The organism is Natronogracilivirga saccharolytica (genome assembly GCF_017921895.1).
GTDB lineage: Bacteria > Bacteroidota > Rhodothermia > Balneolales > Natronogracilivirgulaceae > Natronogracilivirga > Natronogracilivirga saccharolytica.
Genome location: NZ_JAFIDN010000007.1, coordinates 57,672 through 115,342, shown reverse-complemented (window position 1 = coordinate 115,342; position 57,671 = coordinate 57,672). Strand labels below are relative to the sequence as shown.

The 57,671-nt window shown below is 47.5% G+C and carries 47 protein-coding genes and 1 tRNA gene (2 of these 48 cut by a window edge); 23 read left to right on the top strand and 25 right to left on the bottom strand.

The genetic code is table 11. The features are described 5' to 3' along the window. Window positions 1–685, top strand: the 3' portion of a protein-coding gene (locus NATSA_RS09980; RefSeq protein ID WP_272491772.1) for a VapE domain-containing protein. The gene continues 86 nt to the left of window position 1, outside the view; only the last 685 of its 771 coding nucleotides appear in the window; the start codon falls outside the window, past its left edge; it ends in the stop codon at window positions 683–685. Window positions 686–1,344: 659 nt separating this feature from the next. Further along, window positions 1,345–2,061, top strand: a complete 717-nt coding sequence (locus NATSA_RS09975) for a hypothetical protein (RefSeq protein ID WP_210512195.1) — start codon at window positions 1,345–1,347, stop codon at window positions 2,059–2,061. A 428-nt stretch (window positions 2,062–2,489) separates the two neighbouring features. On the opposite strand, the gene NATSA_RS09970 is transcribed toward NATSA_RS09975, so the two are convergent. From NATSA_RS09970 to NATSA_RS09950, 5 genes are all read right to left on the bottom strand, one after another. Beyond that, window positions 2,490–3,881: a TlpA family protein disulfide reductase gene (locus NATSA_RS09970; RefSeq protein ID WP_210512193.1), complete on the bottom strand. Its 1,392-nt coding sequence runs from the start codon at window positions 3,879–3,881 to the stop codon at window positions 2,490–2,492. Between the two features lie 428 nt (window positions 3,882–4,309). Next, window positions 4,310–4,675, bottom strand: coding sequence for a four helix bundle protein (locus NATSA_RS09965; RefSeq protein ID WP_210512191.1), 366 nt, complete (start codon window positions 4,673–4,675; stop codon window positions 4,310–4,312). A 91-nt stretch (window positions 4,676–4,766) separates the two neighbouring features. Further along, window positions 4,767–5,855, bottom strand: coding sequence for an RNA-directed DNA polymerase (locus NATSA_RS09960; protein WP_210512190.1), 1,089 nt, complete (start codon window positions 5,853–5,855; stop codon window positions 4,767–4,769). A gap of 5 nt (window positions 5,856–5,860) precedes the next feature. Beyond that, window positions 5,861–6,361 (bottom strand): MutS N-terminal domain-containing protein, encoded by a 501-nt coding sequence (locus NATSA_RS15480; protein ID WP_272491771.1) that lies wholly within the window; start codon window positions 6,359–6,361, stop codon window positions 5,861–5,863. 85 nt (window positions 6,362–6,446) lie between these two features. After that, complete coding sequence (locus NATSA_RS09950) at window positions 6,447–9,686, bottom strand: InlB B-repeat-containing protein (protein WP_210512186.1); 3,240 nt, start codon at window positions 9,684–9,686, stop codon at window positions 6,447–6,449. Window positions 9,687–10,249: 563 nt separating this feature from the next. On the opposite strand from NATSA_RS09950, the gene NATSA_RS09945 reads away from it, so the two are divergent. The 5 genes from NATSA_RS09945 to NATSA_RS09925 all read left to right on the top strand — a co-directional run bounded on the left by NATSA_RS09945 (window position 10,250) and on the right by NATSA_RS09925 (window position 14,309). Further along, window positions 10,250–11,017, top strand: coding sequence for a DUF932 domain-containing protein (locus NATSA_RS09945; protein ID WP_210512184.1), 768 nt, complete (start codon window positions 10,250–10,252; stop codon window positions 11,015–11,017). 216 nt (window positions 11,018–11,233) lie between these two features. Beyond that, the gene (locus tag NATSA_RS09940; RefSeq protein WP_210512182.1) at window positions 11,234–11,701 is read left to right on the top strand and encodes a JAB domain-containing protein; all 468 of its coding nucleotides are present in this window, start codon (window positions 11,234–11,236) and stop codon (window positions 11,699–11,701) included. 70 nt (window positions 11,702–11,771) lie between these two features. Continuing rightward, a complete protein-coding gene (locus NATSA_RS09935) occupies window positions 11,772–12,797 on the top strand; it encodes a DNA polymerase III subunit beta (RefSeq protein ID WP_210512180.1) in 1,026 nt (341 codons plus the stop codon). Window positions 12,798–12,812: 15 nt separating this feature from the next. Then, window positions 12,813–13,784 carry a YqaJ viral recombinase family nuclease gene (locus NATSA_RS09930; RefSeq protein WP_210512178.1) on the top strand — a complete coding sequence of 324 codons (972 nt, stop codon included), beginning with the start codon at window positions 12,813–12,815 and terminating at the stop codon, window positions 13,782–13,784. A gap of 12 nt (window positions 13,785–13,796) precedes the next feature. Continuing rightward, window positions 13,797–14,309 (top strand): phage replication initiation protein, NGO0469 family, encoded by a 513-nt coding sequence (locus tag NATSA_RS09925; RefSeq protein ID WP_210512176.1) that lies wholly within the window; start codon window positions 13,797–13,799, stop codon window positions 14,307–14,309. A 182-nt stretch (window positions 14,310–14,491) separates the two neighbouring features. Here NATSA_RS09925 and NATSA_RS09920 read toward each other — a convergent pair whose 3' ends face one another. From NATSA_RS09920 to NATSA_RS09900, 5 genes are all read right to left on the bottom strand, one after another. Beyond that, window positions 14,492–14,674 (bottom strand): hypothetical protein, encoded by a 183-nt coding sequence (locus tag NATSA_RS09920; RefSeq protein ID WP_210512175.1) that lies wholly within the window; start codon window positions 14,672–14,674, stop codon window positions 14,492–14,494. Between the two features lie 10 nt (window positions 14,675–14,684). Then, window positions 14,685–16,733 carry a protease Lon-related BREX system protein BrxL gene (gene brxL, locus NATSA_RS09915; protein WP_210512173.1) on the bottom strand — a complete coding sequence of 683 codons (2,049 nt, stop codon included), beginning with the start codon at window positions 16,731–16,733 and terminating at the stop codon, window positions 14,685–14,687. 43 nt (window positions 16,734–16,776) lie between these two features. Further along, window positions 16,777–19,086 carry a BREX-1 system phosphatase PglZ type B gene (gene pglZ, locus NATSA_RS09910; protein ID WP_210512171.1) on the bottom strand — a complete coding sequence of 770 codons (2,310 nt, stop codon included), beginning with the start codon at window positions 19,084–19,086 and terminating at the stop codon, window positions 16,777–16,779. A 152-nt stretch (window positions 19,087–19,238) separates the two neighbouring features. Beyond that, on the bottom strand, window positions 19,239–19,790 hold the full coding sequence (locus NATSA_RS09905) for a hypothetical protein (RefSeq protein ID WP_210512169.1): 552 nt from the start codon (window positions 19,788–19,790) through the stop codon (window positions 19,239–19,241). After that, a complete protein-coding gene (locus NATSA_RS09900; protein ID WP_210512167.1) occupies window positions 19,787–20,227 on the bottom strand; it encodes an excisionase family DNA-binding protein in 441 nt (146 codons plus the stop codon). Before NATSA_RS09900 ends, NATSA_RS09905 begins: the two co-directional genes overlap by 4 nt. A gap of 446 nt (window positions 20,228–20,673) precedes the next feature. Here NATSA_RS09900 and NATSA_RS09895 point away from each other — a divergent pair, with 446 nt between their 5' ends. Together NATSA_RS09895 and NATSA_RS09890 are read left to right on the top strand one after the other, a co-directional pair. Then, window positions 20,674–21,264, top strand: a complete 591-nt coding sequence (locus NATSA_RS09895) for a DUF6088 family protein (RefSeq protein ID WP_210512165.1) — start codon at window positions 20,674–20,676, stop codon at window positions 21,262–21,264. 9 nt (window positions 21,265–21,273) lie between these two features. Further along, window positions 21,274–22,296 (top strand): nucleotidyl transferase AbiEii/AbiGii toxin family protein, encoded by a 1,023-nt coding sequence (locus NATSA_RS09890; protein WP_210512164.1) that lies wholly within the window; start codon window positions 21,274–21,276, stop codon window positions 22,294–22,296. A 150-nt stretch (window positions 22,297–22,446) separates the two neighbouring features. Here NATSA_RS09890 and NATSA_RS09885 read toward each other — a convergent pair whose 3' ends face one another. The 11 genes from NATSA_RS09885 to NATSA_RS09840 form a co-directional block, all read right to left on the bottom strand. After that, window positions 22,447–25,740: an Eco57I restriction-modification methylase domain-containing protein gene (locus tag NATSA_RS09885; protein WP_210512162.1), complete on the bottom strand. Its 3,294-nt coding sequence runs from the start codon at window positions 25,738–25,740 to the stop codon at window positions 22,447–22,449. Window positions 25,741–25,742: 2 nt separating this feature from the next. Next, entirely contained in the window at window positions 25,743–29,168 is a 3,426-nt protein-coding gene (gene brxC, locus NATSA_RS09880; RefSeq protein WP_210512160.1) for a BREX system P-loop protein BrxC, read from the bottom strand. An 11-nt stretch (window positions 29,169–29,179) separates the two neighbouring features. Further along, window positions 29,180–29,725 (bottom strand): BREX protein BrxB domain-containing protein, encoded by a 546-nt coding sequence (locus tag NATSA_RS09875; protein ID WP_210512158.1) that lies wholly within the window; start codon window positions 29,723–29,725, stop codon window positions 29,180–29,182. Continuing rightward, entirely contained in the window at window positions 29,722–30,450 is a 729-nt protein-coding gene (locus tag NATSA_RS09870; protein WP_210512156.1) for a hypothetical protein, read from the bottom strand. The genes NATSA_RS09875 and NATSA_RS09870 overlap by 4 nt, the downstream gene beginning before the upstream one ends. A gap of 24 nt (window positions 30,451–30,474) precedes the next feature. Continuing rightward, window positions 30,475–31,413 carry a DUF4268 domain-containing protein gene (locus NATSA_RS09865; RefSeq protein WP_210512154.1) on the bottom strand — a complete coding sequence of 313 codons (939 nt, stop codon included), beginning with the start codon at window positions 31,411–31,413 and terminating at the stop codon, window positions 30,475–30,477. Between the two features lie 74 nt (window positions 31,414–31,487). Continuing rightward, entirely contained in the window at window positions 31,488–31,613 is a 126-nt protein-coding gene (locus NATSA_RS15595; RefSeq protein WP_272491769.1) for a hypothetical protein, read from the bottom strand. Window positions 31,614–31,910: 297 nt separating this feature from the next. After that, window positions 31,911–32,975: a PD-(D/E)XK nuclease family protein gene (locus tag NATSA_RS09860; RefSeq protein WP_210512152.1), complete on the bottom strand. Its 1,065-nt coding sequence runs from the start codon at window positions 32,973–32,975 to the stop codon at window positions 31,911–31,913. Window positions 32,976–33,061: 86 nt separating this feature from the next. After that, a complete protein-coding gene (locus NATSA_RS09855; protein ID WP_210512150.1) occupies window positions 33,062–33,889 on the bottom strand; it encodes a hypothetical protein in 828 nt (275 codons plus the stop codon). Between the two features lie 80 nt (window positions 33,890–33,969). Continuing rightward, window positions 33,970–34,959, bottom strand: coding sequence for a hypothetical protein (locus NATSA_RS09850; RefSeq protein WP_210512148.1), 990 nt, complete (start codon window positions 34,957–34,959; stop codon window positions 33,970–33,972). Window positions 34,960–35,348: 389 nt separating this feature from the next. Continuing rightward, window positions 35,349–36,479: a tyrosine-type recombinase/integrase gene (locus NATSA_RS09845; protein WP_210512146.1), complete on the bottom strand. Its 1,131-nt coding sequence runs from the start codon at window positions 36,477–36,479 to the stop codon at window positions 35,349–35,351. 203 nt (window positions 36,480–36,682) lie between these two features. Then, window positions 36,683–36,756, bottom strand: a tRNA-Ile gene (locus tag NATSA_RS09840). A 248-nt stretch (window positions 36,757–37,004) separates the two neighbouring features. Here NATSA_RS09840 and NATSA_RS09835 point away from each other — a divergent pair. After that, window positions 37,005–37,799, top strand: a complete 795-nt coding sequence (locus tag NATSA_RS09835) for an outer membrane lipoprotein-sorting protein (RefSeq protein ID WP_210512144.1) — start codon at window positions 37,005–37,007, stop codon at window positions 37,797–37,799. 108 nt (window positions 37,800–37,907) lie between these two features. On the opposite strand, the gene NATSA_RS09830 is transcribed toward NATSA_RS09835, so the two are convergent. Together NATSA_RS09830 and NATSA_RS09825 are read right to left on the bottom strand one after the other, a co-directional pair. Then, window positions 37,908–38,891, bottom strand: coding sequence for a universal stress protein (locus NATSA_RS09830; RefSeq protein ID WP_210512142.1), 984 nt, complete (start codon window positions 38,889–38,891; stop codon window positions 37,908–37,910). Between the two features lie 96 nt (window positions 38,892–38,987). Then, window positions 38,988–40,253: a DUF368 domain-containing protein gene (locus NATSA_RS09825; protein ID WP_246481781.1), complete on the bottom strand. Its 1,266-nt coding sequence runs from the start codon at window positions 40,251–40,253 to the stop codon at window positions 38,988–38,990. 205 nt (window positions 40,254–40,458) lie between these two features. Between NATSA_RS09825 and galE the strand changes: the two genes are divergently transcribed. From galE to NATSA_RS09810, 3 genes are all read left to right on the top strand, one after another. Then, window positions 40,459–41,442 (top strand): UDP-glucose 4-epimerase GalE, encoded by a 984-nt coding sequence (galE, locus tag NATSA_RS09820; RefSeq protein WP_210512140.1) that lies wholly within the window; start codon window positions 40,459–40,461, stop codon window positions 41,440–41,442. A gap of 261 nt (window positions 41,443–41,703) precedes the next feature. Further along, complete coding sequence (locus NATSA_RS09815; protein ID WP_419539875.1) at window positions 41,704–42,369, top strand: protein-L-isoaspartate(D-aspartate) O-methyltransferase; 666 nt, start codon at window positions 41,704–41,706, stop codon at window positions 42,367–42,369. An 18-nt stretch (window positions 42,370–42,387) separates the two neighbouring features. Next, a complete protein-coding gene (locus tag NATSA_RS09810; protein WP_210512136.1) occupies window positions 42,388–43,374 on the top strand; it encodes a lysylphosphatidylglycerol synthase domain-containing protein in 987 nt (328 codons plus the stop codon). Here NATSA_RS09810 and porD read toward each other — a convergent pair. Further along, complete coding sequence (gene porD / locus NATSA_RS09805) at window positions 43,365–44,219, bottom strand: type IX secretion system protein PorD (RefSeq protein ID WP_473763342.1); 855 nt, start codon at window positions 44,217–44,219, stop codon at window positions 43,365–43,367. The genes NATSA_RS09810 and porD overlap by 10 nt on opposite strands. Window positions 44,220–44,472: 253 nt before the next feature. On the opposite strand from porD, the gene NATSA_RS09800 reads away from it, so the two are divergent. Both NATSA_RS09800 and NATSA_RS09795 read left to right on the top strand, forming a co-directional pair. After that, complete coding sequence (locus NATSA_RS09800; protein ID WP_210512132.1) at window positions 44,473–45,399, top strand: PorV/PorQ family protein; 927 nt, start codon at window positions 44,473–44,475, stop codon at window positions 45,397–45,399. Window positions 45,400–45,558: 159 nt separating this feature from the next. Then, complete coding sequence (locus NATSA_RS09795; protein ID WP_210512130.1) at window positions 45,559–47,658, top strand: ComEA family DNA-binding protein; 2,100 nt, start codon at window positions 45,559–45,561, stop codon at window positions 47,656–47,658. Window positions 47,659–47,710: 52 nt separating this feature from the next. Here NATSA_RS09795 and NATSA_RS09790 read toward each other — a convergent pair whose 3' ends face one another. Further along, window positions 47,711–48,220, bottom strand: a complete 510-nt coding sequence (locus tag NATSA_RS09790; RefSeq protein WP_210512128.1) for a UpxY family transcription antiterminator — start codon at window positions 48,218–48,220, stop codon at window positions 47,711–47,713. Window positions 48,221–48,736: 516 nt separating this feature from the next. Between NATSA_RS09790 and metG the strand changes: the two genes are divergently transcribed. From metG to guaA, 8 genes are all read left to right on the top strand, one after another. Further along, window positions 48,737–50,764, top strand: a complete 2,028-nt coding sequence (gene metG / locus NATSA_RS09785) for a methionine--tRNA ligase (protein WP_210512126.1) — start codon at window positions 48,737–48,739, stop codon at window positions 50,762–50,764. Between the two features lie 64 nt (window positions 50,765–50,828). Continuing rightward, window positions 50,829–52,850 (top strand): alpha-amylase family glycosyl hydrolase, encoded by a 2,022-nt coding sequence (locus NATSA_RS09780; RefSeq protein WP_210512120.1) that lies wholly within the window; start codon window positions 50,829–50,831, stop codon window positions 52,848–52,850. Between the two features lie 110 nt (window positions 52,851–52,960). Beyond that, the gene (locus NATSA_RS09775) at window positions 52,961–54,316 is read left to right on the top strand and encodes a sodium-dependent transporter (protein WP_246481780.1); all 1,356 of its coding nucleotides are present in this window, start codon (window positions 52,961–52,963) and stop codon (window positions 54,314–54,316) included. A 157-nt stretch (window positions 54,317–54,473) separates the two neighbouring features. Beyond that, entirely contained in the window at window positions 54,474–55,046 is a 573-nt protein-coding gene (gene efp / locus NATSA_RS09770) for an elongation factor P (protein WP_210512118.1), read from the top strand. Between the two features lie 29 nt (window positions 55,047–55,075). Beyond that, window positions 55,076–55,594, top strand: a complete 519-nt coding sequence (accB, locus tag NATSA_RS09765; protein WP_210512117.1) for an acetyl-CoA carboxylase biotin carboxyl carrier protein — start codon at window positions 55,076–55,078, stop codon at window positions 55,592–55,594. A gap of 18 nt (window positions 55,595–55,612) precedes the next feature. Then, window positions 55,613–56,965 carry an acetyl-CoA carboxylase biotin carboxylase subunit gene (gene accC, locus NATSA_RS09760; protein WP_210512115.1) on the top strand — a complete coding sequence of 451 codons (1,353 nt, stop codon included), beginning with the start codon at window positions 55,613–55,615 and terminating at the stop codon, window positions 56,963–56,965. Window positions 56,966–56,975: 10 nt separating this feature from the next. Continuing rightward, window positions 56,976–57,356: a glycine cleavage system protein GcvH gene (gene gcvH / locus NATSA_RS09755; protein ID WP_246481779.1), complete on the top strand. Its 381-nt coding sequence runs from the start codon at window positions 56,976–56,978 to the stop codon at window positions 57,354–57,356. A gap of 3 nt (window positions 57,357–57,359) precedes the next feature. Continuing rightward, window positions 57,360–57,671 carry the 5' portion of a glutamine-hydrolyzing GMP synthase gene (guaA, locus tag NATSA_RS09750; protein WP_210512113.1) on the top strand. Its footprint extends 1,248 nt past the window's final position, so only the first 312 of its 1,560 coding nucleotides appear in the window; the start codon lies at window positions 57,360–57,362; its stop codon lies off the right edge, out of view.

The following is a 57,671-nucleotide window of genomic DNA, read 5'->3' as shown; positions in this document are numbered from 1 at the left end:
AGGAGAAGGGAAAAGCACCTTTTTTCAAAATTTCATGCCAAAACAACTGGAGAATTACATGTACAGTGGAACACTTGATCCGACAAACAAGGATACCATGATTCATTTATCAGAGTGCTTGATTATCAACCTTGATGAACTGGAAACGCTGACCAAGCACAAAGAAGGAGCGCTGAAGGAAATCATCACAAAATCCGAAATCCGCATCCGTAAAGCCTATGGCCGGTTTTCATCAAAACTGATCAGGCGTGCCAGCATGTGTGGATCGGTCAACCATACCAATATTCTGCATGATAAGACCGGTAGCAGACGGTTTTTAATCCATGATGTCGAATCAATCGATTACCAAAATATGAGTGATATGGACCCGGTCTATGCCCAAGCCTACGCTCTGTATCGAGAGGGATTCCGTTTCTGGTTCGATACCGAGGATAATAAGAAGGTGCAAGAGCACAATAGCAGGTTTGAGGTTCAGACGGTGGAAGAGGAACTGTTGCTTGAACATTTTGAACGCGCTAAGCCCGACCAACCAAGGGCTGAGAGGCTAAGGGCGACACAAATACTTGAGTGTATGCACGGAGGGGATCTACCCACTGGTGCCAACTCTGCCTCTATTCGCCTCGGGCAAGCACTGAATAAACACGGGTATCATTCAACCAGGAAAAATGGAAGCACCTACTGGTGAGTAATTGACAACACCCCTGAGTATGGAAATAAGAGCAGGCTATTCAAATAAGACAAAGGAACGGTAGTGGGCGGTAGCTAAGTGGTAGGGGACAAATTGTAAGAGACCCCTACTATTAAACTACTGAATAGCAATACATTAAATAGCCTGGTAGGGGGCGGTAGGGGTTATTTTGCCAAAAAAGATAAACGAAAAGAATAAATACAAATTTAAAAGTTTGAGTAAAGTACCCTCTACCCCCTCTACCTATTACATGTGTCCAGCAATCAGGGTCACCCCCAACTTACCAAGTTCTTAAAAAGGAAAACGACAAATAATTTATTATAGAGGATTAAAAATGAGAAATACCAAAAAGCGCAACTATCCCAAAACACGTAAAAAGCGTGACACGTCCTACTCTGAGACATATCGATTAGTTCAAGAGCATGGACTGAAAACAATTCATCAAATCTGAATCAAGAAAGGAATGTATGGTACCGGCTGTGAGCTTGCTACCAGTCCCTACATTATCCGTTACATGGCACAAAAACACGGGTGAAAGCGACCCGCAGAACTGGTGCCGGTTCTTTTAAAAGGGGTGCAGTCGGGCAAAATGCCCGCTCATCATTACAAAACACTTGATTTCAGTAACATTAAATAACAATACGGAGAAATAGAAAATGAATATAAATCAATCAAAAAAAATGAGCTTTAGTGGCTTTTTTAAATTTCTGGGCTTTAAAAGGTCGAAAGATTTTCGAATAAAGGACTACAATGAGGAACCTGTTTTTTACCGACAATTGCCCGATGAACGATATTTGGTTTTTTCCCGCACTAAAACAGAAAAGCCGATAAAGGAACCAATATTTGATGCTTTTGTTGTCGAGCTCTCAAGTAAAGCAGAGCCTGTATTTGGTCGTTCTGAAGTTAAAGCTATGGAACCTTTTATTGAGAATGTGAAGCTGCCCAAACATATCACTCCCATTCGAAGTCTTTTTGATGGAACCGCAGTTGATATCGTTAAAAAAGAAATCCAGGAAGAGGAAAACAAACCAAAACCCTTGGACCGCAAAACGTGGGTAGCCATAACGCTTGAGTACCTTGAGGCATGTGGTTTCAAGCAGACAAAAGACCGGAACTTAAATTATCGAAAAGGTGCGCGATGTTATTATAAAAAGCTTCCAGATGGGAGGTATTTGGTATTTTATCATTTTTGCCACAATAAGCCATTCCATTTACAGTGTTTTGATCCTATCATCGTGAATATAAAAGGTCAACCAAAACAGGAGTTTGGTGATTCCACAGTTAAAAGCAAAGAATGGCTGGTCATAGATTATCATCCTGAACGGGACCGACCTTATATTGATGATCTGTTAGCGGGCAAAAAAGTGTCTTGAATAAATGGTAAATGGGTCTACAAATAATTTCCATCATTCTTATCAACTTAGCACCCCTTTGTAGATATCGGATTTTGGGGTTTATCAAAAAAAAGTTAAATCTGATCTTTAGAAATCAAATAGGGTCCACTATCCCCCTATCTGGAACAGGATACGATCCCTCAAAGAGTTAAACCCAGCAAAGCAGCACAGGGAATCGGGCCTGAAAATCCGATTCTCAAAATTTTTTTTGGGGATTTTTTTTTGACCCCATAAAGAGATTTTCAATAATCCTGTGTAAAAACTATACGGGTAGCTCCCCAATGATATGACCTGCGATTTGCCGAATCGAGAAATGCGGATCTGAAATGGTCAGGAATGACTGGACAGCATGAGGATTTTCATTTTGGTTTCAAGCTGCGGCAGCCGTGACCTCATATGTAGGCAGCTCAACGTCCCGGATTGCCCTGCACCAGATTCCAGTCCACCCAGGCGTCCATCTGTTCCACAGAATTGGGGTGCAGCAAAATCTCGAGGTTGCGGTCCAGCAGGAACATCGACGGGATGTTTTGCACATGATAATCCCGCGCTATGGGACTGCTCCGCCGCTGCAGGTCGCTTGTGCTGATGAAGGGCTTATTGGACACAAATTCGTCGAAGGACTCGGGCGTATCGTCCAGGCTCACCAGCACCACCTCAACGCCCTCGCGTTTCCAGACAGGATATTTCTCCGTGAGTTCGGGCATCATCGCCCGGCAATCCGGACACCATCCGGCCGCGAAAACCAACAGAATGTAGTCGGCATCCACCTCGCTGAGGCGACCGGCCGCAACGTCCTCTGATTTGTACGTTTTGGAAGTAAAAACAATTTCCGGGGCAGTGGCTCCGATTCGAACCGTGCGATAGGTTTCCAGCCTGTCTGAGAGGCGAGAGGTCAGGATGTCACTGTGGTGATCAAGCAGGCTTAGTGCCAGGTGTTCGGCCGAGGGGAACAGGCTCCGGCGTTCCAGCAGGTCGAACAGGTGTTCTGCGATTTCATTGAGTCTGGCCGGATCTGCCGACAAGTTCTCGATCATGATATCAATGGAGATGTTCAGTTCCACGAAGACGGAGTCCAGCGACCGGCCGCTGTTTTCAATGAGCCAGACATGGCTCTCCAGTACGTCGGAAAGCAGTCCGCTTCGGTGCAACCGCTGATCCGTGTAGTCAAGCTGGCGGAAGGCCTCGATGGTCTGCGGAATTTCTTCGGTGCGGTGTTGCGCGACAACCGAAACCGAGCTCACCAGCTTGCGGACCGGCAGGTACCAGTGCACGTAGGTGGATGGGTCCAGCTGATCCAGAAAGGCTTGGTCCTCGTCCCGGATGCGTTGTTTTTCCCGGGCAATGGCCTGGCGCGGGGTGTCGTGGACGGCAAACAGGGAGTCGTCGCGATAGATATTTTCCAGGAAGATCCAGGCGCTCAGGGCCTGCTCGCGGCGGGGATGCTCCCGGGCATATTGCTCAAAGAGCCGGTTTTCCTCGCCGCTGAGGATGTCAACAGTTTCGGGATTTGCCAGGGATTCTCCCTTCAGCCGGATCTCCTCCCCGGACAGAACAACGATAAACGAGTGGTCATCGGAGGATACCAGCCGCCCCATGCCGATGTGATCGGCCGAATACGGCAGCGTGAAGACGCCATCATCAGAAACATCGCTGCGACTGATTTCATGGGTGTTAAAACCCCGGAAGCCTTCCAGCCGGACCTCTTCGCCGGCAAGATTCGGGAAAGTTCCGGTTATGGTCTGGGAATCTGCGGAATTGCAACCGAGCAGGAGGATCAGAAAAAAAACGAGTCGTTTCATAAAGGGTGTACTGAGCTTAACTGTTTGAAATCACGTTTGACCTGGGAGTTGGTGAATGCTGCCATCAACAGCGTATTGGGCATATCTGCCAGAATCAAGGGCTGTGGCTGAATGAACCAGGTAATGATCCTTAGTGCAACGCACAGAGTTTCCGTTCGCCCGATTGTTGCTGTTCATGTTGGCATTGCTGCTATTGAAGTTCAGGTTCCGTGCGTTGCTACCAGACACAGAACTTGACCAATAGTTGCCGTTGGAGCCGACATTGAAGAGCGAACCACTGCTGTTGTTGCGGTTGCCCGCCAGGGGCAAGTCAACATATCTTTGACATATTTCAGGACGATGTATCATCCTGAAACGGTTTGCACTTGTACCCACATAAGTGGGCGATATGTTAGGATTATTTGCTGCACGCCCCATGCTATTTGTTTTCATTCATTGGCATGGGCTCTGGCAGTAAATTTATGCCAGGCCGTTAACTGCCTGGACAACTCTTCCACCTGCACATTCAAAGCCACAAAGCCCTTCATTCCAATAACTTTTAAATCTTTGCAGATTCGTAAAAGCAGTCTCACTATTTCAATTCTCTGTCTTGCCGTATCTATGTAGTGCAAGCGATGATCTTTCTCGCTTTTATTGGCTTTATAAATGCTGAGTAAAAGTTCCAATGTTTCATTCTTTAATCTTTCCCCCATGGTGTACTTGTACTCCCGCGTAAATTTGCTGGTCCTTTGATAAATAGCGATGAGCAGATCATAGCCTAACTTGTAAACCGGTAACTCGGAGAAAAGTGCCATTCCCAAAAATCTTTATTAATGGTAACCTTGTCAAAATGAGCCGAAACATGGAAAAAATCATGGAACCGGCCCTTCAGTTTTCCCATCATTGCTATCCTGAGACCGAAGGTATTGGCATGGTGCATATACCCCAAATAGGAATTAAGGTTGCCCGGATATCGCAGAGCTGCTGCCAGGTGAATTGAGGGACTTCAGCAAGCAGCTTATTGATCTGCTGTATGGCCTGGTAGAAGTGATTTTTTGTGCGGTTGCTTATGTAGCTTCGATAAGGCTTGATGATTTGCCCCAAAAAAGCCACCCCTTTTTCTGCAGGTTCCAGGATAATTTTATTCGGATGGATGTGCAGGCCGACCTTGTCCAGTTCCCGCTGCATCTCCGGTATGATTCCTTCCAGGTGCGCCCTGTTGTTGTGCACAAACAGCATATCGTCCACATAACGGCCGTAATATTTTATTTTCACCACTTTCTTGACATGGTGGTCGAAATCATTAAGATATACATTGCCAAACACCTGTGATGTCAGATTTCCAATAGGCAATCCTGTGTTTTCAGGATAATGAAACAGGCTTTTACTTGGCGGCAGCCCTTCCCAGTCGGATTTACTGCCCCTGATCCGGCAGTTCCCGGTCACAGGATTAAAAACGGTTTGCTGCAACAGATATCGTATGGTCTGCCGGCTTATGCCTAAATAACTTTGTTTGCCGATGGGCAGCATCTCCATGACTTTGTCAAAGATAATCTGGTGCTGCATATTCATGAAATAGGCCTGGATATCCAGCTTGAGGATGTAGGCCTCTTTTTGGTAATTGTCGCCGCAAGAGCGGATAAAATGTCCGGCCCTTTTGATACCGTACAGTGTGCCTTTGCCCACCCGGCAACTGTAGGTGTCATGAATCAGCTTGCGATCAATGACAGGATAAATGCAGCGGTACAACAGGTGATGAACAATACGGTCGGTAAAATCAGCCGCAAATATTTCGCGCATCACGGGCTTGTGAATAATGAATGCGATGCAGGGCCGTGGAGTATAGGTCCTCTCATAAATCGCTCTCGCCAGCTGCATAAGGTTTTCTTCCTGGTGCATTTCAAACCGGAGCTGGTTGCGGGTATTGCGCTTGTTTTTACGGGCGTGGATATAGGACAAGTGCAACTGGTAGAGCAAGTGTTGAAATGTTTCCATTGGTTTTACTGCATATTCTGCACTTTCTGTTTTAATTCCTGAATAAACTGCAGGCCCTGCATGGGGGTACTGTTGGCTAAATCAAAGGTTTTGATATCGGAAAGCAGGGCCCTGATTTTTCCGGATGATGGGGAAGATGGAACGTCGTCAGGTCCCGGCTTTTCACGGACAGAATGGTTTTTACACCAGCCGGCATAATCTTGCTTCATATCCTCTTTCAGGCGGAAGACAACCTGTTTTTCTTCGACAGAATAATTCCCGGCACCAAGCGCTTCTGATATGTGATCTAAAGGGAGCTTTCCCCTGGTCACTTCGCTTTCCGGGAAACCGAGGCTTAGCACATCCGACCCGGTGTTTTTCACGTGTTTTACACTAATGTGATACGCTTTTATGTGCTGAGAAAACACCATGGCATCTTCGTTATAACATTTGTAAAACATGCCTTCTTTATAAAGCGTAAACGTCCCGGGGCATGCGCTTTGTTTGATTTTTTCTGCTGTTGTCATTTTTTCATAAAAATCCGACCCGCTTACGCGGGTTTGGTGCGCCTGCCCGTCCTGCGGAACGGTCAGGCAAAGGGTCAAAGTGGTGTTAATCCTTAGTGCAACGCACAGAGCGTCCGCTCGCCCGACTGCCGCTGCTCACGTCGGCAGTGCTGCTATTGAAGCTCAGGTACCGTGCGCGGCTACCAGACACAGAACTCGACCAATAGAGGCCGTAGGAGCCGACAAGGAAGAGCGAACCAGTGCTGTGAGTGCGGTAGCCCGCCAGGGGCAGTTTCAGTGGAGAGTTGAGTGCGCCGGATGCGTTGTTACTGCTCCAGCTGTTTATTTCAGCATTCCACTCTGCCTCAGTTGGCAACCGGTAGCCCGCCGGACATGGATTGTTGATCCCGTTTACCCCCTGCCACAGATTATCGTTTTGCGGGCTGCGCCAATCCCAATTGGCACCACTATTGTTCGTAATAAAACTGCCGTGGCCTGGCTGGTCACTTTCGCTCAATGTGGAGGTCGTTGATGAGTTGCGCAACTGGTGCCCGTCGGCCCCGCGGCCCCACTGGTACAAATCGCCGTACGCCTGAGAGTCAGTGGAAGAAGTAGCAGCGCGCGAAGCCCCCAGGTTGCGGTCCATCCAAACTCTTCCGGTCTCAGGGTTGGTCACTTCGACTACCTCGGTTTCGGTATCCCTGGGGCCGTCGCCATTGCCACCATCCTGCTCAAAATTTGCCGTTAGGCTTATATCAGAAGCCGGCATGGTCACAGTGGTACTGGCCACATTCTCATCGGCTACATGATCGGTATCACCGCTCCAGTTGACAAAGCTATAACCACTGTTGGCAGTGGCGGATATGGTGACAGTAGTCCCTTCCTCGTACTCGCCGGCTCCGCTAACCGAACCGCTGCCTGATGGTGATACAGTAAGGTTGAGAGAGTAGGTGCCTGGCTCAGGTGGTTCTTTCAGCGTTGAAAAACTAATCCGATCCCCATATGCTGTTCCAATACTATTGCCTGCAAATGCTCTTGCATAATAACGTGTGTCGGATTGCAAATCATCGATTGTACTGGAAAACTCACCCATACCCGTACCTTCGCTGGTGCAGTTCGTAAAAATATCAGGGTCATTGGTTTCGCTCCAGCATATGCCTCGCTCTGTAACAGCATCTCCACCATCATCTTTGAAGTAACCCTCGATTTCAGCTGAATTATGAGAGATGTGTTCTACGGAATTAGTTATGACTAATGGGGGATATGTTGGTTCCTCGCATTCTAAGGGATTAAATAGACCATAACTCACAGCCATTGCAGACATAGCAAGGTCCAATGGAGAAGGTATGGTTCCTCCTGTAAGACCATTATAGGGGCTGGGCTTTAGAATATCTGCTGCCATACGAAGTGATGGTGCTACCCTGTCATCCTTATTTTCACGTCCAAAATCCGTATAGAAATAATCTTCTGATCGACTAAATGTAGCAACACGCTGTCCCTCACCTTTAAGCATTGCAGCTGCTTCTGTACCGACAGAAGCCCCGATACTTGCCTCAAATGACAGAGCCATTGGGCCGCGATTAATTTGCGGATTCAATATTATAGATGGGCATTCTTTTAAATTCTCTATGACCCCACCTGGAGGCGTACCCTCAACGCCTTTTGTAATCCCGAAACCAAGACTTAAATCAACGCCAAATAATACAGCTACTTTACCCCCAAGGGAAAGTGATGAGCCTCTTGATAAACCTGCAAATCTGTCAATTGTGTCTTGTTGATTGGCCGGAATATTCGTAATAATCTTGTTAAAACCACCAAGGCTGATCCCAGTTGAAGCTCCAAGTCCCGCACCACCCGAAATGGAGGCACCTATTCCACACATTTGAAACAGGTATAGATTTCGATCCATATTCACAAAATCGTAAACCATTTCAGCACCACCGCCACCATGAGCACTTAGACCTACTCCGATTAAAACAACTCCTGTTGCCGACACATTTGCATCAATTGTTAGTCCCCGGGAGTAACCAAGACGCGCCATGTTGCTACATCCGGAAAAAAATTGCGAATCCAAATCGCTATTTTTTTTGCCGAGTATCTTGGCTTGTGATTTTTCGAATTCTTCTTTGAATTCTGCTGATGAGAAATACTCACTTGCAATTTCATGTAAAGTATTACCAGCTTGGTCTAAGGAATCTAAATATTCCGCTCTTTTCGCTTCTTCTAGGCTTTCATAATAGGCAAAAACGGCAGGCAGGTAATTTTCCGGAATTAGCTCCTCGACAGTTTTTTGAACTGCCACTTCTATTTCTTCAACTTTTGGCGTGCGAAACTCAAAAGATTCACCATAGGACGTTCCAGTTCTATTGGTGGCGTACGCCCGCATAAAATAGTTTGTTTCCGGCGAGAGACCTGTAATACGGCTGGAAAATGCACCATTGTCCAAAGTATCTGCCGTCATACCATCATTAGTAGTTAGCGTCGGATCGTCTGTTGCAGCCCATACCACCCCCATTTCGGTGACATCTGAACCACCATCATCGCTTATGGCCCCACCTGCACGTGCTGTGGTTAATGTGATATTACTAACTTCCTGGGTGGTCAATGAGGGTGGGCGTACTTTTCGTGACAACTTGAGCACCTCGAGTTCATAATCCTGGTTGGCCGTAATCTCAATCTCCATTCCTGAATAATCATCGGTATCATCCACAACGATCCGATAGATTTCGGTATCTGCCAAATGCATACTGCCGGAAGCCCTGCTTTGCACCTGACCGGCTGAACGCACTGTGATGCCGTGAGTGCCGCTGCTGATGCCAGCGCTTAGAAATGTCATCGTTTCAGTTAGCATGAACCCATCACCTTGCACGCGCAACACATATTGGCCTTGTGAAAGCCCAGTGCCCAGGTTAACCTCGATTTCATGGGTCCCTTTATTGACCTCTGCATGGGTGTGCATGATCCGTTGCCCCAAAATATTGTAGACAGCTATATAAGCCCGGGTGTTTTCCGGTACCTGAAAGGGAATTCTTGTACGAGGGTTAAAAGGATTGGGGTATGATGAGCCCAAACGGAACTCCGACGGGCTGTCAGTGCCAAATCCTGGTTCTGCAGATGTTGGTTCCACTTGATAGGATAACGTAAACTGACCATCACTGCCGGTATGATCGGAGGCAATTTGCTCGTCATTTTGATCCACAAGCATCACTTTGTGATCAACAATGGGAGCATCGTTTTCATCGACCAGTGTACCGGTGACCTCATAAGTATTGTTGCTGCTCAATAGAAATGCCAATAAAATGAGCAGAATAACTTGAATTGGAATTGTTGTATAGATATGCTTCATAAACCCCTCCGCAGCTTTGACCAAAATTTTATGTATATAAATCCCACCTAAATTTTGAGATGTTTCGACAATCTGGTGTCACTTACAAAATGAAGTACATTTAATTGGAAGAAAACGGAATTCATTATTCAGAACTTTCGTAACCAAGTCCATTATTGCGAAAAAAGGACTCGCTCCCGGCAGGTCGTCCTCTCCGTCATCACCAACAAATAATGTACATGATGAAATCAGAAAAAGGAATAGAAGTAACAGAACTTCATAGTGCTTCATCTAACCCCTCTTAATATTAAAATGATTTTGAAGATTTAGTCATAATAAACATATAACTATTCTCTCATCATACCCTTGCGTTTTGGTCATAATAATAAAATGAGCAATAATAACAAATAATTTTGGCTTAAATTGGAATTGAAACAATAACATATCCACATTAAGTAATTACGGCAAAACAGGAAAAAAACTCGGAAAGTAGCCAAAACCAAGTTCATACCGCGATTTTCATGGCAAATATGGTATAAGAACAATAGAGAATTATCTCTATTAAACTTATAAATACCACTGCCATGAACCTTCAACCTTTTTGCTTTCCTGTCATCGAACGCCCTGTATTTGTGGACAATGCCGATGGACAAATCATCGACCCGGAGAACCCGGAAACTTTTTTAACTAATGGCCACAAAGCCATCGTGCGCGAGGATACGAATGAGCTTATCAGCATTGTCAAAAGCTCTTATGAAGTTGTCCGAAATGCGGACCTCATTGACAGCGCACTTCGTGAATTAGCCGTCAGTGGGACAAGCTTCCGAATCGATCCGTCGCACTCTTTTGTGGACAACAACCGGATGCGTCTCCAGATCACTTTTCCCGAACTGAAGATGCGCGACCGGGAAAGTGACCTCGCTCTGTCTGTTTTCATTCATAACAGCTACGATTGCTCAGAATCGGTACGCTTCTTCTTCGGAGCTATCCGTGCCATCTGCTCAAACGGAATGGTTTTCGGTGAAGTACTGGCTCGCTATAACTCACGTCATACTTCAGGTTTTAACCTGACTGATCTGGGTGACCGGCTTCATGAAGCAGCAAGTCAACTGGATGTGATACAGCAGCGAATTGATCATCTGGAAGTCCAGCCCGTAACCGATGAGCTGATGGTGAGCGTCTCGGAGAATATCTCTAAAAGACTCGCCGAGCAAGTGATCAGTCAGGAAGAGATGGGACGCCTGTCGCAGTATACTCTTCTAAACCGGCTCACCAATCACATCTCGCATAAAATCGAGCCACGCAAGCGGGCCCGCTACCAACAATCCGTATCAAAAGTATTCGCCCTATGAAGCTTCCCCTCATAATCAAAATCATCATCATAATAATCCTCAGGAGAAAATGAACCATGAAAGACCTTATCAATGCCGCCGGAGAATTTCTCAAAGCGGCGCTCCGGGTCTTCCTCCTTGGAGAGGATGAACCCCCAAAATCAAAACAGGAAAAACAAAAAGGCAGCCCTTGAAGCTGCCTTTTTTATTTCTACTCACCCTATAACCCAAAACTCCATGCAAAAAAATCCATCATTGGAAAGTCCGGAGCTTGCCGAGGTGCAGCTTACCTACCGGTCCAAGCGCAATCCCATGACGCAACCGCAAATTCGTGATCCTCAAAGTGCTGCTGAGTACTTCCGGGAAATATGGGATGATAGTACGATAGAGCTATCAGAGGAGTTTATGCTTCTGTTACTGAATCCGTCTAAACGTGTGCTCGGATGGGCAAAGATTGCCAAAGGTAGCGGCACGGCCTGTATTGTTGACCCGGCCCAGGTTTTCAAGTTTGCCTTACTGGCGAATGCGAATTCCATAATCGTATGCCACAATCATCCAAGCGGGAATCTTCGCATATCTAATGCAGATAAAGCCATAACCACGAAAATCGTTGAGGCCGGAAAAAATCTGGATATCCACCTGGATGATCATTTAATCCTCACACGCTGGGATTATACCTCTTTCAGCCAGCAAGGATTACTGTAAGCAACGCAAAAGAAAAGGCTGCCTAACGGTGGCCTTTTCACTTTTACGCACCCCTATACCCTTCAACATCATGAATAACAACCAACTAACCAACCTGAACAAGTTTCAGGGCAAAACCAAATTGCCCATTTGTGATCTTGCCCTGATTACGCGAAGTACAATCACTGTGACTAATCTGGATACGTTTTACCAGATCCCCCACGAGCTGAATGTCGCCGATACCGTCCTGATCCCGATCAGGGAGTTTGTGAAAATCGCCAAAAAGTACCGGATTGACAGCATCACCACCTCCGGTGATCAGTACATCATCCAAACCAATGCCGGAGCGTTCACCTTTGGCACAGAAGATCTTCAGCTCTATCCGGATATTCCCGAACCGGCCAAGGGACAGATTGCATTACTGGACGGCGATGAACTCAAAGGTTTCTTGCCTTATGTGTCACACGATGATCTGCGCCCGGCCATGCAGGGGGTGTTCATTGGTGATGATATTGTCGCAACGGACGGGCACCGGATGAAATTCAGTCCTAATCGATCCGCACCTAAGCCACCTTTCATCATCCCCAAACAACCCGTTGAATTGATGACCAAAGCTGCTTACTGCGTATATCAGGCAGGGTTGGATGATTCCAATGATTGGCAGGCCGCTATTTCGATTTCCCCGGATCTCGAAAAAATATGGTATAAACCCATTAATGAGGTCTATCCAAATTACCAACGGGTTATACCGAAAAAGGAAGAGTGCTTCTACACGGTAACCATCAACAGGAAAGATGCCCTGAACGCTCTTGAGGCAGCTGAAATCTCAGCCGGAGGTGCAAAAACTGTCAGGCTTATGCTTAATGGACGGGTAAAGCTTACAGCTGAAGATACGGATTTGAACAAAAGTTATGTATCCGGTCAAATCGGAGACTATCAGCATTCCGGGCCAAAAGATGATCCCTTTGAGATCGGCTTTGATTCCAGGCTGCTTGCCGGTGTCTTCAAAGACTATCCGGACGATTGGATAAAACTACACCTGAGTAGTCCTGCCCGGCCCGGGCTTGTGGGTGATGATAAACTCGTGATGCCCGTCATGCTAAAACAAAACCACTAACATAGAGGAAAAACCATGCAAACAACCCAAAAGACAAAGAAATCCAGAAATACCCGCTATATGTCAGAAATTCCCGGTCAGCAATGGGTTCATTTCCGGCAGAATTACCTGGGGGGATCTGAAGTTGCCGCAGCCTTTGGCAAATCCGACTGGCAGACGCCCCTGCAACTCTGGCGTATCAAGAAGGGGCTTCAGGAACCTTCCGGATCAACTCCAGTAACGGAGTTCGGTAACGTGTTTGAGCCGGTCATGGCCGAAAAGTTCACCCATATAACCGGATTTCGGACCCGGAATATGTCCAATAGCTACACAAGTGAAAAGTATCCGTTCCTGCGGGCACATATCGATCGTCAAATTGTATCCAATCAAAAGCATAAGACTACCGGACTACTTGAGCTCAAGACGACGACCAGTTACAGGTTGAAGAATCTGAAGGAACCCTTCCCGGTAGAATGGAAGTACCAGATCCAGTTCTACCTGGGTTTGACCGGATACGAGTATGCCTATCTGTTCATCTACGAACGCGATACGGCAAAATATCACGATCCGGTCCTGATCAAGCGGGATAAGCAGTTTATCGGGGAAATCATTGACAAAGCGGCATCGTGGTGGAAGCGTCATATCGTCGGTGGCGTTCGACCCGATCCCATTAATGATGAGGATCGGATAATCCTGTACCCTGAGGCGAGTGACGACACAGTGGTAGAAGCCACTCCCAAGTGCTACGGCTTCTACACAGAGCTGCTGGACATCCGGGACCGGATGGAGCGCCTGAAGACCCTCGAAGAGAACTACAAAAACCTGCTCAAGGATCATCTCAAGGATGCTCAGCGTATGGTGTTTGCCGGACGAAATCTGGTGACATGGAAAAACTCGGTCAGCAACAGGATAAACACCGCACGATTGAAAGCGGATCACCCGGAGTTGTATCGCAAATATTGCGAACCGTCACAAACCCGGCGATTTCTTATCAACCAACCAAAATAACAGGAGGTAAATATGCCTTTAATCATAAAAGAAGACCCCAGCCAGTATCCCCTGCCATCTGAAGGCTTGCATCACGGCGTCTGTGTGGATGCCGTGGATCTTGGCGAATTGGATACGCCGTTTGGGCGGAAGCACAAGCTCTCGCTCATATGGGAGTTGAAAGAGATCGATGATGATGGATCTCATTATATCGTTGGTAAGCGATATACCTGGAGCCTGAACGAAAAAGCCAATCTCAGGAAAGATCTGGAACGTTGGCGGGGAGGAAAGTTTTCCCCGGAGCAGCTTCAGGGAGGCATCGATCTGGAGGAGTTTATCGGTGTCAATGCCACGCTATTCATTACGCACAATGTGACCGAGGAGCGAACATTTGCAAACGTGGAAAGCATTTTACCATTCAAAAATGAGAAAGGTGAGCTGGATCCATATCAGTTTGAATCCTCAGGAGAGTACGTTCGAGTCATTGAACGTGAAGGCTACTTGAAGCCGGAGGAATATGCCGAATCTGTAAATGGGAGTAAGTGATTTGGCAGAAGAGAAGTCCGGTCGGGCTTCTTTTTTAGGTTGGGAATAAGGACACAACTCCTCCCCAAAACAGATCATTGGTCTTGCCCTAAGCTGAAACGCCACCCGAAGCATCGCAGATTTCACCATCAGCCAACTGAAGTACATTGTCCCCCGAAAATATCCGTTCGTATTGACTTGGCTCAAATGTGTGGATAGGCACGATATATTTCGGCTGCAGCACATCCACCAATTTCCCAAGCCCCCTCCCGGTCTGCATGACCGCTGGTGTGAATAACGGTATCCGTCATACCTTTGTCGATGAAGTAGTTGATAAATTCGGCGGTATTACGATCATCCCGATATCCCGGTTTTGCAGGTTGCATAACCACCTTATCATTCAACCAATGCCTTCAACAAGCAATCCTGTGGATCGGTGTAATATTGTATGTTAATTTTTGCAATCATTTCATCGGAAAGATCATTCAGCTGTTTGCGGGCATTGACAGGTATAAGAAGGGTTTTGGCCCCTTTTTCTATGGCCAATTCGGCAAGGTTAACCGCATTGTACACCAGGTCAAGCGAGCCACCCAGATTAAGGGAACCTACCACTGCCAAACCTCCCCGGGTGTGCTTTTCGATAAGTGAGCTGCACAAGGCGATCAGGACCGGCATTCCGATACCCATACCGCTTTTTGCCGTATCAAAGGACCGAAGCTGTATGGAGAACTGGTGAGACCTTGGATCCCGGTCACCAACCAACTCCTTGTACTTGCTATAAAGATTCTGCTCAGCATAACGAACACTTTCCGAAAATGGTTGAGGTGCCGGGCGGTTCAGTATTTTTACTCCTTGGCCGGGGCCTATATTGACCTCAATTTTATACAATCCGGCATATTCATCGACTCCACCTGTTCCCAATGCCCATACCTCTCCTGGAGGTAATGGATCATCTGTGATTGTATGTTCACTGTGTAATTCAGGGGTACCGACAAATGTTTCAACACCATCGTCGCCAATTCTATAGCTGAAATGCGTGTTGCGGTACTCAGCCGACCCGATCTTTTTCTGTTGTTCTTTGACGCGACGACGGTATTCCAGAGCTACTTTAACCGCCCATTCCAGCATTTCATCAGAGATGGGCGCCTCTGGATTTGGTTGCATTAGTTTGATAAGACCGTTGACGGTCTTTTGTACCGAGAAATTGTCCCTCCCGCTTAGAGCACCGCCAAAATCAACCTTGGGCAGAAATTGTGTTACTCTTGAATAGCTACGCATCCGAGTCCAGCACTCGGCAAGAAAGTCGCTTACGAGTCCAAAATGCTGTGTAAAGTAGTCTTTGTTGAGTTTCGGGAAATCCCAACCGGGTACATAGGCATGGATGCGGTCCATGAAGGCGGTATCGTTGCGCATTTCCGGCGGCAGCGGGCCAAAGAGATGGCTGATTCGTTGCTGGTGCTCCACATCGACTTCAAAGTTGCCTACCAGGACCATACTGCCGTCTGCACGAATAGACTCCTTACCCCGGCTGAACTCACCACTTTCCATGTAGCCTTTCATGATGTTGACCCCATCCTTCTGGTCAAAGGAGATACCGGCCACTTCATCAAAGCAGATAACATCATACTTGCATACCAATCCACGCTCCCCGGAACCCATGTTGACAAACATTTTTGCCACCGTGCTTTTGCCACCGGAAACCAGATGCGAGTATGGAGATATCTGCTGGTAGAGATGGCTCTTGCCGGTCCCGCGCGGACCGAGTTCCACCATGTTGAAGTTCTTCTCTACAAAGGGAACCATCCGGACAAACAGGACATTTTTTGCTTTTTCTGTTAAGGATGAAGGTTCCATGCCGACACTTCGTAACAAAAAATCCTGCCATTCCTGCAATGTAAAATGCTCCCTGCCCTGGTAAAGAACATCCAGGACGTTTCGCTTGGAAAGCTGGATCGGTCTCAAATTAATTACTCCAAAAGGCCTTCCCCGGTTTTCCTGAGCAATGGCAGCGTCGTACTCCAGTTCAATTTCCGCATAGAAACCACCTGTCAAAATCCGATCATTATCATTGATAAGCTCCTCGCTTATGCGTGCATCATTTAGCATCAGACTGGGTAGCTGGGCAATGTAAGAATCCGACTTGGAGTCAAGTCTGGCTGTAATCAGATCGATAATTTTGATGGAGCCTTTTTCCCTTGCTTTGGACTTGAAATATTCTTCTTCTCCTGTTCGTACTGTGCGGTCTGAAAGCTGTCTTTTTACTATTTCAAGGCCCTCGGCGATTTCTTCAGGATCCGTGGTGGCACAATACCGGCCAAGCAAAAACTCAACCACATAGGTGGGGACAGGAAACTGCTTACGAAACTGATCGAGCAGGTCCTTCTTTACGATGTAGCCCTCAAATGCTTTGGCTGCGATTCGGTCAACATTGTCGAGTTGTATCATCTTTTGTTCTGATTTGATGGTAGATATTCGAGGGCAAGCAAAATCATTCTCCCACGACGGTTTGCTGTTTTTCCAGTACCACACCCTTAGCATCGGTTACGACCACGAATGCAGCAGCACTTTCATAATCTGCATCTTCAACAAACAGGCTAAACTTGCCGTCACCAGAAAGCGTCTTAGTTGTGCTGATCCTGGAAGATTCATCGGTGTGTCGTGTACGGATCTCCACTTTATAGCCAGTCTGCACACCTTGCAGGGTAACAGAGCAACGCAGCCCGGTCCAGCTCACTTGCATGGTGATCGGCTGCCATGATACCTGGTCCGATTCCAATGTAATTACAGGAACCATGCATTCCTGCAGGGAAACCCCGCCATGACCATACTCGTTATTTTTCTTGAAAAAGGATATTCCCGGAGCGTACGCGATCATGGCGGATGGATTCCAGAACCACGGAAGATGAAGCAGTTCTGATGGCACGCCGTCCTTGAGTATAGCGCATCTGCCCCAGCGGGTCTCGATATGATCTTTAGGCAACTTCTCGGCCGGCATCCCACCGGGAACCAGCAACCAGCCGTGATCAGTGACAATGCGTATACTTTTAAAACCGGCTGCAAACAGATCTTCAATACGCTCCTCAAGCACACCAAACAGTTCCTCAATCCGGTGAACCAAACCGGATTGCTCGTTATGGCCAAATTGGTCGATCTTTCCGATTTCCATCCAGGTCTTCTGACCTCTGACAAGTTCCGAACTGTTCCTGGGGAATGAATATCCGGCTTTATCAAGCGCAGCCTCAAAATGATGGAAGGTCAAATCTTTATCATCATTGGTGCACGGTCGAAACTCGTTCGGTGTGCTTTGCCGGGATATTTGCTCCGCGACCGGTGATACATAAGGTTTACATGTAGGTGTGAGACTCGGCAGCGGTATCCACCTCGTATCAAGGTTAACCCGATAGTTCTTTCGCTCCATCTGCTCAGCCCATTTCCTGGCAATGTCATACCGGAATGCATCCACAAACAAAATGCACTCGGCTTCTTCATTGCGAAGTTCAAGGGCGGTTAAAGTCTTAGGCTGCTCACCTATTAGTTCCTGAAACTTGCAGGCCAGGCGTTCGAGCCAAGGGGTGTAGACGGTTTTAAGAACAGCAGTAACTGCGTTCTTCTCCTTCTCTGTTTTTGCAGTCGCAAGGGCCTGTACGGCTGCGTAGTCGACCGACCAACCGGATTCACTGTAATAGGCCGTTATGGCATCCAGCGAAGTGGTGTCAAAGGCATCCGCGACCTTCTCGCAAAGCGTCTTTAGGGGCTTCAGGGCAAGTGCCAGGTTTGCTTTTCCCATACTTGCCCATACCTGGCTGCGACGCTTGCCATGCTCGTCATCCAGCTGATGGATGATATCCGCAGCTTCATTCGGTGCGCCTTTGGCTACACGCTCCATAGCCTTTCTAAGATCTTCCTCGGCATCGGCATTGATTTGCGGCCAGGTATCCTCCGGAATGGTAAACAGACCACTGCCCATATCGTCCGGCTTTGCCTGTTCCAGCAACCCGAGGATCTCCGGGAATCGATCCGGAGCCAGTTCGAAGTAGTTCCAAACTTTAGCCCAGGGACCGTCTTTGCGGCCAAGTTGCAGAGTGATGGAGCGAATGTTCTTCGGATTTGGAGTAAAATCGAATACGTTCCGGCAAATATTGCGAAACACTTCCCTTTTATCCGGATCAAGGGAGTTCAGCCAGTCATCCCCCTGGCACATCCACTCCAGGATGCTTTTTTCAACATCATGAAAGAGCAGGCTAAACAGGAAATTTGAAGTGACGATGTTTGGAAACTGGATACCCTCATCACGGACCATGGTAGGCAGGGCTTTGATACCGGCATCCCGGGTTGCATTGTCCTGATCTATGCGAAGACCCAGTCCCTCCTCCTTGTTTTGAAGGAATCCGTTGACGGTCCATTCTTTGCCGTTACGGTGGGTCCACAGCGTGCCGGTGTATTGATACTCCATCAGGGGTGCGATGGCCGGATCGGCCTGTGAAAGCTTCTTTAGATCGTTCTTTGATATTCCCGGCAGGTAAATGACCGGCACAAGGGATGCGTCCCAGTCGGCATCGGGTAAAGTGCTGGCCACCATACACTTTAACCATATGGCCGGTCCTGTTCTTTTTTCCGGTTCATGCTCTCCCAGGACCATCAGTTCCGGCATGTCCTCTTGAAGAATTGCTATGACGGAGGACCACTGCTTTTCCGGATCGGGCCATAGCACAACGACGGGCGCAGTAAGGTTGCCGGTGTCGTACCGGGATGCCTCCCGGATGCTGTTTATTAATGTCTGCTTAAGATTTTTGCTCACGATGGTGGTTTGTCGGGTTTCCGGTGAATAACATCCTTGTGATGTTGGCATATTTGAAGAATATACTATTCAAACAGCTTTACCGTGAAGAAATTTAACTTCTTGAATCAGTAAAAGAACCCACATGCACATGGTTGAGCAACTCTAATTTGTTATCTTATTTGATTAAGTACATAACTTGCAAAAACTGGCAGCGATTTACCCAAGTCGATGAGTGTTGACTCCATATCCTGCTGCTGTCTCAATGATATGTCGGTTAGCCTGGTCATGACACCGGCTGGATTCATCTCATACAGTGTGATTAAATAGTCTTGTGGATGGATGGCACTAATATTCCACTTCTCAAGATGCTCCTTTTTGAAATCACGTAAATTAAAGGTGATGATAATATCAAGTTTCTCCCTTACTGCGGCTGCCAGAACATGGCGATCCTTTTCATGATTGGTCATAGCAGATATAAGAGGCTGATAACCAGTGATCATTGCTTCAGGAAATGCTTCTTTGACAGCAACCTGAAAAGAATCTGCAAGCTCCTTATCCCAGTCAAGCTTTTCTGTATGAGTGCGGTGCACTTCCCCAAGGATATCCTCCGTCCATTTTGGCAAAAGCATCCTTGGTTTCTCTGCCAATCGAAGAATCAGATTGCAAACAGCGAAGTTCGCCAAGACGCATGAATCCAGCAAGACTTTATAATCAGCATTCATGACCCTGTATAACTTGAGTCGTATTTTCCGGCCTTTTTCACCTTGTCATAGAGATCATCAAGTGTTTTGCGCCGGGCCCGGTCTCTTTGTTCTGCATACTCTTTAAGATCCCGGTAATATATACGCCTGTGGCTACCAACTTTGTGAAACGGGATTTGCCTGCCTTCCAGCAAGTCAACCAAATGCTGCCGCGATACGCCAAGGAAGTTGGCAGCGGCTTGTGTTGTCAATGTTTCATTCTCAGGCATTAGGACTATGGAATGGCCACGTTTCATTTGCTGCACAATATGCACCAACGTTTTGTAGATAGCCTCCGGCAGCACCGTTTTGTTGCCCTCGGCATCAACCAGAGCAGGATGGCCTTCGCGGCTTATCAGTGATTCAAGGGCTTCCATTTCTGATGGAAGGACAGAATTGGAATCAATTCGATGTGTCATGAAATCCTCCTTAAAATGTGGCTTTGTCTCTGTTATAACCAATTGTACAAAATAAACGCTATAAACGCTAATAAAATTTTATACCAGCTGATTTTTGCTTTCACCCCGTCCACCTGAGAAATAACATTCCCAAAAAAACGTCAATTTTATTCCAAATTTTTATTCCGAACGTTGAATCGTCCAAGACATTCCAATAACCGGTTTTGCGAGAACCAATTATTTGAATACATTTTAGCTTTTTGAGCTTGGCGATCTTCTTTTTACTTCTTCACCTTCAAACGCCGGATAAATAAAAAAACCACCTCTAAAAAGCTTCTATCTTCGCCACTGCGAAAAACAGGATCAGGCGAATCATTATCCTTTATTGAGCAGAATGACATTCCATGCCCACATAGTGTATTTGTCGTAATTATTGTATATATTTGCGACAGATTATCTGCATTAAAATGACAGAAAGCATTCATTATAAAATACTTAGGAAAATAAAAAAAGCCAGAAGGGGCGCGCTCTTTTTCCCGGACAGCTTCACTGGCATAGCTACACCTAAAACCGCTGCAAAGACACTGGAGCGCCTTGTTCAATCCGGAGAACTCGTTCGGGTTGCGAAAGGTATCTATACAAGACCCAGGATTGATCCTGTTATCGGTGTTACCTATCCGGATATCGAAGAAATATCCAGTGCTCTGGCTCGCAGAGACAAGGCACGTATTGTTTCAACAGGAAGCTATGCATTGTATAAACTTGGGCTTACGACACAGGTTCCACTTAATGTCGTATTTTATACGGACGGCTCAGCCCGCAAAGTTACCATTGGCAACCAGGTCATAACATTTAAAAGAGCCGCGCCAAAAAACCTGGCGGCATTAGGTTCAATTAGCAAACTGGCGATACAGGCTCTCAGGACTATTGGAAAAGACAATGTGACCCCGGAGCAAATTCATAAAATCAGAACCCTTTTGAAAGACGAAAATGAATGGCATCTCGAACATGACCTGAAACTGGCACCTGACTGGATCCGCAGGCTATTGAGCAAATAACAAAAAAGAATGGATAACAAGGTTTTTTTGCAAGAATGGTTCAAACTTACCAGGGAAACACGGGTGGCAATTTTTACCGAAACTGCCCGGCGAATGGGGTTACCAGTCTTTGCAGTTGAAAAGGATTGGTGGGTAGTACATACCTTGCGGTTGCTTTTCTCACTCCCCGTCTCCTCACACATGGTATTCAAAGGGGGGACATCTTTGAGTAAAGGGTGGAAAGTGATTGAGCGTTTTTCTGAGGATATTGACCTTGCGCTTGACAGAAGCTTTTTGGGTTTTGACGGGGATCTGGGGAAAAAGAAAGTCAGCCGATTGCGCAGAGCTTCCTATGACTATATTTCCGGCACACTAATCCATGAATTACAACAAGCGTTTGATGATTTCGGTTTTCATGACGTAAGCTTGAGAATAGAAGAGGTGCAGCATATAGATCAAGACCCATTGGTCATTGAAATATATTATCCAAAGTTAACGGAGACAGATACCTATTTGAAACCTGGTGTATTACTTGAGGTAGGTAGCCGTTCATTAAAGGAGCCCTTTACCATAAAACCCATCATTTCATACATCGGCGAACAACATTCTGACAGGCTTTTTGCCGACCAAGCTGTTGGCATTCCTGTTGTCAATGCTGAGAGAACATTATTGGAAAAGGTTTTTCTCCTTCATGAAGAGCACCAGCGGCCGATGGAAAAACGTCGTCTAAACCGACTGAGCCGGCATCTTTACGATATCTACAGGCTATCTCAAACATCTCATTGTGAAGCCGCACTTAAAGACTCTGAACTGTACCGTACCATTGTAAATCACAGATCACGATTTGTTCGATTATCTGGTGTTGACTATTCTCAGCACCAACCAAAGTATATCAATTTCATTCCTCCGGAAGATGCACTCTCTGAATGGAAAAAAGACTATTCAGAAATGAGAGAAAACATGATCCATACGGATTCACCAGCATTCGGTGAATTGATTGACTATTTACGAGACTTCCAATCCAGGTTAAATGGCCTAACCTGGACTCTATGACATCAGTTTCAATAATAGTTAGTCATGATTGCTTAGAAAAAAACCTATAATATACTGTTAACACAAAATATATGCATTACAAGAGAAGCAGTATAAAATTCGGAGAGTGTGTTTATTGTGGGGAAATCAGACCATTGACAGTTGATCATGTCAATCTTTCCTTGCTTTCCGCTTCACCTCATTGGTCAGGTGCTCAATCACCCTGCCTTGTTCATCCCGAATCTTCCAGGCATCGTTCAGGTCTTCATAGCGGTTGTATCGGTCCGGACCCCAGTGTGACCCTTCCGGATTTTTACCGCGATCTTTACCCCACTTAATATTATTCGGGTTCTTGCGCAACACCCCGGCCTGCATGAAGGGATAGATATTCAGTCGGACCCCATCGTTGAGATCCGGCTCCCATCCAATGGGCTGTTCGTGCAGTGGCTTCCAGCGGACAAAAATGTCATAAGGGGGTTCGCCTTCCAGGATCAGCTCCAACTTCTCCTTGAGCTGCCTGGCAGCCATCAGCATTCCCTCTGCCCCGCTCTCGTTGTCACGGACCTTCAACTCACATTGCCTGATCCAGTCATTCAGGTAGGTGTATATCAGCTTCTTCAGGTTAGCCCGGGTTAGCTGGTGGTAATTGACCAGTGCCGCGAAGCCATCCTTGCGTCCATCCCAGATGTGCCACAGGAACGGACGGTTGTTGAACACCTTGCAGTGACGGATGAAGAACTCATCCCGCAGCCATTGCTCCAGGGTGGATTTCTTTGAATCCTCGCTTCGCAGCAGGCTGGTCAAGGTGTAGTTGTCCCAATCGGAACCCCACACCTGGCGTATGTAATCACGCAATGACTCGGCCGCAGGCTTTTCTCCATTGACCGGGGGGATGCAGATGATGCCATCATCGTCGGACAGATGATCAAAAACCTGAATCTCGGCGATGTGATCCCGTGCCCTTTGATCCAGTTCCATCTCATCGTCGGATTCCGCCGGCCATCGATATCCCAAAATGCGTGCAAGGGCTACTTGGAGAGGGTTTTCAGCACACTTGGGATGACCATGAAACAGCCATTGGGTGGGATCGTCGCTGTATGGATGAGGTAGCCCGTTAGGATATTTTTCATCGGCGACTTTTTGCCAGTGCTCCAGGTCGAAGGGAACTTTTATTAGTGTTGCATTAGTAACATTTAACTTTTGATCTAATTTTCTAACCTCTTTACTGAATTGATGGGATGAACAATAGCACCAAATGACCTTTAAATGCTTTTCCCTTAAAGGCCATATAACAGCACAATTATTATCAAAAAAATTACCTGAATATAATGTAACAGGAAGTTTGCCTATAAGACTAACTACAATGCCTTTCTTCCCCCATGCATCCCCACCTTGTAAACTGGCTAAACCTAACTGAGCGAACTTATTAAGTTGACCCTTGCCATTTTCCCAAAAAAGAACAATTTGTCTTCCAGAATAGTGATTTGTTTGGGATACAGTTGATTGATGAAACTCCCAATCTGATAGATTTTGAGATTCCCAAAAGAAATTAGTAAATCGATTTTTGTCAGCTGTTCTTAATCCATATCTTGAATCAGAGTACTCTGAAAGTTTAGATGTCTTTTGTATATCTTCAATGACTATTCTTGAATCAGGGTTTGATAATTGTGTTTTTTGCCCTAAAAAAGATAGATCATTATTAATTAATGACATCGACTTATGTTCAATATCTTTTTTATCAGAAACATCAAGTCCCAAAAATTCATTATTAATTGTAGTAAAGCATGTTATACAAAATAACATGACGTTAAAATCCCACATTTGTGTTTGAAAGCTTTTTGTGCCTAAGCGTCCCAAAAAATCCCATTTATAATTATTTAGTAAATTGATTCTTAGTTTTTTGTATCGAGGCAGAAATGTCCAATTCTGTGGTATGACAAAAGCTGAAGACCCACCATTAATATTTGTTTTAATCAGCTTTTCCATAAAAATTGTTGCGAGATCATGTCTTGACTTTGGGAAATGCTGCAGACCATAATCGTGTAGTACTTTGCTGTGTTTGCTAACCGATAAGTACGGAACATTAGTTATTTGAAGAACATATTTTGTTGTTAACAAATGACCTGTTTTAGCAATTCCAGCAGCTAAAACACCACGTTCCACCTCATCCTCGTTATTTTCGTTTGATAATGCATCATACAACACAGGTTGTAAATCCTGGAAACTGGCTGTAAATGCATCCACTTCTATAGTTGACGGATCTAAAAGACTTCCCAATTCTGGCGCAAGCTGAAAGTGATCGTACAGAGCCCGCATGCCGTTTTCCATTCGCGCCTGGTCGTCGCGGTGTACCTTGCCGACCAGCTTGATCCATTGATCTGCTTTTCCTCTTGGAGCAAGCCCACTGCATGCCAGATTCATCTCGGGCAATTCATGATAGTGTCCACAGAATTTCCAGGCCGTCAGCGCCAAATTGAATGCGGCAATTTGGGTACAGCGCGGATCGATCTCCAGTCCGTGCAGATTCTCGGCGATTACTCGTCGCGCTGCTTCTTCTTTGTCCAACCCCTCTTCATGCATTCGCAGCGGCGCCATCACCAGAAACAGCTCCACCATAAAATGTCCGGATCCCATGCAGGGATCCATTACGGTAACTTCCCTGGTACTATCCGGCCAACCCTCAAAATCACCAGCCGCAGGAGTGCCATCGTCACGTTTACGAAGATATTCGAAGGCAACCGGTGGCGGGGTATCGGGATTCCGGCTGACCCACCAGGCCCCCAGCGAATTATCGATTAAAAAATGGACCATGTAGGGCTCAGTGAATAGCTGTGTCACCGCCGGCAGCCGCTCACCATCGATCTTGTCCCCGCTGGCATTGATCGTCGCCTTTGCTTCGCTTTGCCAGTACTGATACACCCATCCCAGGCTGTCCACCGCCTGAAAGAGCGGGGTATCGATGCTTTCCAGCAGTCGCTCCAGTGCCAGTCGATCCTCGGTGGCAAATTCCACCTGCATGAGCGGATCTTCGGGACGAAAGATAGCCGGAAGCATCCGGGAGGCATACTGAGCCGCTGCCGCCCATTTGTCCGCATAGCCCTCCTCAACGGCAAATTCGGCGCACTCATCCAGGGTCACCGCCAGTTCATGTTGCGGATGGATGAGTAAATGATTGGCTTCCAAAAAACGTGCGAAGAGCATCCGGTGCCAGTACTCATAGGCCAGTTCGTAGCTGAGTTTGCCCATTTCCTGACTACCGTTGGTGTTACGGTCGCCGAGAAGACGCGCCTTGTTTCGAAGTCGGCGACGCAACTCCCGCATATCCGGACTCATATGAGAGTAGGGTTCGGGTTGATCTACCGCCAGAGTTTTAAGGGCTTTGTTAGCACCACTTTCGGCTAATTGACGCGCCTTGCTTACGATGTTTTCAAGTGCTGTACGCTGATTGCTGTTGAGTGTAGACATAGTTATTTCAGAATGACTTCTCCCTCGGTTAACAGGTCCTTGATAGATCCGCGAACATCATCCAGGTATTTCTCCAGATCGGCTTCGCTGCGAATGGTGCGGCGGGGAAGCGAATAAGATTCAGCTTGTGGAGCAGACAGCTCGATGGCCTCCTCAAGTGCCTGCTGAAACTTGCTGGGCAGCGCGGCTACCTTGTCGGACCAGGCATCAAGAGAGGCATGGTTCAACTCCCGTAGCAATTCCTTCGCCGTTTCAGCAGTGATTTCAGCTTCTTTTAGCAGTTTATGCTTGGACAGAATTTGATGTTTTTGCTCGGGGGTAAGTTTGCTGAAGTACTCGTTCTGCTGCAGCTCTCCCATCTGTTGCTTATAGACTTGATTATATCGTTTTTTGTATTCATTCAGCGATGAGCGCAGGTGATCTGCGAGTTTTGAAAGCGGTGTCTGTATGGGATCGGGTTCCCAAAGCAACATCCGCTGATCCTTGATGGCGGAGATTTCACTGCGTATCTCATTGATTTCCGGAGCGTCCTCCGCAAAGTGGTTCAACCGCAACAGTAACTCCCATGAAGGCAGCCGGTCCCGGACGGTAGCGGCCTCCCTGGTCCATTGCTCGTAGCGCGATTGCAGCGTATCGGCCTGTTCATGAATGGCCAACAGACGCTCGTTTCCTTCCAGGTTAAGCAGTTCGGTGATAATTTCACTGTCCACCGTCTCGGGTCTTGGTGGCTCGCCCGCAATGTTTCGGGCAAGGTTATCGAGCATACGCAGATAATCCACCGAGCATTTCAATTCATTACCCGGCTTACAATGCACACCGGCTTTGGAAAAAAGATTCCGGATCTGCACTTTTTGGGTGCCGCTCAGTGTCATCGCCTCCACCTTGAAAACCGCCTGGGCAATGCTGCGCTGATTCAGGTTAGACTCATTGGTAGACAAATTACCAGCAAGTTTGAGACTGATAAGCATGGCATCAATCGCATCCTGACTCCAGCCATACGGTGAGTTTGTGAAAGTTTCCCGGATTTCCTTACCCGCTTTACCCGAAAAACCGATGGCTTTCATCAGGTCTGCAGTCATTGGATGCTCTTTGGGATCCTTTTTATATCCGATGGCGCTCAGCGCTTGTGTATCGTTGTTAGCGGCTTTACGCAAGGCTTTGTCCCAACCCGGATAATCAGCTTTTCGAAACTCGGGAAACTGCCTGGAGGCAAGGGAGGTAAGTGCCTGGCGTATATTTGAAATTAAATCACCGCCGTCTTGTAAAGCCCCGCCAGCCAGATACACACGGATATCCTGACACACAGTTTCTGTAAGCGACAGCACTTGCTGTTCGGCCATTTTCTTGCGAGTCTCCATGCTCTTGCGGGCCAGCTCCCCATCCGGTGTGGAAGGCACACCCTTTTCCGCAAGTGTCGCTTGCGCGGCCAGCATTTTAACAATTTCCCGCATTAGTTCGTGATCGCGACTCCTTTTAATGAACAAATAGCCGATAGCCTGATCCGTTCCTTCAGCGCGAACTTCTTCAAGCAGGGCGTCTTCGTTTTCGAGCCATCCATCACGAATCCACAAGTTCAACCTGGACTGTATACGTGGTTTTTCCTGGCCAGTGTGAAGTATGTGTTCACGGCGTTGTTTGCTATCACCATGCAACATGTAAACTGAGCGCAGCTTGTCTTCCAGAAAAGAGCGTATGCGTGTCATACGTACTTCATACAGACGCTGTTCGTCATTGCGAAACTTGCTGGCCTGTGTAGTAAACTCTTTTTCCCATTCGGCGCCCACGCGTGTTTGTAATTTAAACTCATCATCCAACGGTATCAGATACTTATCCTTTTGTACCAGATCCTCAATCAGGTTTTCAATCTTGGTTCGGAAGGTGTCCGAGGGTTCTTTAATGCTGTCGATTAAAAGATCAGCGATGGTTCGGGTGTCTGCTTTTAGCTGAAAGCTGTTCGTATCACGTGGTAAAAGATCGATTAAAAAAGCAACGGCGAGAATACGGGCCTTCAGGGCATCGTCACCGCCACTGGCAGCAAGGCTTTCCATGATATTACTTTGCTCATTCAGCAGGAGCGCATTTTGAATGAGCTGTTGTTTTTTTTGCTCGAAAATAAAATCAGCCGGGATAACCTCTCCCAGATTGCGGTCGGCCACCGATTTGATGCTTTCATCCACGATGCGCAGCTGGCTGCGAAGCTGTCCGGATGTGCCGGCTACATCAATAGCTTGAAGTACTCGTTTCCAGAATTTACGGGTGGAGGGGAGTATAGGGTAGTCTGCAACAAGTGTTTTTTTATCTTCATTTGTAAATCCAAAATCTGAACCCTCCAGTAAACGAGAAACTTCGCCCAGTGAGCTGTTAAGAGTACTCTCTATTTTCGGCGTCTCCGAGGACTTCTTTTCCAGTACGGTTTTGCGTGTCACCGTCTCGACATCCTTGTCAGAGAGTGGCACCTTAACCGTAAATCGTTCATTCAGCTTTTGCAGAATGGGCGTATCTGTAAGAGCATTTTGACCAGTTCCAACCAGAAGAAGACGGCCTGAAAAATTTTCGCACAAATCCTCGGCAAGAAGTTGCACTTGATGCGACTTGTCCTCATCAGATGCGATGAACTGCTGCACTTCATCCAGCGTGACCAGGATACAGGGGAGGCTCTCGCTGTACATGGGAAGGATCTGGCTCTTGATCGTAAACAGGAACTCCTCACGGCTCAGATTTTCAACACGAGGGAAATTCCGGCCGATTTGCTCCCGGACCTGTGCCTCACTTTCGGCATAATCGGGCATGAGTTTCATGATGGCCGCCGGGATATGCTTGGAAACGTAGAGGTTGTTGAGTTCATTCTCAAATTTCTTGCCGGCAGATTCAATATGTGATATCAGACCGTCCAGGATTCCTTCGGCCCGGCACCAGTACCAGAACCGGAACTGATGCAGCTTACTGGGCAGCTGCAAGTTGGAAAGCATGAGTTGCAGGAACGAGTAGTGGACCTGTTTCGCAGGATACTCCGAAAGAAGACCTCGCATCACAATGCTTCCATGCTGTTTCTGAAGCCGTGAGAGTTCCACGAACTGCTCCTGAAGATCGTTCGGCAAGGGCTTGAGTTCCCTGGCCGTAGTCCCGTCATCGAAGCTGAAATTCTCCCAGAAAAAGGAGAGCATTTTCACCAGGTGGGATTTACCGCTGCCAAAGAACCCGCTCACCCATGCGGCTGGCTGCTTGGGCTGGTCAAAATGACGAAGATAGGTTTGCAGTATACGCCGTAATCCACTTTCGTATTCGCCTTCGCAGACGAACGTTCTGATTTCATGACGTATGATCTGTTGTCCATCCTTGTCCTTTGAGGAAGTATTGAGTTGAGCAACGCCGTCATTGATCAAATTGTTCTCTTCGGGATTGAGAACGAAAAGGTCTTTATTTTTCATGGTTCTTGATGTTACGCTGTTATTGGCCGTGCGAGGTAACTCCATCCATCTCGCGCATCCATAAGTCGATAATGATTATTATGATATTCACCTGGGAAAAAGATCAACATTCTGCCCTTGTTAAACTGATACAGGTCGTTTAGTACATCCGATAACTTGATAAACCCAAAAAGTGCATTTACATCTGAGATAGCCAATACTGTATTACTTAATTCGGTTGCATTTTCAATAGTATTTTTGATACGCTCAACTACAAAATCTCTGAACCCGGTTTCTACTTGATCCTGAATTTCTGTCGGGCTTTTGAAGTATTCATCACGGTATTCATGCTCTGCCATCCAGACAGGAAAAGCATCGGCCAGGCTTACATGCAGCCAGTTTCGATGATACTTTCGAGTAACTTGTTCAAAATCACCTAACCGGAACATGACCTTGCGATGTTCCGAAGGGTCGTATACCAGGAACCAAACCTTTTCTTGGCCGGATAAATTCTGATTCCATGGCTCACTTACCACCTTCTCATAGTTGTTGATCAGTACATCAGTTTTAGAAATCATGAAGTAATTTTGTTATGAAGTTTCTGAAGTCGGATGATGATGATGCCGCCGGCTTCCTGGTATTCGATAAGATCATTAAGGGCGGCAGAGGCCAGCAGTTCTTTGATTCGGGACAACGGCTGATCCAATACTTTTATCCAGGTCGTGCTCAACAAATCTTTCCCAACAAGGCCATCTCGTTCACCAAGAAAAAGGGCAAACAGAACAACCGGGTAGCCGGGTTGTATGGGAATGCGGATGTTGCGAACCTTGCCCTCGATATATGCCGCTTTCTTCCAGGAGGAGGCAACATTCTGTGCAGCAGAGAGCATGGTTTTGGGAGTGTATCGATCAGGAAACTGGTCATATAATTTATCTTGAAGCTTTTCGACCTGTATTTTTTTCCCTTTTGGGGTGTTGAGAACAACCGGTATAGATGCTCGAAGCAGATCATCCTTATAAACGGCATATAACAAGGATAACACGCGTTGGTCTGCTTCATTTGACATTTTCCACATGAATAGGAAGATTCTCCAAAGCTGGTTGTCATCCCTGAAGTCATACAGCTTGGAAAGAAAGTTTAGCGTTTTCCTGATTCCGGAGCCGCTTTGCTTGTTGAACACATTCAGTGCAATAATTTCTTCTTCTTCAAAGGCACCGTGGCTGATGAGCGCTTTCAGCTCATCAAACATGATGGTTCGGGAGGTATGAATGGTCTGTATGTATTTCTTTTCTTTCTTTTTCATTTCTTGATGATACCGAATAGGGAACTAAACTTTCTTTACGAGCGGCCTGAAAAACTTTGTAAACTTCTCCAGATTATCTTTGAACCAGGCATGTTGGTTCGGCCAGTCATTCCTTATTGTGAAATTACCGGAAGTTTTGAAAAGCACACAGCTCATTTTGCGTCCTTCCATTTTATCCCACAGCAAGTCAGGGCTGATGTTTTTCAAAGACTTCTCATAACCCAATTCGTAGAGTCTCTCATAATTTTGCTCTGCGTCATCACTGGTAATGTTCAGTGCAATACTTATAGAATGTTCTTTTGAGTTTACACTTGCTGACAGAAAGAAATTGCTACGTCCGATTGCAGCATTGATCCAATGCTGGGGTTGAGCACTGTGCAGTTTTACAAAACTTTTGTTGTCCTCTAAAAAGGTGATTAGTCCCTGCCAATATTCTTGCTGTAATAGTTTTGTTTCAGAAAGATTCTCGGAAGAGACGGATTTCCTAAGGGACTTAGCCCAGTTATTAGGCTTAGAAATCATATTGAACATAGGTGCCGGTAGAGAATCATTGATGCGATACAATTCAATTTCAATGCCAAAGAAATTGATTGAATCCTCAGTTATTCGGTTTAGCCAATCCAAAGCAGCGCGATGTTCTTCAGTAAAGCGTTGGGCAATCCAGATAATGGTCACAGCGTCAAGTCCTGAAGCATATGTTATGAGTTGCCCAAGGTGGATGTGATCGGTCTTCTCAAGTTGATTCTCGATGAGGACAAGATGGTTGTTGGTGGTATCGATGCAGGTAATATCAGCCCGATAAGGTCCAACATTGTCCTCTTGTTTCTTGACCTCCAAATCGATGCCAATAGTTTCACCAAGCAGAAGGATGTTTTCCTCTTTTGCTAACCATGGAGTAAAATCGGAATCCTCCTTCTTCCAGTATGCTCTGAGGTCGAGCTTTTCAAATTTACCAAGCTTCATATACAAAAAGTGTTAGTTATTTTCGAATCAAATAAGTTCAGGGGATCGTATTATGGATTAAAACGATTCCATGTCTACCGCAGGAAAATAAGTCCAAGTACCGTTGAAGAGTATTCGTATGAACTGAGATTGAAATTGCACCGCAGGTTATCGGCGCATTCCCTGATGCGCTTCTCGAGCTGCGCAATATTTGTGGACATGGATTTCTTTAGAATATTGAATGATTGATCCTTAATAGAACATCAATTAGGGGTGAATTTGCACTATTTGAGGCAAAGTTACAAGAAGGCTTTTCATGACTCCCTAAGTCGATGTGAAACACTGAGAGGGCTGACATACCATTAACCAATACAACAAACGGAATATCTTCTTCAGAGAGGAACAACGAGGCGTTTATATTCAGATGTTATTGGAAGGAATTGAAGGAGAAAGAGAATCTTTAAATGTGCATTAATAATTAATATGTCATGGTTCACGATCATTCCCCACCTGGGCTATTAAGCTTCTTCGCGCAAACGGTAAGTTTTAATAATACTGTCCAAATCATCAATACATTCGTTCAAAAACTTCTTGCTTTCCAAAACATGATTCTCAGTCGAAAGTATTGTCTGCAAGCTTGATTTTTTAACCACCCTGCTCCACTGTTTGGGACTATTCAAATTAGAGGTTTTCCAGTTGAGATAGTTTTTCTCTATCTCTTTAAAAACCTCTTCCCAGTGCTCAACTCTGCTTGCGTTGGGATTAATTTCGATTTCAATTCCGAGCTCAGGATATTCTTCCTCCTTTTTTGAATTCAACCAAAAACCCAAGAGCACGCTAATTTTATCTTTGTGACCCGAATAGTATATATATCTGTCATGTTCTTTTAACTGAGTCAGACGTGTTGACTTTTGGGTCACATTTCCGTTGACCTTTTCAAATCTTGACGAAATTTCACCAAACAGCACTTCGTCCATTATGTCACTGACATTAGAAAAGTTGCTTAATGTAATAAGGTCGAGGGGTGTGAATTGATTATTCATGGTAAGCTTGTTTGTTTTCATGAATTTAAGGAGTTCATATGTAATAAGATCATCTGGAAAGTTTTTTAAAAGTTCCGCAATCTCAAACCATCTTAGGTGAATAAAGTCGGTTTTAGAGAGTGTGTTGCAGTTTTCAAACAGCTCGTTAACCTCTTTGGGGTCATAGTTTTTCGTTATATAGACAAGCTTTTTATGCTTTTTATTTAAAGACTCCAGGTGCTCGGCATACCTTTTTAACTGTTCTTTACCTTCAGCAGAGTGTACTTTGTTTTCAATAAAAACGGCTAAATCATCCCCAAAAATGGCTATATCAGGACGACTGTTGCTATCGTGATCTTCCAGTGCTGTCAACTCATGTTGTGTAGATATGCTAAGCTCCTCAGTATCAAAGCGATTAATTTTTATTTTTGCGAGAAACACCTTGAGAAGCTCTTGATTGTCAGATAAAACATGGGCAAATATTTCAGTCAGATAATCCTCCAAAGGCTGGCTGCTTTCCCTGGTTACCAGATCAAATAGTGTTTTGAAGAGGGCTTTCATGCAAAAATAATTAAGTCTGAATGACACAGATTGGGGCTCTTACCAGAAATTATCAACAAAAGTACATTGAAGTCTTACAACAGTAATTATAATTGTACTTCTATTTCCAGGCGACAATGATCACTTGGCCCCCAAGTATCCGGATCATTACGTGCCACCACCTTTACTTTATCACTGATGGACTTGGAAGCAAAAACGAAGTCCAGTTGCCTTGTTGCCGTTAAAGGATTCTGTTTGCTATTATAATAAGTTGGAACATTCTTGCTGGTAAGGGGTAGCTCTTTAGGCCAGGGAGTGGCTTGTCGGCCATTTGGCGCCATAGGACCGATATACTCCAAACCTATGGCATTGGCTCGCTCAAAAACTGAATTATACCGCTCAGCCCAATAGGCACTGCCATGTTCTCCGTACCCTTTCAGGATATTCAAGTCCCCTGCAGCTATTATTCTGTGATTCTTTTGTCTGCCAATCAAGACCGATAAATCTGAAAGTATTCGATGAGCCGATGCATCGGCGTAGATCCGACGGCTGCCAATTTCATCAAGAGGCCTTTCCCATGGGGAATATATAGAGGCCACGTAAAAATCAAGATCAGGATTCAAGGCATTAACTTTCGCTACTGCAAGACTCCCAAGGCGGCTGACGGCCAACTCACCACTTGCAGCATCTTCAACTGATTTCGACTTTAACCACTCAATATTTACCCGGTTGCTTAGTTTGACCACAACTGCCCTCCACGGCCTATTTATGCCTTTACCTCCTGTTTCCCAAGGTGAATCATCAAATTCAATTTCTTTCGGCAGATCAGATGGAGGGCGGGAAGCTTCTTGTAGCAATGCAAGATCCGCATCAGATTCGAGTAAGGAATACCATGCTTCCGTGCGTTGTGCTATGTTCCAGCTAATGATTTTCAAAAGTATATTTCGTTTAATGGCGCGCCTGACCAGCGCGCGCAGTTTTTAGCCCATATGCGTTCAGGCGCTTGTTAGTATAATCATTTTTTCGAACCAATTACGAGATTGTCCACCACTTTTAAGATCGATGTGTCCCAAGGATAGTCCTTTTTTGTTTTCACCCATTGTTCTGCCTTTAAATAAAATGTTGCATTGGAAGCAACTGGAATAAAAAACTGTGAAATAATTTCCTTCATAGTGAGCCATTCGGCCTCCAAATCATTCCTTATGTTTTTATTTTCACGTAAAAAATCAAGAGTATATTGACGGTCGATAGGTGGTATGACATTTGGTAACATGTGATGCATGACTTTGGAATTGCCAACAAGGGAAGTCCCGCTTGCCATCACTTTAACACCACAAAATATTTCTTTTAACACGGCCCATTTGATTTCTGACATTTCGCGAAAGTCGAATGTCTGTGCCTCAAGAACCCTACCTATTAGTCTCTGTATACTTTGCGAAAAAACCTCAAAGCTGCACATTTTAGATCCACCACTACCCATTCTATGCATACCCCAAGTGGCAAGGGTTGCGTAGACATATTCCAGGTGTGTTAATGATGCTGGATCATGCCTGGTTGCTAAAGCACGTTCATGGAAGTAAAGGCTGGGACCTCGAAAAGTTTTAGCTTTGTAATATACATCATGATAATTATCAGCGTTTGAAAGTATATTTCTGATCTTATCCTGGTACTCGAATTTTTTCTTATAGGAAGTTCTTTGGGTAGGTTCTATTTCAGAGCCCCTACTGGATCTGAGCACGGTTTTTTCAAGGTCAGATAGGGAAATTTGCATTGGTTTGGTACTCTTGTCGCAGTGGAAAACCTCACTTGTCCCAGTAAGGCTGTAAATTTGCGCCAGTAGCGCACAATCAAGATCTTTGTAATGGCCCTTTTCAACATTCCTATGGTGTGAAGGGGTACCGTAGAAATCAGGATGCTCCATTTTTATTTGGTTTCCGATCTCCTGCGGTGACATTGGATTGGAGTTTGATGACAAAATTTTTTTGACAACATTACTAAATTTCATTTTCCCTCTATGACGCTAATTATTAGCGTGTAAAAACACGCATATGGAATTACACAACCCACATAATCCAGAGTAAATAACTCCTCCGGCAATTGTAATCAGAAATTCTCAAAGAGTCCAGATGTTTTGGATTGTCGCAAAAGGATAAATCTCATTCTGACTCCCCCTGTGCCCAGCCATCCGGGCCTGGTGGGATTTCCCGGCATCCGACTGGTGAAACGGGCGCGTTGATGAGGGGGGGGCAGTTTGTCCGGGATAACCACTGCCGTAGTTGGGACTGGAATATCTGCTCAGTTAGAAATTGACGCTTTTAATCAATCCAAATAAAGTATTTAACCTCGGGTTAGTAAATTTACTATAAATCGCTTCAAGCCTATCTCAATCCGTTTTTAATCCAGATCCTTGAGCTTCTTCTGCAAGTCAATCTCATTCGTATGAACATAGATCTTCGTGACTTCCAGGCTGTTGCCCAGAAATTTTCCGATATCCATAATATCCATACCAAGGCGATGAAGTTCTGTCCCGCATGAGTGCCGGACCCCGTGCATACAAAGATCCTTGGGTAATCCGGGTACGAGTTTTTTGTATTCATTGAAAACCTTGGATACATGTGCTTCACTCATCTTGATCTCCGTGAAGGTACTTTTTGGACTTGGAAATACCAGTCCGCTTGCCGGATACCCGTTCAATTTGTGCCACGCCTTTAGAATCTGATGTGCTTTTTCACGAATGGGGATGGTCCGGTCTGTTTTCGTCTTGGTATTGACGACGGTCATGAACTTTTTCTTTAAATTAATGTACTCCCATCGCAGATTGACAATCTCTCTTGCGCGCAAACCCTGAAAGAAAACCACCGTAAAGAGAGGACGAAACCACAGACGCTGCTGCACTTTTTTGGACACGTGCTTTTTCTTTTTATGGCTTTTCTTCTTGTCCCTGTACGCCTTAAAAATGAGCTTTAGCTGCTCTTCATTAATAACCTTTTCAGAAATATTCGTTTTGGTCCGGGGCGGTTTGATTTTCGCCGTTACATTGACATCAACATACTCGTTATCTGCCAGCCATTTGAAAAATACCTTCAGATGACGGAGATAGCTTTTCTGGGTGGCTGGCTTGATTCCACTTTTAAAGCAAAAATCCCGGATATCTTTCTCTGTGATCATGGTCACAGGCAGAGTATCTCCTACCTGGTCCTGTAACATTTTAAGATGTCGCCGGTAGTTGCCCGATGTTACATCATTCGCCTGACTCCTTTCACTCACAAACTTCTCGGCCATTGCATCTAAAGAAAAGTTCAGGGCCGATGCTTGCTTGAGACTAATATCCTTTTTGGGGCTCCATCCGCCGAAGGGATCAATTTCTCCATCTTCATATCGCCGCGCGTAGTCCACGGACAGCCTTTCGGCTTTTTTTTTGACTTTCGTACCCAGTGAAAAGCGTTTATTCTCCTTTTTGCCATCAACCGTACGAGTGAAGGTGATGGAATAGATGCCGTCTTTGCGCTTGAATGTGGATGCCATACTCGAGGTTCTTGAATTAGCGTGTGGTAACATAGTAGCAAAATGTCACCACAAATGTCACCACCAAACGACTTTTTCGGTAAAAAATATTACCAAAACGGCATTTTTGCCATTTGCGAAAAGCCAGGCAAAACTGCCGCAAAATCGCTTCAGGACATAAAAAAACCCCGAATTTCCGAAGAAAAACGAGGTTTTGAAAGGAGTGGGCCCGGAGGGATTTGAACCCCCGACCAATCGATTATGAGTCGACTGCTCTAACCAACTGAGCTACGGGCCCGGTAACGAATACTGACGGCCTGCATTGATGTATTTTTCTATATCTGACACAGCTTTGAAATATATAGTATTCTGAAACCTTATTCAATGTAATATCGCATGTTTATCACCGCACACGCTTACGGCGGAATGGTAAACGGCCATATTGATGTTCTGATTTTCGATCCACAGGTACAGCTCCGGTATTCAGCCGGCCACAATCACCGATGCCGTTCCGCTTTCTTCGCAATTTTCTAATCGCTCCAACTTATGACATTCATTTTTTCTCTTGCATTCTCCCTGCTTTTGACCCTTTCAGCACCCGGGACCGGGACTGCGGACGCATCGCCTCACACTCCTCCATCTGATGACAATGCCCGGGATGTGTTCGAGGAACTCGACCGCCGGCGTACCACCATCGAGTACGAATCGTCCCGCATGACGATGATCATCCACAGCTCCCGTGGGAGCACCCGGACCCGCGAATTGCGGACCTGGAGTATCAACAGAGATGATGAATCTAAACAGCTGACCTTTTTTGAATCACCGGCCGATGTGAGGGATACGGGACTGCTGAATATCACCTCCAATGGTGACGAACACCAGCAGGTCTATCTGCCCGCGGTCGGTCGTGTACAGACGATCGGATCATCCGAGCGCGGCGACCGGTTCATGGGAAGTGATTTTACCTATGAGGACCTTGGACAGCAGAATCCCGACAATTACGATTTTGAGGAGGTCGACCGGGACAGTGAGCGCATTCTGCTGAAGGCGATGCCACAGCATGACAGCCAGTACGACCATATCTTCTATCACATAGATCCGGATGATTACCTGCTGATGAAGGCCGAATATATTGATCATGACGGGAACAAAATCAAGCGGCTGGAAGTCGGGGAGTATCAGAACATCCGGGATGATATCTGGCGTGCGGATTACATGGTTATGCATGATCTCGAAAATGACCGCAAAACCGAGCTGCGCTGGGAAGACCGCACGTTCGATGAGCCGATATCCGCAGATCTGTTCACTGAACGCCAGCTTCGCCGCGGCATTCCCAGGTGAAAACAGCCCGGGTCAGAACGGAACTACCCCTAAAAGCAATTTCTGACCCGAAAGGCAATTTCTGCTCCACTGGTCACCTGTGTGCTGCGGCCGCTCCGCTGATCCGTATTACTTCTTTTTGATCATCTCTTTCGGCCTGGTCGTCAGCACCGGAATTTTGGCCCACTGTACCACTTTCTCGGCGGTCGAGCCCATAAACATATGTGACAACCCGCTGCGGCCATGCGTGGCGATCACGATCATATCCGCATTCTCTTCGGCATAATCCACAATTTCATAGTGTGCCGATATGCCCCTCACCTGCTCAAATTTCATCGGGATCCGGTAATTGTCATCACCCCGCTGAAGCTGCAGAAAGAAATTGTCATCATCCCTCCTCTCCAGCTCAATTCGGGCTTTGGGTTTCCCGGCAAAGAAAGCCTCTACTTTCTTGAAAGACTTGTTCCGGAATTTGCGCAATATTTGCTCATCGGGATCATCGTTTTCATCGGGTTCCGATCCGTGAAGCTCCTTCACATTCAGCAATGTAATTTCAGACTTCAGCCTTCCCGCCATTATGGCTGCCGGAAGGATTGCGCGCAGGGACAGATCGGAGAAATCGGTCGGCACAACAATGTTTTCCGTACTTTGGGGAAGCACGGTTCCGGATACTGACAGAACAGGTATCCGGCTGAACCGAATCACCTTTTCGGTTACATGTCCGCGTATGATGTGATCTGCATGAGTTCCCTGTGCACCCATGACAATCAGGTCGTATTTTTGCTTATGGGCGTGCTCCAGGATGATTTCGTATGCCTTCCGGCCGATCTTGACGACAGCCTTGCCGCGGTGCTCTTCGGTAATGTGTTTATCCAGCTCAGCCTGAATTTTCTCTTCGGTCTGCTCAAGAATCTGGGGATAAACATCCTGATCCAGCGAAAACGGGTACCCGACTTTTTTCATGCTTTCGTGAAGATATTTGATGGTGGGCACGACATTTACCATATCCACCGTACCGCCAAACACTTTAAGCAGCGACTCAGCATAGGCATATGCTTTGCGCGATCCCTCCGAAAAATCGGTCGGAACAAGTATCCGGTTGAGTTTTTTCATAGCATACCTCGTCTCTGTATCAGGTTGTGATCATTGCATTATCTCTGAAGCAATATAGCATTTCCCCGGAGAGTTGGGAATAGTTTAATGCACCGGTCAGGGCCCTTTTCCGACAAGTCCTTTTTTATTCATCACACGTCCGAGATATCCCACAAGCAAAAACCCGACCAGCATCGTCCCGACACTGCCATAGAGTGACCATCCGCCTACGGAAAGCCGGGGATCTTCGCCCGGATCAAGCCAGTCAGGCCAGTACGGACTGCTGGAAACCAGCACCCTGCGCACATTTCTGACTTCGATTTTTTGCTCATCGTCAGGCGCATCGGGATTGATCACATGGCCGAGTTCCGAGTATTCCGGTCGTCTTCTGGATGGCTCATCCTCCTTCAGTTCCTGCACAAGCGGATCATCTGCCGGAAGCACGCGCGATTCAACAATTTCCCTGTAATCTCTTTCCTGGAAAGGCCAGATCACGTAAAGGGAACCGGCCATAAATCCGACCAGCAGGCAAAGTGTGAGGATATGGAATCGCTTAAGCAGCCATGACAGAAGCCGGACGAACAGTACCAGTCCCACGACCATCCCCAGCCCGAAAGGAAACAACACCGAAAGCGCCTCAAGAAAGCGGTCGGTGGGCAGCAGTGCTATGTGACTCAGGATATATTCATATTTCCGGAGTATGAGAAGAATAAAAGAGCCTGATATTCCCGGCAGCACCATGGCCGTGATAGAGAGTGACCCGCTCAGAAACACAAAAAGGCTGGTTTCCGGGGTATCGGTGGGAACCAGGGTGACGATGCGGAACCCGATGCCCACACCGGCAAACACAATGAGCAGCTCTTTCCATCCCACATCACCGATCGCCTTCAGCAGCAGCAGAATGGATCCGGATATCAAACCGAAAAAGAGTCCGTAAATAACTTCCGGACGGGTATGCATGAGTACCGGCAGGGCCACGATAGTTGTGAAAAAGAAGACGGCGGAGACGCCGCCCAGGAAGACGGAAATCAGGAACTTCCAGTGCACCCGCTCAAATAATTCAGCCCATTGCAGCGTAAACAGCTGGCCGACGGCCTTCAAATCCACGCTTTTGATAGCAAATATGAGTCGTGTGTAGATTCCGAGGATGAGCGACATCGTGCCGCCGCTGACACCCGGAACCACATCAGCCGATCCCATGGCGAATCCTTTCAGATAGAGAAACGGCATTTCCCGGGGCTGGGTAAGGTCATTTTCGGGTATGACCAGATCATGCTGATCGCGCTCATCTTTGTTTGCCGAACCGGATGATGCCGGAGACTCCTCGTCCGGTTGCTGGTTCTGACTCTTTTTGTGTTCGTCACTCTTTCCTGGAAAATGCATAAGACAACTTTGAAGCGGGGTATGCCCTGAATCCAACTCTGGTCTGATATGGTGCGTTATTAATTGCGCTCAAATATACGATGAAAACGATACCGAAATAAAATAACCGGCCGTTTTTCTTTCCGGCAGGTATTTGGTGACAAACTTTTCTATTTTTGGCGCAACCAACTCATTGCCGGATTTTTTCCACAAAACCTTACTGCACATGAATATTCTTGTCATCGGCGGAGCCGGTTACATTGGCTCGCACGCCGTCTATGAACTTAACGATGCCGGACATCAGGTTACCATACTTGACAACTTCTCAACCGGTCTTCGTGAAAATGTGGATGCCCGGGCCGAACTGGTGGAAGGTGATGTGCAGGACCTGACGCTGCTCTCCCGCATCCTCGCAGGAAATGGCGGCAGCGACGGCTCGCCTTTTGACTCCGTGTTTCACTTTGCTGCGCTCAAGGCTGCCGGCGAATCGATGACCGATCCGGAGATTTATACCAGTTCAAATCTCGTGGCCACGATGGAGCTGCTTAACATGATGGTCCGCCACAATGTTAAGAATTTTGTATTCTCTTCTTCTGCAGCTACGTACGGAGAGCCTGAATATCTTCCGATTGATGAGAACCACCCGCAGAATCCCATCAATTATTACGGATACACCAAACTGGTTATTGAGCAGACACTGAGCTGGTACAGCCGCCTGAGAGGACTTCGCTATGCCGCGCTGCGCTATTTCAATGCCGCGGGTTACGACACGCAGGGCCGCATTACAGGCAAGGAACAGAATCCGGCCAATCTTCTGCCCATCGTAATGGAGGCTGCTTCCGGTCAGCGTAAAAGCATGCAGGTATTCGGCAATGATTATCCCACGCGTGACGGCACCTGCATCCGCGATTATATTCATGTCAATGATCTGGCCACTGCCCATGTGCGTTCCATGGAATATCTCAAAGAAAAAGACGAGGATCTGTGCCTGAACCTGGCGACCGGAAAGGGATATACCGTTCTGGAAGTCATAAAAGAGGCAGAAAAGGTCAGCGGGCGGACAGTTCCTTACAAAATCACGGACCGGCGCCCCGGCGATCCGGCCGAGCTGGTGGCTGCATCCACCCGCGCCCTGGAAACCATCGGCTGGAAGGCCCGGCACTCGGATGTGAGCCAGATTGTCGAAAGTATGTGGCACATCTATAAATAGACAATGCCGCAGATGAAACAGACGCAGCCGCAGATGCCGCACATCGCGGCTTCACACAAATTATGACTCTCTTCCGGCAAGGTAAATTTGGGCTGCACTTCAGGAAGTGCCTATATTACATATGCGGTAAGTACAGCTCATCGGGATTATGGCCCGGTGAAGCCGGTGCCGCATGTACGGCACGCATTGCGGCATAGCTGTATAACGTTGCGGGAAAGAGAAATTTCAGTCACTTTACATTTTAAAACTGCTGTTTAGATGATGCAGAATCCACTGAAACCGAATGAACGGGTATTTAAAAAACGAAGGATGGCTCTGGTGGAGGAGCTGGAATCGAAAGGTATCCGCGACAAGCGTGTCCTGGCGGCTTTCGAAAATGTAGCCCGGCACAAATTTGTGGATTCGGCACTTGCACATCGCGCCTATGAAGACACAGCACTTCCCATCGAAATGGGTCAGACCATTTCCCAGCCGTTTACCGTAGCCAAGCAGACCGAACTTATGGAGGTCAGCGAAGGCGACAAGGTACTTGAAATCGGTACGGGATCGGGTTACCAGGCGGCCATCCTGTGTGAACTCGGAGCGAAAGTTTACAGCGTTGAACGCCATCAGATGCTTTACAACCGGTCAAGGGAGATTCTCGAAGAACTTGGCTACAGGCCGAATCTCAAATGCGGTGACGGCACGATGGGCTGGTCGGCATACGCACCATATATGAGCATCGTTGTCACAGCCGGCGCTCCCGTCATCCCGGAATCGCTGAAAAGTCAGCTGGATACCTGCGGGCGGCTGGTTGTGCCCGTCGGCGATGAAGAAAAACAGGCCATGTACCGCATCACACGGCATGCTGACGGTCATTTCGAAGAAGAAAAGTTTTCCATTTTCAAATTTGTTCCGCTCATAGGCAAACAAGGCTGGAATCTTTAGAAAAAGCGCAACACCCGAGTGAGCACATCCCTTTTCAAAAGAATCTTCCGACGACGCAACATCCTGCCGCTGATCGGGCTGAGCCTGTTTATCATCGCTATCTGGATTCTGCAGAATGAGGTTCAGCAATTCAGCTGGAGCACGTTCAGGGAGCATGTCCGGCTGATACCGGACCATCAGCTGATGCTGGCTTTCGGGGTCACGATTGCCGGTTATCTGATCCTGACGTTTTATGACAAACTGGCGCTGTACAATTTCGGAATCAGGCTGAAGTGGAAAAAAGTGGCCAAGGCATCCTTCCTGGGATTTGCCTTCAGCCACAATATCACGCCTTCGCTGCTGGTGGGCGGAACCATGCGGTACCGCATCTATTCATCCATGGGAATCAGCGGATTCAATGTGACCAAGGTGGTCGGATTCTGCGCTTTCACATTGTGGGTCGGCTTTATGGCACTTGGCGGGGTGATTTTCGCCGGAACATCGGTCCGCATACCGGCGTCGGTGGACTGGCCCCTGCCCAATCTGCAGATACTCGGATGGATATTCATCGCACTCACGGTGCTGTATCTGATTCTCTGCCGGTTTATCCGTGCTTCCATCGTTTTCCGGGGGAAAATTTTCAAACTGCCTGAGGTGCATGTGGCTTTCGGTCAGATCGTGGTCTCCTCGACGGATCTGGTTACATCATCGCTGATCCTGTATTTGCTGCTCCCTCCTATCGATGAGCTTTCCTATCCTCTGTTTCTGGCCATCTACCTTATCGGTTTCATGGGGGGAATACTGAGTCAGGTTCCCGGCGGACTCGGCGTGATTGAAACCATACTCGTGCTTATGCTCGGGGCTTTTGTGGAGTCTTCACAAATCCTGAGCGCCGTGCTGGTATATCGCCTGTTCTATTTCATCATCCCCTTTGCGGCGGCCATTACCGTTCTCGGGATACACGAAATCCGTCAGAGAAGAAAACAGTCAGGTAAAAGGTCAGGTGAACGGTCAGGTCATCTCTGAAGCCGCTCGTACTCAGAGATGCGGCTGTCGTCTATGGTCGTCAGAATGTTGTAGGCTTCAAGCCGGCGCTCGGTGTCTGCTTCCATAAATATAGCCCTGAACTCACGGTGCTTGGCAGCAAAAAGCAGTTCAAAGACATGGCGGGCACTGGTTCTGCGCTGGGATTGCTGGATAAGATCAAACGCCTCGAGGATATTGTCGCGTGATTCGTCCGGAGACTGCGTAAACAGGTCAAGGCCTTTGCGATGATACAGGTAGAGCGCAGTCCGGAAATCCTCGTAATTGGGATTAAGCATTTGAGCGACCAGGTCGCTGCGGCTGCGGCGGGATCCGCTTGCCGTCCATCCCGATCCGGAAGACTCACCGAGGTCTGATATACGGCGGGCATTGCGGAAGTAATCCTGTCCCCCCAACTCCGAAAATGTATCGTAGTCGAAGCCGAGAATAATGTTGGCGTAGAAGTCAAGGACGGATGCGATGGGATCGTACTGGTAGGTGTCGTGCAGCAGATTGGTGCTGCTTCCGAACTCAAATGACCAGTTGTTGTCGGTGATGACCAGAACCGGGGTGACCTGGAGGGTATTGAAAATGGGCCTTTCGGTGGATACAAGCAGCGTGGCACTGAAATTCCGGTCTTCGACCGAATTAATCACAACCTGGATATTCACGTTGATGCGCTCCACATCTTCAAACCGGTCTTCGGTCCAGCGGTTGTTTTCCAGATACTCTTTGATCATCGGCTCCAGATCATAAATGTACTCATGATCTGTGGTGCTGATCTGGCTCGTGTTGAGATCAACCGATACATTGAAAACCTGCTGAGCCAGGGCCTGTGCTGGCATCATCAACAGTATTGCAGAAAAAAAGGCGAGAAGTAGCCGCATCAATTATCGTCTGTTTGTGCTGTCGCTGGTAAGGTTGCTGCTGTAAAGTTATCTGCATTTCAAAGGCAATGCAAGATAACGGAGAGTTTTATGGATAACGAATTTGCAACAGGTTTTTGCGAATTAAGAAGAAAACGCTGCAGATCCGTCAGGCAATCAACCGTCAGGCAGCCTGAGGGATCATTAAAAATAACGCCAATACCCTGAGTTTAGCGTGGATAAACATTTTAAAAATATCCGTTCCCTCCGTGAAGCCGGGCGCGATGGCAAAGAAACCACCCTTTCGTGGTTACGGCTCCGGTGCCGTGCACTCCTGTGCCCGCACCTGCTGCTGTTTCTGGTGTTTTCAGCTGCATTTGCAGGCGACAGCTTTGGTCAGTGGACGATGGGCAGCAGAAGCATCGCCATGGGCGAGGCACATACAGCTCTGACCGGGGACGAATGGGCTGTTTTTCACAATCCGGCAATGATCAATTCCAAAGAGAGAGCCTTCGGAGTGTTTGCCATACGATATTTTGGCCTGAGTGAGATCCAGGATCAGGCGGCATTTATCACAATCCCGGCCGGCAGTCTGTTTTCATCGCAAAAGTTTCAAAACGCCATTTCGGCCGGCATCCATACCTATGGATTTGAACTCTACCGGGAAACAAACCTGCGTCTGGGATGGGCCGTGCGCCGGCAGCGTATACAACTGGGAGCTGTCATCAATTACACTCATCTCAGAATTGAAGGATACGGGGCCGGCGGTTCGCCGCTGATTGATGCAGGTCTCGCTGTCAGAGCCACAGGCCAGATAACGGCAGGGGTTCGTGTAACCAATCTGATGCTTACGCAGTCAGGAAACACCCAATCCGGCGTTTATCCGGCCGAAATTGCCGGTGGATTGTCATGGGACACTGCGCACCGCCTGGTCTTGTCGGCTGACCTCGTCAAGGATGTGTTGTTTCCAATATCCCTGCGCACCGGATTTGAAGCGGAACCGATGGATGGATTTTTTCTTCGGGGCGGCTGGATATCGAGTCCTTTTACCTGGACAGCCGGGACGGGGCTGGTACTTTCCCGTTTCCGGGTCAGCATGGCGGTCCAGCATCACCATGTTTTGGGGATGAGTCCCGGGATAGATTTGCTGGTAACAATCTGAAATGCAGCCAATGGATTCGTAATCATGCTCTCTGAATACGCCTCTAGCAATTTCATGACCGGTTTCATCGCTGCTGTGTCTGCGCTCGCTTATATTTTTTATGCCGGCAAAGCGGAAGCATATGATTCCGCAATCTCCGGAGCTGAGCCGGACCCTCCTTTGGAACTCTTTCTTGAGTATGCAGACTACGATGAATTCGAGAGTCAGGAAGCGATGGAGGCTTACCTTGAAGACCTGTCCGAAATTTTTCCTCTGGATGTTAACCGTGCTGCTATCGAAAAGTTGTTGATGATCCCGGGCATCCCCGAGCGCATAGTACATATGATTGATGAACACAGAAGTCATAACCACATTTCATCAATCGAAGATCTTCAGGAGATCCGTGGAATCGGAACTGCCAAAGTTGCTTCTCTGCGCCCATGGCTTTCCGCCGGTCACAAAAGATCGGGACTGCATTCAGTCCGGCAAGATGTCACTGTAAGGCAAATGTTCCGGTTTCAGCAGGTGCTTGAGAAAGCATCGGGGTATTCAGCACAAGATGGGACAGAACCCCACTATCTCGGCCCGCCCTTCCGGCTTCAGCACAGACAACAGGTATCCGGAAGCCGGGTTGCAGCCAATCTGACCCAAGTAAAGCTGCCGGGTGAGCCATTCGAGGCGCCGGCCGGATTTGATTTCACCTCTGCCAACATCTCCATCAGTGACACCGGGCCGGTCAGCAGGTTTGTTTTGGGAGATTATTCGGCACGTTTTGGTCAGGGACTTGTGATGTGGAGCAGTGCCTCTTTTGGCAAAGGCGGGGTTTCGCACACCGCGCCATACCGCAGAGCCCATGGGATTATGCCATACGGATCCTCCGGGCAGGCGGGGTTCCTGCGTGGAGTGGCTGCAGAAACAAAGCTTCCAGTGCCCTTTGTGACCCGAAGCCCCATAAACAGTTCAGGCAACCGAACAAAATCCGGAGACCCGGCTTTGGTGATTTCCGGATTCCATTCCTCCCGCAACCGCACTGCTGTTGAACTGCAGGGAGATACCATAAGACCTCCCTCCCAAAGCCCGTTCCATCGCACTGAAAACGAACTGTCCAGAAAAAACAACACGAAAGAATTTGTTACCGGCGGCAATATATCGGTCCGAAGTCAGCGATGGTCTGCCGGGGTCACATATGCTTCATTCCGGTTGAACCGGCCGGTTGTTCCCGCATCCGGATCGTCACCATTCAGGGGACGTGATACCCGCAACATCAGTTCAGACATTGTGGTTACACACAACAGGTTTCGCCTGTTTGCAGAATATGCGCTGAAACTCAGTGAATCTGGAGATGACGCATCCGGATACAGTCAGGCTTTACATCCTTTTTCAACGGGGAGTTCGGTAAACGGGAATTCAACAACCGGGAATTCAACAACCGGGAATACAGCATCCCGGAATGCATGGATCGCGGGGATATCCGGAACAATCGGCATCTCAGACTGGATTTTATCCCTGCGAAACTATGGGCCCGGCTACTGGTCGGAATCCGGCAGTGCATTTGGCGAGGGCAGTGCTCCGCCCGGGAATCAGTCGGGCTGGTATGCGGGTTTTCGTGTTCGTCCCCACAGCAGGTTTCATATACACGGATTTCTCGACAGATTCCACTTTCCTGCTCCCGTCAGAAGTAACATCCGGCCATCGGCTGGATATGAACCGATGATCGCGCTTCAGTACCGGCCGTCGACAGGAATGAGCATCAACGTTCGGCTGCGATACAAAAAACGCGACACAGAGGCGGAGGTTCAGGATGATTATCTCAGGAATATCAGAATCAGCAGTTATGACACACGTCTGGCCGGCCGGTTTCAGATTGACTGGCATGTTACCGGCAGTCTTTTTTTAAGATCGCAGTATGATATGGTCAGAACCGGTGGTCTGCATCAGGAAACAAACAACGGGATGTCACTGACCAAAGTGATTCGAACTGCGTTCCGGAAGCGCTGGCGGGTTGACATGGGACTGACGGCATTCCAGACCACTGGTTTCTCGTCTCGGCTGCATGTCTACCAGCATGATCTGACACATTCCATGGCATCGGGCATGGTTTACGGAACCGGGCGGCGCAGCTACCTGGTCGTGCGCTATCGTCCCTTTGATTCCATTCTGGCAGAAATAAAATACAGCCGGACACATCATTTTGACCGGGCGCATGTTGGAACGGGCCATGACATGACTGCCGGTCCGGTGCGTTCTGCGGCAGGCGTTCAGCTGATTTTTCAATATTGACAAAATGCCGGGAAGTGTCCGCTCAGGAACTTGAACCCCGTGGAAGAAGCAATTATACCGGGTCCGACTTGAGCTTCTGAATATACGGAGCAGGAACCTCGACCAGGATTACATGATTCAGCTGTTCAACTTCAAGACAAACCCGCTTGCTGCCCCTCCAGTCCATCCATTTTCCCTGGTTTCCTTTAAGTGGTCCGTCCACAATCTCCACCGGTTCTCCTTTTTTGAAGTTTCGTTCTGTAACTTCGAAAGCATCCGGACCGATGAGAATCTTTTTTATCATATCAATTTGTTCATCCCGAATGGGAGCCGGCTCCCCGTTGAACGTCACAGCGCAAGCAACGCCGTCGACCGTAACAGCATGATAAAGCTGTTTTCTTTCGGTCCGGACAAATACATATCCATTAAACAGAGGCACTACAACCTTCTTTTTCCGATCGCTCCATTGCCTGACCACCGTCTGAACGGGCAGCCAGGCTTCAAACCCCGCCTCCTTGAGTCTCTCCTCGACTTTTTTCTCAAATCTGGGCCTGGTGTAAAGGACATACCATCGGGTATTCATAGCGCGTCGCAACTCATGATAATTTGTGAATTCATTCAAACTTAAATATCCCAAGTTGCAAAGAAAGATACCAGCATAATTGAAGAAGATTTTGAATGCGCATTGGGATTATCCTGTTTTGAACATATGGTTGCGGTTGTGGCTGTGGTTCTGGCTGCAGCTGTGGCTGTCATATTAACTGCCACTTTCATTGCTTTATCAAAAATCAGGCTTCATAACATCAGTTCCGATTCCATGACTTGTTTAACATAAGCCTGAATTTCAGGAATCATATCCGGTCATTGGCATTTCATCTGTTAATAATTCATCTGTTAATAATTTATGATTCTGACGTCACATGAACCGAAGGTCACGAAGTGAAATACCCATGTTGGCTATAATCATGCTCCTTTGTGACGGTAAGCCGCCATGGGCATTTCATCTTGATTGTTCTTGCCGTATATTTAAAGGATACCAAATATTGGACTCGTCCCGTCCGCAAATTATTAATTTTCATAGCATCAACTTCATATCTTTATGGGTAAACGAACGCTGGTAACCTCCGCACTTCCGTACGCCAACGGCCCCATACACCTTGGCCATATGGCCGGAGCCTATTTACCTGCCGATTTCTATGTGCGCTACAAACGAATGCGCGGTGAAGATGTCGTTTTTATTTGCGGATCTGATGAACACGGTGTACCTATAACCATTGCAGCCGACAAAGAAGGGGTCACTCCACAGGAAATTGTGGACCGGTTTCACGAGATGAATAAAAAAACCTTCGAAGAGTTCGGTATAACATTTGATTATTTCGGCAGAACCAGCTCGAAAGTCCATCATGAAACATCCCGGGATTTTTTCAGGAAACTCAATGAAAAAGGGGTGTTCAAGAAGAAAAAAGAAATCCAGTTTTATGATGAACGTGCCGGGATGTTTCTTCCTGACCGATACGTAAAAGGTACGTGTCCGCACTGCGGATATGCCGAAGCATTCGGCGATCAGTGCGAAAAATGCGGCACCTCACTCTCCCCGACCGACCTCATTGAACCGAGAAGCATGGTCACCGATGAGCAGCCGGTCCGGAAAGAGACCGAACACTGGTTCCTGCCTTTGGGTGATTTCCAGGACGATCTGAAAAAATGGCTTGACAGCACCGAAAACTGGAAACCCAATGTCATGGGACAGGTCAAAAGCTGGCTTGATCTTGGCCTGGGAGACCGGGCGGTCACCCGTGATCTGACCTGGGGCGTCCCGGTACCCCTGGAAGAAGCAGAGGGCAAAGTGCTCTATGTGTGGTTCGATGCCCCTATCGGTTACATCTCGGCTACCAAAGAATGGGCGGAAAATTCCGGGCAGCCTGATTTGTGGAAAAAGTACTGGTGTGACGAGGATACCGATCTCATCCATTTTATCGGCAAAGACAATATCGTCTTCCACTGCATCATGTTTCCGGCCGTACTGATGTCGTATGACGGCTACATTCTTCCCAAAAATGTCCCGGCTAATGAGTTTCTCAACCTGGAAGGCAAGAAACTGTCAACATCCCGGGGATGGGCCGTCTGGCTCCACGAATACCTCAAAGATTTTGAGCCGGACCTGCTTCGCTACGTACTCGGCATAGGCCTTCCGGAAACAAAAGACTCTGACTTCTCCTGGAAGTATTTTCAGGAGCATATCAACGGAGAACTTGCCGACATCCTGGGCAATTTTATTTTCAGGACGCTCTCTTTCACTAACCGGTACCATGAGGGCAACGTCCCGGAAGCCGGCCCCCTGTCGGATAAGGACAAAACCATGCTTAGTGATATCAGCCGGCTCAGGGATGAAATCGCCGGGCTTTATGAGACGTTCCGCTTCCGTGAAGCCATCCAGAAAAGCATGCAGCTTGCCCGGCTTGGCAATAAATATTTTACCGAAATGGAGCCCTGGCATCTTCGGAAAAACGATCCGGAAAGATGTGCCACGGTATTGAACGTGTGCTGTCAGGTATCGGCAGCATTATCCGTTCTTTTTGATCCGGTCATCCCCGATGCCAGCGCGAAACTCAGATCTTACATGAATATTGAAAAAGCCGGCTGGGCCGATATTGGCGAACAGACTATCCCGGCAGGACACCCTATAGAAAAGGGCGAAATTCTGTTCAAAAAAATTGAAGATGATGTCATCGATGCGCAGTGGAAAAAGCTCGAGGAGCAGAGCAAGGAAAGCGAAGCCGATGAACCCAAGCTTGAACCGCTGAAAAACACCATCACATTTGAAGATTTCGGCAAGCTGGATTTGCGTGTCGGTGAGATTATCACTGCTGAGCCGGTCCCCAAATCCAATAAATTGATAAAGGTAATCGTTGATATTGGCATTGAGAAACGTACAATCATGGCCGGCATCGCCGGACAGGTTGACCCGGATGAACTTACGGGGAAAAAGGTCACTGTAGTTGCCAATCTCAAACCAAGAAAAATGATGGGCATTCCCAGTGAAGGAATGATTCTGATGGCTGAGACACCGGACGGCAAACTCAAATTTCTCACCTCAGACGCGCAGAACGGCAGCATCATCAGCTGATCTGCTGATCTGCTGATCTGCTGATCTGCTGATAATTTATCATACCCAGGAGTATTTACATATAGTGTTTCGTAACGGAGATCGATTTACAGGAAGTAAAATTGCAGAATCAGCTATTCGCTGGGGTGCCCGGCAAATGGACACATTTTGCCTTTTCCGGCTCTATTGTCCAAAAGCCGAACTCATAGAGCTTGTAATTTTCGAAACTTATGAGCAGCAGGAAGGCGAATCCCACAGCATGAACAAGCTGGATGACGGCTCCTGGCATCTCAAACTGCCCGGCGACTATACCGGGTTCTACTATGCTTACCGCATATCGCATCCGAAAGACAACCACGCGCTTCTGCACACCGATCACCTGATCGCAGATCCATGGTCCCTACAGGTAAAAACCTTAAACCATTATCAGCAGCACGCCAGAACACGCATCGTATCATCAGAACCGTTTGACTGGGAAGGTGATACCTTCGTCATCCCCGAGGAACAACGGGATCTTGTCATATATGAAGCTCATGTCAAGGACCTGACAGCCCATCCTTCCGCCGGGTCAAGTGCCCCGGGAACCTACAACGGCTTCATCGAGCCGGGAATAACCGGGGGCATTGAACACCTCAAGCGACTCGGCGTCAATGCAGTAGAATTTCTTCCGCTGCAGAAGGCAGCCGGCTTCGAGCCTCCCTTTAACAAAAATACACCAGAGGGCTTTCTGAATACATGGAATCCGTACAGCCGGAATTACTGGGGTTACATGACAAGCTTCTTTTTTGCACCCGAAACCCTCTATGCGTCCGATGCCGGTTCACATCCCGGAGAGTACGGAGGCAGTCCGGAAGTTGCGGCCAGGGAACTCAAGCAGGTTATCAAGGAACTGCACAAGGCAGGTATAGCTGTGATCATGGATGTGGTTTATAACCATGTCTCACAATATGACCTGAGCCCTTTGAAATACACTGACCAGCAGGACTTTTTCCGGACAGACCATGACGGCAACCTCACTTCTGAAAGCGGGTGCGGTAATGATTTGCGGACCGAAGATCCGTATATCCGGGATTTGATTGTATCTTCGGTAGTCTGGTGGATGAAAGAGTACCACATTGACGGATTCCGGTTCGACCTTGCCAACCTGATTGACCGGCAGACCATCGCCGAAATCCGCAAGGAAACAGATAAAATCAATCCGAATGCGCTGCTCATCGCCGAGCCATGGGGCGGCGGATATGACCCCACCGGGTTTTCCGGACACGGATGGAGCTCCTGGAATGACCAGATCCGGAACGGGGTGAAGGGCTATGACCCCATATTCACACCCGGATTCATATTCGGCCGGTGGCATTACGAGACCAACCGCGAAGCACTTGAAAACTACATACGGGGCACATTGATTCATGAATCCAACGGCCGCTTTCACCGTCAGGAACATGCCCTGAATTACCTGGAGTCACACGACGGGTATACGCTTGGCGATTTCATCCGCATTGCTCTGGATCATCAAAAGAAAGACAAACAGTTTGATCATAAACTGTCAACTATTGCTCTTGACGAACAGGAGATGCGCTGTGCCAAACTGGCCGCTCTCTTCCTGTTCACCTCTCAGGGAATTCCGATGATTCACCAGGGCCAGGAGTGGGCCCGCTCAAAATGGATCGTGCCGGAAAACAATAACGATCCGGACGCTCAGAAACTGGATCACAACAGTTACGAAAAAGACAACGCCACCAATTATCTCGATTTTTCGGAAATTGGTTACAATCCGGAGCTGTTCGATTATTACAGGGGACTTATCCGGCTCCGTAAAAACACCGAAGCTTTCCGGCTGGCAAAAGCACGTGATATCAACTTCCACCCGTACGAAGATGCACGCCATATCACATTTGAAGTTTCTGCAAAGCATACTCCGGAAACCGTTTACCTGGTAAGTCTGAACGGAAATCCGGACTCGGATCACGCTGTGCACCTGCCTGAAGGAAAGTGGGACTTAATTGCCGATCATAGCGGGATATATGCGGACAAACCGGTTCCGGTCCGCGGCAAAAAAATTGACGTTCCCCGGACATCCGGAATCATACTGCGCCGCACATCCGCCTGACGGTTGAGCCAACTTCTTTTTTAAGTTGAATTGAATAGCACAAATGAAATATTTTGTGCCTTCGAGGCAGAATAATTATAGGACTGAGCAGGACAAAACGGAGAATTATCTTGTCAGAACATAAGGATCGGGGTAGATGGAATACAAAACTGGGATTTGTACTGGCGGCAGCCGGTTCTGCAGTGGGGCTTGGAAATATCTGGGGATTTCCCACGCAGGTTGCTGACAACGGCGGGGCTTCATTCATTCTGATTTACATCATTTGCTGCCTTGCAGTTGGCCTGCCGGTCATGATTGCTGAGTTCGCAATCGGGCGTCATACCCGCAGAAACCCTGTGGGTGCGTTCAAAAAACTCGGCAACGGCTGGTTTCCGCCATTAATCGGTATCTGGGGTGTGATCTGCGGTGTGATGATTCTCACCTTTTACATGGTCATAGCCGGCTGGACATTCAGCTACATTTTTGAAGAACTGTTTTATTTTACCGGTCTCACAGCTCTTTCCGAGTGGTTCGGCGATCTTCAGAACGGAGTTAAAAATGCCATATTCACCATCTTGTTCATGACCGGAACCGTGGCGATCATCAACGGCGGCGTCAGCAACGGCATTGAACGTGCCACCAAGACCATGATGCCCATTCTGATTCTTGTCCTGATTATCATGATCGGCTATGTGATGACCCTGGAAGGAAGCTCCGAAGGGCTGAAAATGTACCTCCTGCCCGACTTCTCACTCGTTGACACCGGGCTTGTATTTTCTGCTCTCGGCCAGGCGTTTTTCTCCCTTTCCCTGGGGATGGGCGCTTTGCTGACTTACGGGTCCTATCTGAAAAGAAATCAGAACATAGTGGAATCAGCAACGTATGTGACTGTTGCTGACATGAGTATTGCCTTCCTGGCCGGACTGTTGATCATTCCTGCCATGTTTGTTGCCCAGAGTGCCGGAATCACCATTATGGGTGAAGACGGCAGGCTGTTTTCCAGTGCAACACTTGTTTTTGACGTACTTCCGGACATGTTCAAAGCCATGGGCGGCATGTTTGGCCTGATCTTCGGCATGGCTTTTTTCATACTGCTGAGCATGGCTGCTCTCACTTCAACCATATCCCTTCTGGAAGTGCCTGTCTCCTATATCATTGATGAACACAAAATTGCCAGGAAAAAGGCGTCACTGATCGTCGGCAGCATTGTCGTAACCGTATCTCTCGTAATTTCATTCAACATTGACCTGATTGACGTGTTCGCCACCATCTTCAACAATGTCGGGCTTCCCCTGGGCGGATTGATGCTCAGTATTTTTCTTGCCTACTTCTGGAAAACCGAAAATGCTGTTGCCGAGCTCAGGCATGGCTACAGTGATGTCGACAACGGCAAGTTCCCGCTTATCTGGGGAGTTTTCATCAAATACATTTGCCCGGTACTGATTGCACTGGTTCTGATTACAACCCTTTACAATCTGATCTTCTGACATTTCAGCAGTTACTGAGTGCCCATATCGACCGCACCCCGCTTTTGGTATCACACAGTAAGCCGGGGCTATACAAAAACAACTCAGAATTTGTCTCCAAGCGCTAACAGTGGTATTTTTGGTTTCTATATAGAATATTATCATTATCTTTTTATTTATGGCAAAAGTTTCAACATCCGATTTTCGCAACGGCCTCACCATTATGCTTAATGGTGAGATTTACAGCATACTTGAGTTTCTGCATGTCAAACCCGGAAAAGGCGGCGCCTTTGTCCGGACCAAATTGAAAGGAGTGGTCAACGGCAAAGTTCTGGACAAGACCTTCCGCGCCGGTGAATCCGTAGAAGCCGTGCGCGTTGAGCGTCGCCCCTACCAGTTCCTGTACAGGGAAGGTGATATTTACCACTTTATGCACAAGGAAACTTTTGAACAGATACCCGTTCCTGAAGAAAAGATCGACCGGTCTGTATTTCTGAAAGAAAATCAGGATGTTCAGGTCGTTGTACATGCAGAAAACGAGGAAATCCTGTTTGCCGAAATACCGGACCAGGTTGTGCTCAAGGTTGCTGAAACCGAACCCGGAGTCAAGGGTGACACGGCCCAGGGTGGATCCAAATCAGCCAAACTCGAGACCGGGGCAACCATTCAGGTACCATTGTTCATCAACGAAGGCGATATGCTGAAAGTGAACACCAAGGAAGGTTCGTATCTGGAACGTGTGAAAATATAACTGTCATTTATCCTGTCTAACTATCTCTTATGGATTTAAAAACCGTAAAAAACCTGCTTAACCTGATTTCCGAGAGTGATGTCAATGAGGTGGAAATTGAGGAGGGAGACTTTAAAATCAAAGTCAAAAAACAGGCTGATACCATATACAAGAGCGAATCTGCACCCGTTTACGCGGGAAGCCAGGCCGGTGCCGGGTATCAGATGACTCAGCAGGCCCCGCAGCCGTCTCCTGAAAATGCTCCTCCGCAGCAGCCGGTTGCAAATCAGCCGCAGCCGACAGCTGAGAGTACCTCTGAAGATGACAAATACATCACCATAAAATCACCCATAGTAGGAACCTTCTACCGGTCGCCTTCACCCGAATCAGATGCATTCGTTGAAATTGGCGATTCCGTTTCCAAGGGAGATGTCCTTTGCATAGTGGAGGCCATGAAAATCATGAATGAGATTGAGTCGGAGCACTCCGGAAAGATCGTACAGATTCTGGCGGATAATTCCCAGCCGGTTGAGTACGACCAGCCGCTATTTCTCATTGATCCCTCCTGATCATACCTGAATCACGCTATGTTTGACAAAATTCTGATCGCCAACCGTGGCGAAATTGCACTGCGAATCATCCGCACTTGCCGGGAAATGGGCATCAAGACCGTTGCCGTTTACTCCACGGCGGATGAAAAAAGCCTGCATGTCAAGTTCGCTGACGAGGCTGTCTGCATTGGTCCGCCTGCTGCGAAGGACAGCTACCTGAAAATTCCCAGAATTATTGCTGCAGCGGAAATCACCGATGCCAAAGCCATCCACCCCGGATACGGATTTCTTGCCGAAAACGCTGAGTTTTCCAGGATTTGCGAAGAGCACAACATCAAGTTTATCGGTCCTTCCCCGAAAATGATCGACACCATGGGCAACAAATCCATGGCGCGGGAAAATATGCAGAAATACGGCGTGCCTACAATTCCGGGAAGTACCGGCATCATTACATCGCCGGAACAGGCGAAAAAAATTGCCGCCGAAATCGGCTATCCCGTAATTTTCAAGGCTTCCGCCGGTGGTGGCGGACGGGGGATGCGTATCTGCTCCGATGAAAGTGAAATTGAAAAGCAGCTTGTTGCCGCAAGAAATGAATCAGAGGCTTGCTTTGGAAGCGCCGAAATCTATCTCGAAAAATTCATTGTCGAACCACGGCATGTCGAAATTCAGATACTTGGTGACCGCCACGGCCAGGTGGTCCATTTTGGTGAACGAGACTGTTCCATGCAGCGCCGTCATCAGAAGATGCTTGAAGAGTCCCCCTCACCCGGCATGACTCCGGAACTGCGTGAAAAAATGGGACAGGCAGCCGTAAATGCCGCTGAAACCATTCATTATGAAGGCGCGGGGACCATCGAATTTCTGCTGGACCGGGACAAAAATTTCTATTTCATGGAGATGAACACCCGGATACAGGTGGAGCATCCGGTTACAGAGGAAGTCACCAATGAAGATCTTATTCAGCGTCAGATTGAAGTGGCCGCAGGGCTGCCCATCCAGAAGAAAAAGCTCAAAATGCGTGGCCATGCCATTGAATGCAGGATCAATGCAGAGGATCCGAAGTTCAATTTCCGTCCTTCAGCCGGCAAGGTAAAGGCGTTTCATCTGCCGGGCGGTCACAGTGTCCGTGTCGATACGCACGTTTATGCCGGATATGATGTGCCTCCGTTTTATGACTCCATGATCGCCAAACTGATTGTCAGTGCGCCGGACCGCAAGCAGGCCATACACCGCATGAAGCGCGCCCTGAACGAGTTCGTCATTGAAGGTATTCAAACCAACATTCCATATCAGCTTCAGCTGATGGATGACCCGAATTTCATTGCCGGCAAATTCGATACAAAGTATCTTGAGAATCAATTCAAGTTCAATCCCGATCCAACATAACAAAGCTATTATGAACCATCCGAAAGAATTGAAATACACCAAAGAGCATGAATGGGTACGTGACAACGGGGATGGAACCGCCACAGTCGGTATCACCGATTTTGCCCAAAGTGAGCTCGGCGACATTGTTTTCGTGGAAATTGACAAAGTCGGCGAATCCGTCGACAAGGATGACACTTTCGGCACCGTGGAAGCGGTCAAAACCGTTTCCGAACTCTACATGCCTGTCTCCGGCGAAATTCTCGAATGGAATGAAGGACTGGAGGATGACCCCGAGCTTATCAACAACGATCCTTACGGCGAGGGCTGGCTGATCAAAATCAAAATGAGTGATACCTCACAGCTGGATTCGCTGCTCTCTGTAGATGATTACAACGAGATCATTGCCTGACAGATGACAGGAATTACCAGTCCGGAGCAAGAATGGATACTTATACTGGATTACGGTTCCCAGTATAATCAGCTGATTGCCCGTCGCATACGGGAAAACCAGGTGTACTGTGAAATACACCCCTTTGACACCGATCTGAAGCAGTTTTCCGCCCGGCCGCCCGGCGGAATCATCCTTTCAGGCGGACCAATGAGTGTCAATGATCCCGATGCACCGGCATTCAACAAGGAAGTACTGGATCTGAACGTGCCGGTCCTGGGTATCTGCTACGGATTGCAGGCAATGGCTCACCACCTGAAGCCCGGCTCCGTCAGC

Coding starts and splice junctions, on each gene's coding strand:
- NATSA_RS09930 (WP_210512178.1), top strand. CDS start 12,813: ATGCAAACAACCCAAAAGACAAAGAAATCCAGAAATACCCGCTATATG.
- brxC (WP_210512160.1), bottom strand. CDS start 29,168: ATGAAAAATAAAGACCTTTTCGTTCTCAATCCCGAAGAGAACAATTTG.
- NATSA_RS09845 (WP_210512146.1), bottom strand. CDS start 36,479: ATGGCATCCACATTCAAGCGCAAAGACGGCATCTATTCCATCACCTTC.
- NATSA_RS09960 (WP_210512190.1), bottom strand. CDS start 5,855: ATGGAAACATTTCAACACTTGCTCTACCAGTTGCACTTGTCCTATATC.
- NATSA_RS09975 (WP_210512195.1), top strand. CDS start 1,345: ATGAATATAAATCAATCAAAAAAAATGAGCTTTAGTGGCTTTTTTAAA.
- NATSA_RS09815 (WP_419539875.1), top strand. CDS start 41,704: ATGCAGAATCCACTGAAACCGAATGAACGGGTATTTAAAAAACGAAGG.
- galE (WP_210512140.1), top strand. CDS start 40,459: ATGAATATTCTTGTCATCGGCGGAGCCGGTTACATTGGCTCGCACGCC.
- NATSA_RS09825 (WP_246481781.1), bottom strand. CDS start 40,253: ATGCATTTTCCAGGAAAGAGTGACGAACACAAAAAGAGTCAGAACCAG.
- NATSA_RS09890 (WP_210512164.1), top strand. CDS start 21,274: ATGGATAACAAGGTTTTTTTGCAAGAATGGTTCAAACTTACCAGGGAA.
- accC (WP_210512115.1), top strand. CDS start 55,613: ATGTTTGACAAAATTCTGATCGCCAACCGTGGCGAAATTGCACTGCGA.
- NATSA_RS15595 (WP_272491769.1), bottom strand. CDS start 31,613: ATGTCCACAAATATTGCGCAGCTCGAGAAGCGCATCAGGGAATGCGCC.
- NATSA_RS09905 (WP_210512169.1), bottom strand. CDS start 19,790: ATGAATGCTGATTATAAAGTCTTGCTGGATTCATGCGTCTTGGCGAAC.
- accB (WP_210512117.1), top strand. CDS start 55,076: ATGGATTTAAAAACCGTAAAAAACCTGCTTAACCTGATTTCCGAGAGT.
- NATSA_RS09830 (WP_210512142.1), bottom strand. CDS start 38,891: ATGAAAAAACTCAACCGGATACTTGTTCCGACCGATTTTTCGGAGGGA.
- porD (WP_473763342.1), bottom strand. CDS start 44,219: ATGATGCCAGCACAGGCCCTGGCTCAGCAGGTTTTCAATGTATCGGTT.
- NATSA_RS09790 (WP_210512128.1), bottom strand. CDS start 48,220: ATGAATACCCGATGGTATGTCCTTTACACCAGGCCCAGATTTGAGAAA.
- NATSA_RS09925 (WP_210512176.1), top strand. CDS start 13,797: ATGCCTTTAATCATAAAAGAAGACCCCAGCCAGTATCCCCTGCCATCT.
- NATSA_RS09835 (WP_210512144.1), top strand. CDS start 37,005: ATGACATTCATTTTTTCTCTTGCATTCTCCCTGCTTTTGACCCTTTCA.
- NATSA_RS09885 (WP_210512162.1), bottom strand. CDS start 25,740: ATGTCTACACTCAACAGCAATCAGCGTACAGCACTTGAAAACATCGTA.
- NATSA_RS15480 (WP_272491771.1), bottom strand. CDS start 6,361: ATGACAACAGCAGAAAAAATCAAACAAAGCGCATGCCCCGGGACGTTT.
- NATSA_RS09900 (WP_210512167.1), bottom strand. CDS start 20,227: ATGACACATCGAATTGATTCCAATTCTGTCCTTCCATCAGAAATGGAA.
- NATSA_RS09865 (WP_210512154.1), bottom strand. CDS start 31,413: ATGAAGCTTGGTAAATTTGAAAAGCTCGACCTCAGAGCATACTGGAAG.
- NATSA_RS09875 (WP_210512158.1), bottom strand. CDS start 29,725: ATGATTTCTAAAACTGATGTACTGATCAACAACTATGAGAAGGTGGTA.
- metG (WP_210512126.1), top strand. CDS start 48,737: ATGGGTAAACGAACGCTGGTAACCTCCGCACTTCCGTACGCCAACGGC.
- NATSA_RS09950 (WP_210512186.1), bottom strand. CDS start 9,686: ATGAAGCATATCTATACAACAATTCCAATTCAAGTTATTCTGCTCATT.
- NATSA_RS09850 (WP_210512148.1), bottom strand. CDS start 34,959: ATGAAATTTAGTAATGTTGTCAAAAAAATTTTGTCATCAAACTCCAAT.
- NATSA_RS09935 (WP_210512180.1), top strand. CDS start 11,772: ATGAATAACAACCAACTAACCAACCTGAACAAGTTTCAGGGCAAAACC.
- NATSA_RS09945 (WP_210512184.1), top strand. CDS start 10,250: ATGAACCTTCAACCTTTTTGCTTTCCTGTCATCGAACGCCCTGTATTT.
- NATSA_RS09970 (WP_210512193.1), bottom strand. CDS start 3,881: ATGAAACGACTCGTTTTTTTTCTGATCCTCCTGCTCGGTTGCAATTCC.
- NATSA_RS09920 (WP_210512175.1), bottom strand. CDS start 14,674: ATGCAACCTGCAAAACCGGGATATCGGGATGATCGTAATACCGCCGAA.
- NATSA_RS09965 (WP_210512191.1), bottom strand. CDS start 4,675: ATGGCACTTTTCTCCGAGTTACCGGTTTACAAGTTAGGCTATGATCTG.
- NATSA_RS09895 (WP_210512165.1), top strand. CDS start 20,674: ATGACAGAAAGCATTCATTATAAAATACTTAGGAAAATAAAAAAAGCC.
- NATSA_RS09870 (WP_210512156.1), bottom strand. CDS start 30,450: ATGAAAAAGAAAGAAAAGAAATACATACAGACCATTCATACCTCCCGA.
- brxL (WP_210512173.1), bottom strand. CDS start 16,733: ATGATACAACTCGACAATGTTGACCGAATCGCAGCCAAAGCATTTGAG.
- efp (WP_210512118.1), top strand. CDS start 54,474: ATGGCAAAAGTTTCAACATCCGATTTTCGCAACGGCCTCACCATTATG.
- NATSA_RS09860 (WP_210512152.1), bottom strand. CDS start 32,975: ATGAAAGCCCTCTTCAAAACACTATTTGATCTGGTAACCAGGGAAAGC.
- NATSA_RS09940 (WP_210512182.1), top strand. CDS start 11,234: ATGCAAAAAAATCCATCATTGGAAAGTCCGGAGCTTGCCGAGGTGCAG.
- gcvH (WP_246481779.1), top strand. CDS start 56,976: ATGAACCATCCGAAAGAATTGAAATACACCAAAGAGCATGAATGGGTA.